At 69.3% G+C, this 46,888-nt stretch carries 39 protein-coding genes, 1 tRNA gene and 1 other RNA gene (1 of these 41 cut by a window edge); 17 read left to right on the top strand and 24 right to left on the bottom strand.

Going from position 1 to position 46,888, the window contains the following annotated elements:
- Positions 1-609, top strand: a 609-nt coding sequence (locus tag VIP82_RS18235; RefSeq protein WP_331911207.1) for a thiaminase II/PqqC family protein, incomplete at its 5' end; no start/stop codon positions are given.
- Between the two features lie 103 nt (positions 610-712).
- On the opposite strand, the gene VIP82_RS18230 is transcribed toward VIP82_RS18235, so the two are convergent.
- From VIP82_RS18230 to pta, 4 genes are all read right to left on the bottom strand, one after another.
- Positions 713-3,238: a glycoside hydrolase family 65 protein gene (locus tag VIP82_RS18230; RefSeq protein WP_331911205.1), complete on the bottom strand. Its 2,526-nt coding sequence runs from the start codon at positions 3,236-3,238 to the stop codon at positions 713-715.
- The gene (locus VIP82_RS18225) at positions 3,235-3,966 is read right to left on the bottom strand and encodes an HAD family hydrolase (protein WP_331911203.1); all 732 of its coding nucleotides are present in this window, start codon (positions 3,964-3,966) and stop codon (positions 3,235-3,237) included. Before VIP82_RS18225 ends, VIP82_RS18230 begins: the two co-directional genes overlap by 4 nt.
- 98 nt (positions 3,967-4,064) lie before the next feature.
- Complete coding sequence (locus VIP82_RS18220) at positions 4,065-5,336, bottom strand: acetate/propionate family kinase (protein ID WP_331911201.1); 1,272 nt, start codon at positions 5,334-5,336, stop codon at positions 4,065-4,067.
- Positions 5,337-5,341: 5 nt separating this feature from the next.
- Positions 5,342-7,486 (bottom strand): phosphate acetyltransferase, encoded by a 2,145-nt coding sequence (gene pta, locus VIP82_RS18215; protein WP_331911199.1) that lies wholly within the window; start codon positions 7,484-7,486, stop codon positions 5,342-5,344.
- A gap of 107 nt (positions 7,487-7,593) precedes the next feature.
- Between pta and VIP82_RS18210 the strand changes: the two genes are divergently transcribed.
- Positions 7,594-8,265, top strand: a complete 672-nt coding sequence (locus VIP82_RS18210; RefSeq protein ID WP_331911197.1) for an NUDIX domain-containing protein — start codon at positions 7,594-7,596, stop codon at positions 8,263-8,265.
- A gap of 38 nt (positions 8,266-8,303) precedes the next feature.
- Here the strand turns inward: VIP82_RS18210 and ffs are convergent.
- The 3 genes from ffs to VIP82_RS18195 all read right to left on the bottom strand — a co-directional run bounded on the left by ffs (position 8,304) and on the right by VIP82_RS18195 (position 10,622).
- An RNA gene (gene ffs, locus VIP82_RS18205) (signal recognition particle sRNA small type) lies at positions 8,304-8,400 on the bottom strand.
- A 31-nt stretch (positions 8,401-8,431) separates the two neighbouring features.
- A complete protein-coding gene (locus VIP82_RS18200) occupies positions 8,432-9,130 on the bottom strand; it encodes an IclR family transcriptional regulator (RefSeq protein ID WP_331911195.1) in 699 nt (232 codons plus the stop codon).
- The gene (locus VIP82_RS18195) at positions 9,123-10,622 is read right to left on the bottom strand and encodes an APC family permease (RefSeq protein ID WP_331911193.1); all 1,500 of its coding nucleotides are present in this window, start codon (positions 10,620-10,622) and stop codon (positions 9,123-9,125) included. Before VIP82_RS18195 ends, VIP82_RS18200 begins: the two co-directional genes overlap by 8 nt.
- Before the next feature lie 210 nt (positions 10,623-10,832).
- Between VIP82_RS18195 and VIP82_RS18190 the strand changes: the two genes are divergently transcribed.
- The 11 genes from VIP82_RS18190 (at position 10,833) to VIP82_RS18140 (ending at position 24,235) form a co-directional block, all read left to right on the top strand.
- A complete protein-coding gene (locus VIP82_RS18190; protein ID WP_331911191.1) occupies positions 10,833-12,308 on the top strand; it encodes an APC family permease in 1,476 nt (491 codons plus the stop codon).
- Between the two features lie 43 nt (positions 12,309-12,351).
- Positions 12,352-14,454, top strand: a complete 2,103-nt coding sequence (locus VIP82_RS18185; RefSeq protein WP_331911189.1) for a primary-amine oxidase — start codon at positions 12,352-12,354, stop codon at positions 14,452-14,454.
- A gap of 3 nt (positions 14,455-14,457) precedes the next feature.
- Positions 14,458-14,985 carry a hypothetical protein gene (locus VIP82_RS18180; RefSeq protein ID WP_331911187.1) on the top strand — a complete coding sequence of 176 codons (528 nt, stop codon included), beginning with the start codon at positions 14,458-14,460 and terminating at the stop codon, positions 14,983-14,985.
- 138 nt (positions 14,986-15,123) lie between these two features.
- Positions 15,124-16,146 (top strand): AAA family ATPase, encoded by a 1,023-nt coding sequence (locus tag VIP82_RS18175; protein ID WP_331911185.1) that lies wholly within the window; start codon positions 15,124-15,126, stop codon positions 16,144-16,146.
- Positions 16,147-16,153: 7 nt separating this feature from the next.
- Positions 16,154-17,413, top strand: coding sequence for a DUF58 domain-containing protein (locus VIP82_RS18170; protein WP_331911183.1), 1,260 nt, complete (start codon positions 16,154-16,156; stop codon positions 17,411-17,413).
- Positions 17,400-19,679, top strand: a complete 2,280-nt coding sequence (locus tag VIP82_RS18165) for a transglutaminase TgpA family protein (protein ID WP_331911181.1) — start codon at positions 17,400-17,402, stop codon at positions 19,677-19,679. The genes VIP82_RS18170 and VIP82_RS18165 overlap by 14 nt, the downstream gene beginning before the upstream one ends.
- Before the next feature lie 41 nt (positions 19,680-19,720).
- A tRNA-Ser gene (locus VIP82_RS18160) sits at positions 19,721-19,808 on the top strand.
- A gap of 710 nt (positions 19,809-20,518) precedes the next feature.
- A complete protein-coding gene (locus VIP82_RS18155) occupies positions 20,519-21,340 on the top strand; it encodes an MIP/aquaporin family protein (RefSeq protein ID WP_331911179.1) in 822 nt (273 codons plus the stop codon).
- A 44-nt stretch (positions 21,341-21,384) separates the two neighbouring features.
- Positions 21,385-22,932 carry an alkaline phosphatase family protein gene (locus VIP82_RS18150; protein ID WP_331911177.1) on the top strand — a complete coding sequence of 516 codons (1,548 nt, stop codon included), beginning with the start codon at positions 21,385-21,387 and terminating at the stop codon, positions 22,930-22,932.
- A gap of 313 nt (positions 22,933-23,245) precedes the next feature.
- A complete protein-coding gene (locus VIP82_RS18145) occupies positions 23,246-23,425 on the top strand; it encodes an HTH domain-containing protein (RefSeq protein WP_331911175.1) in 180 nt (59 codons plus the stop codon).
- A gap of 99 nt (positions 23,426-23,524) precedes the next feature.
- Positions 23,525-24,235, top strand: a complete 711-nt coding sequence (locus VIP82_RS18140; RefSeq protein WP_331911173.1) for a lysophospholipid acyltransferase family protein — start codon at positions 23,525-23,527, stop codon at positions 24,233-24,235.
- Positions 24,236-24,399: 164 nt separating this feature from the next.
- Here the strand turns inward: VIP82_RS18140 and VIP82_RS18135 are convergent, their stop codons facing one another.
- A complete protein-coding gene (locus VIP82_RS18135; protein WP_331911171.1) occupies positions 24,400-25,257 on the bottom strand; it encodes a hypothetical protein in 858 nt (285 codons plus the stop codon).
- Between the two features lie 392 nt (positions 25,258-25,649).
- Positions 25,650-26,000, bottom strand: a complete 351-nt coding sequence (locus tag VIP82_RS18130) for a cupin domain-containing protein (protein ID WP_331911170.1) — start codon at positions 25,998-26,000, stop codon at positions 25,650-25,652.
- A gap of 205 nt (positions 26,001-26,205) precedes the next feature.
- Between VIP82_RS18130 and VIP82_RS18125 the strand changes: the two genes are divergently transcribed.
- Positions 26,206-26,730: a GNAT family N-acetyltransferase gene (locus VIP82_RS18125; protein WP_331911169.1), complete on the top strand. Its 525-nt coding sequence runs from the start codon at positions 26,206-26,208 to the stop codon at positions 26,728-26,730.
- Positions 26,731-26,939: 209 nt separating this feature from the next.
- Positions 26,940-27,284 carry a hypothetical protein gene (locus tag VIP82_RS18120; RefSeq protein ID WP_331911168.1) on the top strand — a complete coding sequence of 115 codons (345 nt, stop codon included), beginning with the start codon at positions 26,940-26,942 and terminating at the stop codon, positions 27,282-27,284.
- Between the two features lie 97 nt (positions 27,285-27,381).
- Here VIP82_RS18120 and VIP82_RS18115 read toward each other — a convergent pair whose 3' ends face one another.
- The 11 genes from VIP82_RS18115 to VIP82_RS18065 form a co-directional block, all read right to left on the bottom strand.
- The gene (locus VIP82_RS18115; RefSeq protein ID WP_331911166.1) at positions 27,382-29,748 is read right to left on the bottom strand and encodes a sulfatase-like hydrolase/transferase; all 2,367 of its coding nucleotides are present in this window, start codon (positions 29,746-29,748) and stop codon (positions 27,382-27,384) included.
- 265 nt (positions 29,749-30,013) lie between these two features.
- The gene (locus VIP82_RS18110) at positions 30,014-31,369 is read right to left on the bottom strand and encodes a chloride channel protein (RefSeq protein WP_331911164.1); all 1,356 of its coding nucleotides are present in this window, start codon (positions 31,367-31,369) and stop codon (positions 30,014-30,016) included.
- A 632-nt stretch (positions 31,370-32,001) separates the two neighbouring features.
- Positions 32,002-32,172: a hypothetical protein gene (locus VIP82_RS18105; RefSeq protein WP_301112894.1), complete on the bottom strand. Its 171-nt coding sequence runs from the start codon at positions 32,170-32,172 to the stop codon at positions 32,002-32,004.
- 66 nt (positions 32,173-32,238) lie between these two features.
- Positions 32,239-33,696, bottom strand: a complete 1,458-nt coding sequence (locus tag VIP82_RS18100; RefSeq protein WP_331911162.1) for a glycoside hydrolase family 130 protein — start codon at positions 33,694-33,696, stop codon at positions 32,239-32,241.
- Positions 33,693-34,739, bottom strand: coding sequence for a glycosyltransferase (locus VIP82_RS18095; protein ID WP_331911160.1), 1,047 nt, complete (start codon positions 34,737-34,739; stop codon positions 33,693-33,695). Before VIP82_RS18095 ends, VIP82_RS18100 begins: the two co-directional genes overlap by 4 nt.
- The gene (locus tag VIP82_RS18090; protein WP_331911158.1) at positions 34,736-35,869 is read right to left on the bottom strand and encodes a glycosyltransferase; all 1,134 of its coding nucleotides are present in this window, start codon (positions 35,867-35,869) and stop codon (positions 34,736-34,738) included. The genes VIP82_RS18095 and VIP82_RS18090 overlap by 4 nt, the downstream gene beginning before the upstream one ends.
- A gap of 153 nt (positions 35,870-36,022) precedes the next feature.
- Positions 36,023-37,051, bottom strand: coding sequence for a glycosyltransferase family 4 protein (locus VIP82_RS18085; protein WP_331911156.1), 1,029 nt, complete (start codon positions 37,049-37,051; stop codon positions 36,023-36,025).
- A gap of 172 nt (positions 37,052-37,223) precedes the next feature.
- The gene (locus VIP82_RS18080) at positions 37,224-37,670 is read right to left on the bottom strand and encodes an arsenate reductase ArsC (protein ID WP_331911154.1); all 447 of its coding nucleotides are present in this window, start codon (positions 37,668-37,670) and stop codon (positions 37,224-37,226) included.
- A 14-nt stretch (positions 37,671-37,684) separates the two neighbouring features.
- The gene (locus VIP82_RS18075) at positions 37,685-38,584 is read right to left on the bottom strand and encodes a metalloregulator ArsR/SmtB family transcription factor (RefSeq protein WP_331911152.1); all 900 of its coding nucleotides are present in this window, start codon (positions 38,582-38,584) and stop codon (positions 37,685-37,687) included.
- Positions 38,585-38,624: 40 nt separating this feature from the next.
- Positions 38,625-39,137: a GNAT family N-acetyltransferase gene (locus VIP82_RS18070; RefSeq protein ID WP_331911150.1), complete on the bottom strand. Its 513-nt coding sequence runs from the start codon at positions 39,135-39,137 to the stop codon at positions 38,625-38,627.
- A complete protein-coding gene (locus VIP82_RS18065) occupies positions 39,137-40,450 on the bottom strand; it encodes an FAD-dependent oxidoreductase (RefSeq protein ID WP_331911148.1) in 1,314 nt (437 codons plus the stop codon). Before VIP82_RS18065 ends, VIP82_RS18070 begins: the two co-directional genes overlap by 1 nt.
- Positions 40,451-40,536: 86 nt before the next feature.
- On the opposite strand from VIP82_RS18065, the gene VIP82_RS18060 reads away from it, so the two are divergent.
- Together VIP82_RS18060 and VIP82_RS18055 are read left to right on the top strand one after the other, a co-directional pair.
- Entirely contained in the window at positions 40,537-40,887 is a 351-nt protein-coding gene (locus VIP82_RS18060; protein ID WP_331911146.1) for a metalloregulator ArsR/SmtB family transcription factor, read from the top strand.
- Positions 40,884-41,570: an aquaporin gene (locus VIP82_RS18055; protein WP_331911144.1), complete on the top strand. Its 687-nt coding sequence runs from the start codon at positions 40,884-40,886 to the stop codon at positions 41,568-41,570. Before VIP82_RS18060 ends, VIP82_RS18055 begins: the two co-directional genes overlap by 4 nt.
- A gap of 49 nt (positions 41,571-41,619) precedes the next feature.
- Here VIP82_RS18055 and VIP82_RS18050 read toward each other — a convergent pair whose 3' ends face one another.
- The 4 genes in view from VIP82_RS18050 to VIP82_RS18035 are tightly spaced (at most 29 nt apart) and all read right to left on the bottom strand, a layout consistent with a single transcriptional unit that may run on beyond the window.
- The gene (locus VIP82_RS18050) at positions 41,620-43,206 is read right to left on the bottom strand and encodes a glycoside hydrolase family 43 protein (protein ID WP_331911142.1); all 1,587 of its coding nucleotides are present in this window, start codon (positions 43,204-43,206) and stop codon (positions 41,620-41,622) included.
- A gap of 29 nt (positions 43,207-43,235) precedes the next feature.
- Positions 43,236-44,204, bottom strand: a complete 969-nt coding sequence (locus VIP82_RS18045; protein ID WP_331911140.1) for a hydroxyacid dehydrogenase — start codon at positions 44,202-44,204, stop codon at positions 43,236-43,238.
- Positions 44,201-45,100 carry a family 43 glycosylhydrolase gene (locus VIP82_RS18040; protein WP_331911138.1) on the bottom strand — a complete coding sequence of 300 codons (900 nt, stop codon included), beginning with the start codon at positions 45,098-45,100 and terminating at the stop codon, positions 44,201-44,203. Before VIP82_RS18040 ends, VIP82_RS18045 begins: the two co-directional genes overlap by 4 nt.
- On the bottom strand, positions 45,093-46,888 hold the 3' portion of the coding sequence (locus VIP82_RS18035) for an alpha-galactosidase (protein WP_331911136.1). It continues 334 nt past the right edge of the window; only the last 1,796 of its 2,130 coding nucleotides appear in the window; its start codon lies beyond the right edge, outside the window — the gene reads right to left on this strand; its stop codon occupies positions 45,093-45,095. Before VIP82_RS18035 ends, VIP82_RS18040 begins: the two co-directional genes overlap by 8 nt.

The raw sequence follows: 46,888 nt of genomic DNA, 5'->3' as shown, positions 1-46,888 counted from the left end.
GCGTCGTGGGCGGCGCAGGCGTGGGAGGCCGCCGCCGCCGTGCGCGCGGACGTCGACGCCCTCGACTTCGTCCGATGGCTGGCAGACGGCAGCCTGCCGCGCGACACGTTCCTGCGCTACCTCGCCCAGGACGCGCTCTACCTCGGCGAGTACTCCCGCGTGCTGGCGAAGGCGAGCGCGCTCGCGCCGAGCTCCGAGGAGCAGGCGTTCTGGGCGCGCGCGGCCGAGTCCTCGATCGTCGAGGAGCGACGGCTGCACGAGTCGCATCTCGGGACGCGGTCCGAGGCGCCCGCACCGCAGACGCTGGCCTACACGAACCACCTGCACGCCTCGGCGCGGTCCTACGGGGAGCTCGTCGCGGCTCTGCTGCCGTGCTTCTGGCTGTACACCGACCTCGGCGTCCGTCTGGCGGCCTGCCGCCATGAGGGGCACCCGTACGACGACTGGCTCGCGATGTACGGCGACCCCGGCTTCACAGCCGCGACCGCGCGCGCGGCCGAGATCGCCGACGCCGCGGCGCGAGAGGCGGGACCGCACGAGCGGGCGCGCATGAGCGCGGCGTTCGCCCGCTCGATGGAGCACGAACGGGAGTTCTTCGCCCGCGCGTGAGTCATCGGCCGCGCAGCCGGACCAGAGCAGGGGTCCGGCGGAGACAGGACGAATCGGCTCGGATCGTCCTGTTCTCGCCGGATCCCCTGTTCTCGCGAGACGGTTAGGCGTCCGCCCCGTGCTCGACGTCCGCCGCGCCCACGATGATCGGGATCGTCGAGGTGACGGTGGGCACCGACGCGGACAGCAGTGAGCCGTCCTCGCGGCGGGCGTCGCCGAGCTCGCGCAGCGACGGGCGTCCGGCGATGACGGGGCCCTGCCCGTCGAGCCGTGCCACCACCTCTTCGCCCGGGCCGACGACGTAGCCGACGCCCCGCACGCTGAAGCCGACGGGGTCGCCCTCCGTGGCGCGGACGCGCAGCTCGTCGCGGGTGACGGTGACGACCAGGCGCGTGCCGTGCCAGTGCAGCACGAACTCGAGCGAGGGCCATGCCGCGGGCAGGCGCGGGTCGAACGACAGCTCGCCGAAGTGGTCGCGCATGCCGCCGAAGCCCGAGACGAGCGCCGTCCACACACCGCCGGCCGACGCGACGTGCACGCCGTCGGCGGCGTTGTGATGCAGGTCGCCGAGGTCGACGAAGATCGACTCGCGGAAGTACTCGAGCGCCAGGTCCTGGTAGCCGACCTCCGCCGCGAGGATCGCCTGCACGACCGCCGACAGCGTCGAATCGCCCGTCGTCAGCGGGTCGTAGTACTCGAAGTCCGCGAGCTTGTCCTCGTCCGAGAAGTGGTTGCCCTGCAGGAACAGCGCCAGCACCACGTCGGCCTGCTTGAGCACCTGGTAGCGGTAGATCACCAGCGGGTGGAAGTGCAGCAGCAGGGGGCGCTTGTCGGGCGGCGTGTTCTCGAGGTCCCAGATCTCGCGCTCGAGGAACACGTGATCCTGCGGGTGGATGCCGAGGCTCGGGCTGAACGGGATGTGCATGGCCTCCGCAGCCCGCTCCCAGGCCTCGGGCTCGCCGGGCTCCAGGGCGAGGCGGTCGACCATCTGCCGGTAGACCTCGCCGTCGGCCTCGGCCATCTCGCGCACCGTGCGCGCGGCGAAGCGGAGGTTGAACCGCGCCATGACGTTCGTGAACAGGTTGTCGTTGACGACGGTGGTGTACTCGTCGGGCCCGGTGACGCCGTGGATGTGGAACGTGTCGCCTTCGCCGTCGATCATGCCGTCGCTCGACCGCCAGAAGCCGAGCGTCGCCCAGAGTCGGGCGGTCTCGACCGCGATGTCGACGCCCTCGCGGAAGAGGAACTCGTCGTCACCGGTGGCACGGACGTACTTCGCGAGGGCGAAGCTCACGTCGGCGTTGATGTGGTACTGCGCGGTACCGGCCGCATAGTAGGCGGACGCCTCCTCGCCGTTGATGGTGCGCCAGGGGAAGAGCGCGCCGGCCTCGTTCAGCTGGAACGCGCGCCGGCGCGCGGCGGGCAGCATGAGGTAGCGCATGCGCAGTGCGTTGCGGGCCCACAGCGGCGTCGTGTACGCGAGGAACGGGAGCACGTAGATCTCGGTGTCCCAGAAGTAGTGCCCCGAGTAGCCCGAGCCCGTCATGCCCTTCGCGGGCACGCCGAGTCCGTCTGCGCGTGCGGTGGCCTGCGCGAGCTGGAACAGGCACCATCGCGTGGCCTGCTGCAGGTCGGCGTGTCCGGCGATCCGTACGTCCGAGCGCTCCCAGAAGGCGTCGAGCCACGACCTCTGCCGCGTGCGGATGGCATCGACGCCCTCGCTCAGCGCTCGGTCGAGCGTGCGCCGGCAGCGGTCCACCAGTTCGCGCGCAGGCACGCCGCGCGAGGTGTGGTAACTGACGAGCTTCGTGATGCGGATCGGCACGCCGGCCTTCGCCTGCACACGGAAGACGTTCTTCGCGATGTCGGGCTCGATGAGCGTGCGCGACGTGTACTCGTTCTCGGTGTCCACGAGGTGGTCGGCGACGACGGCGATGGTCATCCCGGAGTCGGTGACGCGGTACGACAGCGCCGAGCGCAGCTTGTCCTGCCAGTACTCCTGCGGCTGCAGCACGCGCTCGTGCAGCTTCTCGGTCTTGCGCGGGTCGAAGCCGGGCTTGCGCGATGCGGTGGGGGTGCCGCCGTAGACGTCCTCGCCGTCCTGCCGGTTGATGATCTGGCTGGCGATGGTGACGGGCGCGTCGGCGTTCATCACGGTGACGTCGATCGTCATCAGCGCGAGGTGCTTCTCCTCGAAGGACACCAGTCGCTCCATGCCGATCACGACGTCTTTGCCGGACGGCGTGGTCCACCGCACCTGGCGGCGCAGGACGCCGTCCTGCATGTCGAGCACGCGCTCGTACTCGCGGACGTCGGCGACGTCGAGCGACAGCGGCTCGTCGTCCACGTACACGCGCATGACCTTCGCGTCCGGGGCATTGATGATCGCCTGCCCGACCTCCGCGAAGCCGTACGCCTGCTCGGCGTGGCGGATCGGGAACGTCTCGTGGAACCCGTTGATGAACGTGCCGTCCTCGTGCGCGAACCGCCCTTCGGAGTGGTTTCCGCGCAGGCCGAGATAGCCGTTGCCCACGGCGAACAGGGTCTCGGTGACACCGGCGTCGTCGAGGTCGAACGACGACTCGATCAGCCGCCATTCGTCGACGGGGAAGCGATCGCGGTCGATCATCGTACGAATTCCTCCAGGTCCTTAACCACGATGTGGGCGCCGGCGTCGATGAGATCCTGCACCCCGACACCGCGATCCACGCCCACGACGAGTCCGAAGCCGCCGGCCGCCGCCGAGCGCACCCCGCTGATGGCGTCCTCGACCGCGGCGCTGCGGGCGGGCTCGACATCCAGCATCCGTGCCGCCTCGACGAACACGTCCGGTGCGGGCTTCGAGGCGAGGTGGTCGCGTTCGGCGATGACGCCGTCCATCACGACGGTGAAGCGATCACGGATGCCGGCTGCCGCCAGCACTTCCTCTGCGTTCTTGGAGCTCGACACCACCGCGACGCGGGAGCCGGCAGCCGCCAGCTGGTCGAGCAGGCGCAGCGATCCCGGGTAGGGCGCGATGCCCTCCGCCCGCAGAACCCGCTCGAAGACGGCGTTCTTGCGGTTGCCGATGCCGCACACCGTGTCGGCGGTCGGCGGGTCGGACGGATCGCCCCACGGCACCTCGACGTCGCGCGAGCGCAGCAGGCTGGCCACGCCGTCGTAGCGCTTCTTGCCGTCGAGGTGGTCGAAGTAGTCGCGCTCGGTGTAGGGCGGCGTGATGTCCCACGCGGCGAAGAGCTCCTCGAACATGGTCTGCCATGCGTGCATGTGCACTTCGGCCGTGGGCGTCAGGACGCCGTCCAGATCGAACAGCACGGCGTCGAAGGCGGTCAGATCGGGCAGGGCGTCGTAGGCCACAGAACCTCCGGGAGCGGGTGCGGATATGTGCTCGGCACTCCGTCGCGCCGTTCAGCAAGCGTAATGCGGTCGGGCGCCCACTCGACACCCCGAGGCGGTTACGGACGGGCGACGCTCAGCGTCTGGCGGGCGATCTCGAGCTCCTCGTCGGTCGGGACGACGAGGACGGTCACGGCTGACGCGTCCGTGGAGATGACACGGATGCCGCGCTCGGCGCTCTCGTTGCGCTCGTGGTCGATCTCGACGCCCGCGAATCCCAGGGTCTCGAGCGCCCCCGCGCGTACGCCGGGGGCGTTCTCGCCGACGCCGGCCGTGAACGAGATGACGTCGGCCCCGCCCAGCTGTGCCATGTAGGCGCCGGCGTATGCCCGCAGCCGGTGGACGTAGACCTCGAAGGCGAGGATCGCCCGCGGCTCGCCCCGCTGGATCGCCGCGCGGATGTCTCGCAGGTCGTTGGATCCCGCGAGGCCGAGCAGCCCGCTGCGCTTGTTGAGGAGATCGTCGAGGTCGTCGACCGACATGCCGGCGCGCCGTTCGAGCTGGAAGAGCACCGCCGGGTCGATGTCGCCCGACCGCGTGCCCATGACGAGTCCCTCGAGCGGAGTGAAGCCCATGGACGTGTCGATGGAACGGCCGCCGTCGATCGCGGTGACCGATGCGCCGTTGCCCAGGTGGAAGACGATCTGCTTCAGCTCTCCGAGCGGCCGTCCGAGGAAGGCTGCGGCCGCCTCGCTGACGAACTTGTGCGACGTGCCGTGGAACCCGTACCGGCGGATGCGGTGGGATGCCGCGACCTCCGTGTCGATCGCGTACGTGTAGGCCGCCGGCGACAGCGTCTGGTGGAAGGCCGTGTCGAAGACGGCGACGTGCGGCACATCGGGGAACGCCGTGCGGGCAGCGACGATCCCGGCGAGGTTCGCGGGATTGTGCAGCGGCGCGAGCACCGAGAGCTCGTCGATGTTGATCTCGACGAGCGGGGTGATGAGCGTGGGCTCGAAGAACCGCGCGCCGCCGTGGACGACCCGGTGACCCACCGCGACCGGCGGCGTCTCGGCGAGCGACGGACCGTGCGACGCGAACGCGTCGAGCATCACCGCGAAGCCGGCGGTGTGGTCGGGGATCGGAAGCTCCCGCGTGCGCGTCGCGTCGAGGAAGGTGGGCGTGCCGACCACGTCTCCGTTCGCGCCAGCGCCTCCCCCGGTCGCTGAGCCGGTCGAAGCGGGCGTGGCGTACACGGTGTGACGGGCGACGCCGATCGGCTCGCCGATGCGCTCGACGAGACCGGAGGCGAGCGTGCGCTCGGTGTCCATGTCGAGTAGCTGGTACTTGAACGACGAGGAGCCGCTGTTGATGACGAGCACCGGGGTCATGCGGCTCACTCCCCCTGTGCCTGGATCGCGGTGATCGCGATGGTGTTGATGATGTCGTCCACCAGCGCGCCGCGCGACAGGTCGTTGATGGGCTTGTTGAGGCCCTGCAGCACCGGGCCGATCGCGACGGCGCCCGCCGAGCGCTGCACCGCCTTGTACGTGTTGTTGCCGGTGTTCAGGTCGGGGAAGACGAATACCGTGGCGCGGCCGGCGACCTCCGAGCCCGGCATCTTCGCCGCCGCCACGGCCGCGTCGGCCGCCGCGTCGTACTGGATCGGACCCTCGACGAGCAGCTCGGGCGCCCGCGAGCGCACGAGGGCGGTCGCGTCCCTGACCTTCTCGACCTCGGCGCCCGAGCCCGACTCGCCCGTCGAGTACGACAGCATCGCCACGCGGGGATCGATGCCGAACTGCGAGGCCGTGGCAGCGGACGAGATCGCGATGTCGGCGAGCTGCTCGCTGGTGGGGTCGGGGATGACGGCGCAGTCGCCGTAGACGAGCACGCGGTCGGCGAGTGCCATGAGGAACACGCTGGAGACGACCGAGACGCCGGGCCGGGTCTTGATGATCTCGAACGCCGGGCGGATCGTGTGCGCCGTCGTGTGAGCGGCGCCCGAGACCATGCCGTCGGCGAGGCCCAGGTGCACCATCATCGTGCCGAAGTACGACACGTCGGTCACGGTGTCGGCCGCCTGCGCGAGGGTGACGCCCTTGTGCGCGCGCAGTCGGGCATACTCCTCCGCGAACTTGTGCACGTGCACCGCGTCGAGCGGCGACAGCACCTCGGCGCCCTGGATGTCGATCCCGAGCTCGATCGCCCGCGCCCGCACCTCGAACGGCTCGCCGAGGATCACGAGATCGGCGATGCCGCGCTTGAGCACCGTCGCCGCCGCACGCAGGACGCGGTCGTCGTCGCCCTCGGGGAGCACGATGCGCTTGCGCTCCGCGCGGGCCCGCTCGATCAGCTGGAACTCGAACATCAGCGGCGTCACGACCGTCGCGCGAGCCAGGCCGAAGGAGACGAGCAGCTCGTCGGTGTCGACGCTCTGCTCGAACAGGGCGAGGGCGGTGTCGTAGCGGCGCTGCGAGTCGGCGGCCAGGCGGCCGCGGGTGCCCATGATGCGCACCGCCGTCTCGTACGTGCCGAGCTCGGTGGTGACGATGGGGACACGGGAGTTCAGGCCGTCGATCAGCCGGGTCACCGGCTCGGGCAGCTCGAACCCGCCGTTCAGCACGATGCCCGAGATCGACGGGAAGGTGCCCGAGGCGTTCGCCAGCAGCGTCGCCAGCAGCACCTCGGAGCGGTCGGCGGGGATGATGACGACGGCGCCCTCGAGAAGGCGGGGCAGCACGTTCACCATCGACATGCCCGCGACGACGACACCCAGCGCTTCACGGGTGAGCAGGTCGGGGTCGCCGGCGAGCAGCTCGCCGTCGACCGAGCGCATGATGCCGCGGATCGACGGCGCCACGAGATGGCGATCCTCGGGGATCGCCCAGACCGGCACGGGCGACGCCGGAACGGTCGTCTCGCCGCGGTGGGCGTCGATCGAGCGGCGGATCGCCGCGATCGTCTCGTCGGCGCTGTCCGCCTCGGCGCGGTTGGCGACGACGGCGAACAGCTTCGCGCGGCCGTGCCGCAGCTCGGCGAGCGCGAGATCGGCGATCTGCCCCATCTCGGCGGGCGTACGCGGAAGGGATGACCCGAGATGCTCGGGCTGCGTCTGGTTCTGCGCCGAGCGGCCGCCGAGCACGAGCAGGACGGGCGCGCCCAGGTTCGCCGCGATGCGGGCGTTGTAGGCGAGCTCGGCCGGGCTGCCGACGTCGGTGTAGTCGCTGCCGACGATGACCACCGCCTCGCACTGGGCCTCGACGGCCTTGTAGCGCTCCACGATCGTCGCGAGTGCGGCATCCGGATCCTGCCGCACGTCGTCGTACGTGACACCGATGCAGTCGTCGTAGGGCAGGTCGACGCCGTCGTGGTCGAGCAGCATCTCGAGCACGTAGTCGCGCTCGACTGTCGATCGCGCGATCGCCCGGAACACGCCCACACGCGCGGTCGCGTGGCTCAGCGCATCGAGCACGCCGAGCGCGACCGTCGACTTCCCCGAGTGGCCTTCGGCCGACGTGATGTAGATGCTCTGCGCCACGACCCCAGCCTATGGGCGGGCGGGACGCTCCGTCTCGGCCTCGCTCCCGCGAGCGCCGGACCGGGCACCTTCGGATCGCGCCGGGAGCGCCCGGTTACGCTCGATGCATGGAAGCTCCCCGACCCGGAATCGACGTTCCCGACCACCGCGGCCGCACGGGACTCGATCGGATCGGACGCGATCTGCAGCGCAATCCGGACGTCCGGGTGATGGATGTCGAGGTACTGGCCTCCGCCTGGCACGTGCTGCGACGCACGACGCTCGAGTACCGCGATCCGTCGGGCCGCTGGGAGACCCAGCAGCGCGAGACCTACGATCGCGGCAACGGGGCGACGGTGCTGCTCTACGATCCGGATCGGCGCACGGTGCTGCTCACGCGGCAGTTCCGCTACCCCGTCTACGTCAACGACCACCCCGACGGCATGCTCATCGAGACGGCGGCGGGACTGCTCGACGACGACGACCCGGCGACGGCGATCCGCCGGGAGGCAGCGGAGGAGACGGGCGTCGAGGTGGGCGAGCTCGAGCACGTCTGGGACGTGTACATGAGCCCCGGCTCGGTCACCGAGCGACTCCACTTCTTCGCCGCCCGCTACGACGGCTCGACACGCACCGGCGATCGGGGCGGTCTCCAGGAGGAGGGCGAGCACATCGAGCTGCTCGAGATCGGCATCCTGGATGCGCTGGCGATGGTGCGCGACGGGCGGATCCAGGACGCGAAGACCATCATGCTGCTGCAGTGGGCGGCGCTCGACGGCCCCTTCGCCGCCGGTCACTGACCGCATCCGGACGCTGAGCTGAGCGAAGCACCCGGGAAGATTAAGACTCTCCGCGAACCCGGCAGAGCCTGGTTACCCTTGCTACGTTTCCGTCCTGGGGGAGTTGGCCTGGATGCCGCCTCGCGGAGAGCTTCTGACAGTCTAGCCGGTCTGCGCGGGGGTGACGTCACACCACCAGGGGACCGAGGCGGGCGGCAGCCGGCTGCAGCACCGCCAGCACCGCCGCGGGCTCGTCGACCCGATGGCGTGGCCCGGAGAACCCGACCGCTCCCGCGAAGCGCCCGGTGCCGTCGAGGATCGGCACCGCGACACAGCCGTATGCCGGGGCGAGCTCACCCCGCTGGCGAGTGGCGCCCAGCTCGTCGAAGTCCCGGCGCGACGCGGCCTCGGCGGTGCCCTGCTCGATCGTGAGCAGCCGACCGATCGCGAATCGCTCGGGCTCGCGGGCGAGACGGACCTCGTCCGACAGCGGGAAGTCGGGATCCGCGTCGACCACCGAGATGCGACCGTCGACGAAGAAGACGATGTGCACGCCGGCGCGCAGCGCCGAGCGCGCCTCGGCGAGCACTCCCCTCGCCGCCGACGTCAGGCGCGCCGGCGGCGCCGCCACGGCGGCGAGCTGCACGACCTTGGCGCCCAGCGCGAATCCCGCGAGGTCGGGCGTGCGCACGAGGTACTCGTCCTGCACGAGCAGGTTCAGCAGGCGGTAGGCCGTGGCCCGGGGCAGTCCCAGCTCGAGCGAGATCTCGCGTGCGGTCGCACCGGCGCCCAGGTGCGCCACCGCCTCGAGCACCGTGAGCGCGCTGTGCACCGCCTTCGGCTGACGCGCCGTCAGGGTCGGGCCCGGCGACACCCTCTCAGGCACCGCCCCTCCGCTCCCGCCGGGCGATGCCGCCCAGCACCTCCGAGGCGACGGGCTCGTCGTACGACCCGACGCGCGCGAGCGACGGTGTGCCGCGGCGCAGCCGGACGAGCACCGCGATCGCGGCCAACGCGCCGACCGCCAGCACCACCCAGACCGCGACGCTGCCGCCGGCGGCGTCGACCACGAAGAACGTGACCAGCGCACCGGTGAGCACGACCGCCGACACCGTCGCGGTGATCGCCGATCCGACCGTGAGCTCTCCGATGCGCCGCAGGAAGACGGGTGCGGCGATGCACACCAGGATGTAGGCGACGATGTACCCCGCGCCGCCGACGGCGATGGTCGCGTGCATCGCGCCGCGCACGTCGACGCCCGACAGCAGGAGCAGGAACGGCACGCCGGCGATGAGGGGGAAGGCCAGCGCCACCGCACCGATGGGCGTGCCGAATCGCGGATGCGCACGACCCGCCGGTGACGGCAGCACGCGGTCGCGCCCCATGGTGAACAGCACGCGCGTGAGGGCGGTGGTGGACCCGATGGCACACGCGATGAACGAGGCCGCGATGCCGATATCGGCCACGACGCCCCAGCCGCCCAGGCCGTAGGCCGACGCGAGCTCATTGATCGGCGAGGCGCTGGCGGCGAGCGAGGCACCCATCGCATCGAAACCGGCGACCTGGGCGACCGCCGCCAGGACATACAGACCGCCGGACAGCAGCACCGTCCACACGATCGCCCTCGGCACGTTCCGCAGCGGGGCGCGGGCCTCGACGCCGAGCGTCGACGCGCTCTCGAAGCCGACGAAGGCGGTGAGCGCGATGACCGAGCCCGCGGCGAGCGCGGCGGGGTCGATCCTGGCGAGTCCGAGCACGCGACCGGGGTCGATCGGACCGATGCGGATGAGCAGCACGACGAGGAGCACGGCGATGACGGCCACCGAGAGCACCTCGACCACGAGGGCGATGCGCGAGGACAGTCGGATGCCGCGCACGAGCACGACGGCGACCAAGGCCGCCTCGGCGGCCAGCACGGCGGCCAGCGTCCCCGGGCCTCCGACCGCGGGCCACGCCGATTCCAGGAGGAACGTGACGTAATACGCGCCGCCGAGGAGAGCGAACATGGCGATCGCACCGTAGCCGACCAGGATCGCCGCGCCGGAGGCGAGCCCGGCACCCGGGCCGAGGCCGCGGGCGGTGTAGGTGTACGTCGACCCGGCAGCGGCCAGCCGCCGCGCGAACTGCGAGATCGTGCGCGCCACGAGGAGGCTGAGGACGCCGGCGAGCACGATCGACAGCACGGTGGCCGAGGGCGAGATGCCGGCGACGAGCAGCACGACGGTGGTCGCCGCGGCAGCCGGGGCGACGGCGGCCACCGACTGGGCGAGGACGTCGAAGAAGCCGACGCTGCGGCGATCCAGCCCCTCCAGCGGTGAACGCGCACCGAAGTCGTGGACGGGATCGGGTCGCGCGATCGCGCGCTCGAGTGCGGTCATGTCGCCTCCGGTGGTGCCCGTGAGACGTTACGCGGGCGCGGTTGCCGGGCCGCTACCCGCGTGTTTCGCCCGTGTGTCACCCGAATGAGACGCCCGCCCCGGCCGATCTCACTCGGTGTGCACGAGGTTTCACCGGCGCGCGACGGCGCCGCAACGCGATCCCGCGAGGCTCAGGGCATCCCGTTCCCGCGTTCGCCCGGAGGTTCTGCCATGACCCAGCTCGAATCGAAGGGAGTCGAGGCGTCCGCGAAGCGGACGCTGACCGGCTCGCTCGGAGTCACCGCCATCGTCTTCATGGTGGTGGCCGCCGCATCCCCGCTCACCGTGATCGGCGGCGCCGCGCCGCTCGGCATGCTCCTCGGCAACGGGATCGGCTTCCCCGCGCTCTACGCCATCAGCGCCGTCATCCTGCTGCTGTTCTCCGTGGGTCTCGCCGCGATGACCCGCCACGTGCCGAAGCCGGGCGCCTTCTTCACGTACGTCGGCTACGGTCTCGGTCGCTCGACCGGACTCGCGAGCGCGTGGATCGCGATGCTGACGTACACCACCATCCAGGTGTCGGTGTACGGGTACATCGGCTACATCCTGTCGGTGACCGTCGAGTCGATCGGCGGCCCCGCCCTGCCCTGGTGGCTGATGTCGCTCGCGACGATCGCTGTCGTCGGCGTGCTGGGCTACCGCCATATCGACCTGTCGAGCAAGGTGCTCGGCGTGCTCCTCGTCGCCGAGGTGGGGATCGTGCTGGCGATGGTCGTCGTCGTCGTCGCCAGCGGCGGCGCCGAGGGCCTGAGCGCCGCGCCGTTCGAGCCCGCGAACATCGCGAGCGGCTCCCCCGGCGTGGGGCTGATGTTCGCGATCGCCGCGTTCATCGGCTTCGAGGCGACCGCGATCTTCCGCGACGAGGCGAAGGACCCGAACCGGACGATCCCTCGCGCCACGTACGCCGCCGTGATCGGCATCGGAGTCTTCTACACGCTGGCCGCATGGGGGCTCGTGATGGCGTGGGGACCGAGCAACGTCCTCGATGCCATCGCGGAGGATCCGGGCACGTTCATCATCACGACGATGGCCCGCTACCTCGGCTCGTTCGGCGAGATCGCCGTCAACATCCTGCTGATCACCGCGATGTTCGCCTGCGTCCTCTCGTTCCACAACGTGGTCACGCGCTATCAGCACTCCATGGCGAACGCCGGTGTCCTCCCCGACAAGATGGGCGCGGTGCACGCCAAGCACCTCTCGCCGCATGTGTCGTCGCTCGTGCAGACGGCCACGGCGGTCGTGCTGATCGCGGTCTTCGCGGTACTCGGCCTCGACCCCGTGCTGCAGGTCTTCACCTGGTTCGCCGGCGTCGCGACCCTCGCCATCGCGATCCTCATGGCGCTCACGTCGGTCGCGGTGATCGTCTACTTCGTCAGGACGAAGAAGGACCGGCGCGTGTGGAACACCGTGATCGCCCCCGCCCTCGGATTCGTGGGGCTCATGCTCTCGGCAGCCCTCATCGTCGCCTACTTCCCGATCATGGTCGGCGACGTCGATGCCGACGGCAACCCGGTGTTCGCCGCCGTCAGCTGGTTCCTCCTCGGACTCGTGGTGGTCTTCCCCGTCATCGGGTACGTCCAGGCCGCTTGGATCAAGAACCGCCGCCCTGCCGCCTACGCGAAGCTCACCGACTCGATCGCCGGCTGACGCGCCGCGCGCCGACATCCATCCCCCGCACCGAAGGAGAACCATGACCATCACCGACATCGCCACCGCTTCGGGCTTCACCGCGCCGCCCGCACCGCAGCATCCGCTCGCGTCGCTGACGCCCGCCGAGATCGAAGCCGTCCGCGCGATCGTGCTCGCACTCGACACGACGACGGAGGCGACGCGATTCGCCTACGTCGGTCTCGAAGAGGCGCCGAAGCCGGAGATCCTGGCGTGGGAGGCCGGCACCGGCGCGCTGCCCGAACGGCGGGCACGCGTCCAGCTGCTCGACATGAGGTCCGCACGATCGCTCGACCTGGTCGTCTCGCTGGCCGACGGCGAGGTCGTCTCGACCGTCGAACTCGATGGGACCGCGGGCCAGCTCCCGATCCTCGACGCCGAGTTCGAAGAGGTCGGCGTCATCGCGAACGAGAACGCGGAGTGGGTGGCTGCTCTCGCCGCCCGCGGGCTGACTCCGGACGACGTCGTGCTCGTGCCGCTGTCGGCAGGCAGCTACGGCTACGAGGACGAGGCCGGGCGCCGCATCCTCCGCACGTTCGCGTTCCAGCAGTTCCACGCCGCCGATCACCCCTGGGCGCACCCGGTCGACGGACTCACCGCCTACATCGACGTCGCCGCCCGCTCGGTCATCAAAGTCGTCGACAACCCGGGGTACGACATCCCGCAGACGAGCGGCAACTACGACGATCCCGCCCTGCAGGGTCCGCCCCTCGAGGGCCTCAAGCCCATCGTGATCACGCAGCCCGAAGGATCGAGCCTGAACGTCGACGGCGAGCACGTCACCTGGGGCGAGTGGGACCTGCGGATCGGCTTCGACACGCGCGAGGGCCTGATCCTGCGACAGCTCTCGTTCGCCGGACGCCCGGTGATGTACCGGGGGTCGATCAGCGAGATGGTGGTGCCCTACGCCGACCCACAGCCGAACCGGTTCTGGCAGAACTACTTCGACACCGGCGAATACCTCTTCGGCCGGTACACCAACGAGCTCGAGCTGGGCTGCGACTGCGTGGGCGACATCACGTACGTCGACGCGATCCTCGCCGATGAGCTCGGGATGCCGCGCACCGTGCGCAACGGCGTGTGCATGCACGAGGAGGACTTCGGCTCGCTCTGGAAGCACACCGACCTCTTCACCGGCGCCTCGGAGGTGCGGCGGTCGCGGCGGCTGGTGATCTCGTTCTTCACCACCGTCGGCAACTACGACTACGGGTTCTTCTGGTACCTCTACCTCGACGGCACCATCGAGTGCGAGGCGAAGCTCACCGGCATCCTGTTCACGTCCGCCTACCCCGGCGCGAACGAGGACGGATCCCCCTACCCGTTCGCCTCGGAGGTCGCCCCGGGTCTCGGCGCCCCGTACCACCAGCACCTGTTCTCGGCGCGGCTCGACATGACCGTCGACGGCATCGCCAACGTCGTGAACGAGATCGACGCCGTTCGCGTGCCGATCTCGGCCGCCAACCCCGCCGGCAATGCGTTCACCAAGAGCGTCGTGCCGATCGCCTCAGAGAAGGACTCCGGCCGCCTCGCCGACGGCGCCCGAAACCGCGTCTGGCAGATCGCCTCCACCGAGAAGACGACGTCGATGGGCCAGCCGACCTCGTACGTGCTCTTCCCCACCGAGACGCCGGTGCTCCTCGCCGACGACGCGTCGTCGATCGCCTCGCGCGCCGCGTTCGCGACGAAGAACCTGTTCGTGACGAAGTACGATCCCGCCGAGCGCTACGCGGCCGGCGACTTCGTCAACCAGCACCCGGGCGGAGGCGGCCTGCCGGCCTTCATCGCGGGCGACGAGCCCCTTATCGGCGAGGACGTCGTGCTCTGGCACACGTTCGGACTCACCCACTTCCCCCGTAACGAGGACTGGCCGGTCATGCCCATGGACTACGCCAAGTTCACGCTGAAGCCGTACAACTTCTTCGAGCGCAACCCGACGCTGCACGTCCCGGCGCCGGAGTCGGCGCACTGCGCAGCGGGCACGGGTCACGTCCACGCAGCGATGGGCGGCTACGGGCCCACGCCCGGCGCCCACGCGCATGACACCGGTGACCATGGGCACGGCGAGCACGGGCACGCGCACGGCGAGCACGGGCACGCGCACGACGAGCACCACCACCACGGCTGATCCGTGGCGGAACTGCTCCACGCCTGGGCCATCGCCCCGGCCGCGATCGGCGCCTGCTGTCTGGCAGCCGACCGCGGTCGGGCGCGGTGGCCCGACGCCGCGGCATCCGTCCTCATGCTGGTCGCGATGCTCGACGCCGCCCTCACCCGCCTCGTCGCCCCCGTCTACTGGGCGGCACTCCTCATCGCTTCCGCGATGGCACTCGCTGCCTGGCAGGGTCCCCGCGGCCGGCGGGCCTCCGCAGCGCAGCCCCGGCCCGGCACCGGCATGGCGGTGCACACCGGCCTCGGGTTGATCGCGATGGCCGCTCTGCAGCTCGGCATGGGGCACGACCCGCTCGCCGCCGCAAGCGCAGCGGCGCACGGGCACGGAGGCGGGGGCGCGGTGCTCATGACGCTCCTGCTCGGCGGCGCGCTCGCGTACGCCGCATTCTCGGTGCTCCTCCTGGTGCGGGCCCACCGCCCTCTCGACCGGGCACAGCTCGCCTGCATGGGTGTCTCGGTGCTGCTGATGGCGGCAGCGTCGCTCTAGGCCCCCGACGGCGGGCGACGGCATCCAGCGTTCTCCCAGTGCCGCACCGCGCACGCCGTGGTTAGGATCGAGCCGTGGGCGAAGACGCCCGCACCACCCGCCGGACCCGCCCGCTGGAAGGCGGAACAGGAGGCCTCGATGGTCGATACCGCGACGGATGCCCGGACGGGACCAGACGCCCCGGCTGGCGCGCTCACGGCGGACGGATTCGCCCGCATCACCGACGACATCCTCGATGCGGTCGGCACCGTCATCGACGGCAAGCCCGACGCGGTGCGCAGCTCGCTGGTGTGCCTGCTCGCGGAGGGGCACCTCCTCATCGAGGACGTACCCGGTGTCGGCAAGACCATGCTGGCGCGGGCGCTGGCGACGTCGGTCGACGCAACGGTCCGCCGCATCCAGTTCACGCCCGACCTGCTGCCGGGCGACGTGACGGGCGTGAGCGTCTTCAACCCGGTCGAGCGCGAGTTCGAGTTCAAGCCCGGCGCCATCTTCGCGAACATCGTCATCGCCGACGAGATCAACCGTTCGTCCCCCAAGACCCAGTCAGCGCTCCTCGAGGCCATGGAGGAGCGCCAGGTGACCGTCGACGGCCGCACGCACTACGTGCCCGAGCCGTTCCTGGTGGTCGCGACGCAGAACCCGCTCGAGATGGAGGGGACGTACGCCCTCCCCGAGGCTCAGCGGGACCGCTTCATGATGCGCATCTCGATGGGCTATCCGGATGCGCGCTCCGAGGCCCTGATGCTCCGCCAGCGCGACACCGCGAACCCCCTCGACCAGCTGGCGCCGGTGGTGTCGGCCGACGAGGTGTCGGGACTCGTGGCGTGGGCCCGGGCGGTGCACGTGGCTCCCGCGATCGAGGACTACGCGGTCGCCCTCGCGCAGGCCACCCGCAACCACAGCGACCTGCGGCTGGGCGCGAGCCCCCGCGCGACACTGCAGCTGGTGCGCGCGGCCAAGGTGTGGGCGGCTCTCGACGGGCGCGCGTTCGTCATCCCCGACGACATCACCGCTCTTCTGGCGGCCGTGTTCGCGCACCGCCTGATCCCGACGCGCGCCGCGGGCGGCGCTCGGGGAACCAGCGCCGCCGACGCGATCGCGACCATCCTGGAGCGCATCGCGGCGAACGTGCGGGTGCCGATCGCCTCCCGTCAGTGAGCAGACGATGAGAAGCGTGTGGCCGCTGACCGTCCGGGGAACCGGAGCGGTGGTCCTCGCGATCGCATGCTTCATCGTCGCCAACGAGGCCGGACTCGTCGAGCTGATCTACTTCGGCATCCTGCTGCTGGCCGTCGTCGCGACGAGCGTCGCATCGCTGTACGTGGGGCGTCGCACCGACGCGGTCACCCGATCGCTCGTGCCCGACGTCGCCTCCGTCGGCCGCGACGCGCGGGTGTCGGTGCGGGTCGAGGTGCGCACGGCGCTGCCGACGGCGCCGGGCACCTGGCGCGACACCCTGCCGAAGGGGCTCCGCGGAAAGGCGGAGGGCGCCTTCCCGGCGCTCGGCTCGGGATTGCGCGGTGGTGAGCGCGGCGGCGTCCGCAGCATCGACCTCGTGTACACCCTCACCGGTGCGCGGAGAGGCGTCCATTCGATCGGCCCGCTCACGGTGCGGTCGTCCGATCCCTTCGGACTCGCCCGGCGCACCGTCGTCTTCAACCAGCGGACACCCGTCACCGTCGCACCGGCGGTCGTCGATCTGCCGCCGCTCATCGACTACGCCGGGGCCACCGGAGGGATGCTGCACACCACGACGGATCAGCTGGGCCAGGGCGCCGACAACCTGGTCGCCCGCCCGTATGCGTCAGGCGACTCGATGCGCCGCATCCACTGGCGCGCGACCGCGCATCGCGACGAGCTGATGGTGCGCCAGGAGGAGCAGGAGTCCACTCCCGAGGCCGCGGTCGTCCTCGACCGTGCGGCGCTGCGCTGGTCGCCCGACGCGCTGCGCGCGCCCGGCGCCGATCCGGGCTTCGAAGCCGGCGTGTCGGCGTGCGTGTCGGCGGTCGCCCGGCTGGTGCACGACGGGTATGCCGTCGAGGTCCTCGATTCCGAGGGCACCGTGCTCGTCGACCGCATCGACGGCGGCGACATGACCGACGTCGACGCGATGCTGGTCCAGTTCGCGACCGTCACGGCTCGCCGCGACGACGCGCTCCCCCGGCTGTCCCGGCTGTTCGCCGGGCTGTCGACCGGACCCATCGTGGTCATCGTCGGCCGGCTCGACCCCGCCGACGCGGTGGCGCTGGGGCCTGTCGCCCACCACAGCACGCTGCCCGTCCTGCTCACCGCGGGACCCGTCGGCGACGCGCTCGACATCGCCGCCGACCACGGCTGGCATGTCGCCTCCATCGGCCCAGACCGCGACCTCGGCATCGCGTGGGGCAATGCGATCGGCCGCGGGGTGCATCATGTCTACGGCTGAGGCCGTCCGGTCCGCTCGCGGACGCGGCGGCGAACGACTGCTCACGATCTCGATCCTCGCGGCGCTCCTGGCGGCGCTGCTGCCGGTGGTGAGGGTGATCGATCCGGGATGGTGGCTGATCGGCGCGCTGCTGCTGGCGGCGATGATCCTTGCGGCCGGCTACACCGCACGCCGCTACCGCCTCCCCGCGGTCGCGGTCACACTCATCGAGGCGGCCGTCTGGGCCGTGTTCATGACACTGGTCTTCCTGCGCGACACCGCGCTGCTCTGGGTGATCCCGACGCTCGACACGATCCGCGCCGTGCCGCTGCTGGTCGAGTCCGCGATGGAGCAGATCACGGTCGGCGCGGCCCCGCTCGAGCCCACGGCGTCACTGGCATTCATCGTGGTCGGGGCGATGGGACTCCTCACGATCGTCGTCGACCACGTCGTCGTGACGGCACGGATGCCGCTCCTCGCCTCGGTGGGGATCGTCGCCGTGTCGCTCATCCCCGCGATCGCCGCGCCGAGCGACGTCGACGTGATCGGCTTCGTGTTCCTCGCGATCACGATCCTCTTCCTCATCCGGTCCGAGACGCGCTCGCGCGAGAAGCCGCTGGAGCGCGAGGCGGAGCGCACCGCGGGCGTCCCCGCCACGGCGCTCGGCATCGGCGCGATCGCGATCGTCGTGGCCGTGGTCGCCACCCCGGTGCTGCCGCAGCCCGGCGCGCGTGCGGGAACCGGCCTCGGCCCCGGACCGGGGATCGATGCCACGCTGCAGCTGGGCGACGACCTGCGCCGCCCGCAGGACGCCGAGGTGCTGCGCCTGCGGACCAATGCGCCGTCGGTGCCGTACCTGCGCGCGACGACACTGTCCCGCTTCGAGGGCGGGGTGTGGTCGCCGGATCGCGCGCAGACCATCTCGCTCGACGCGGACCGCGCCTTCGGAGCGGTCGACGCCGAAGACGACGTCCGGGTGACGGACTACTCGGCGAAGGTCGACATCATCAACCTCGACTCGCCGTGGGCGCCGGTGCCCTACCCGGCCGTCGACATCGACGGCCTCAGCGCCGGCTTGTGGGGCGCCGTCCCCTACAACCACACGGTCGCCTCCACGAACAGCTCGACGCAGGGACAGTCCTACGAGGTGGCGTACGCGCCCGCGCGCCCGTCGCTCGAGCAGGTTCGGGCCGCCGCCGCCGTGGGCGCGCAGGTGCGCGATGAGACCACGGAGCTGCCCACCGACATCCCTCCGGTGATCGGCGAGCTCGCCCTGCAGATGACCGCGGAGGCCAGCACGGACTACGACCGGCTGACGGCGCTGCAGCGCTGGTTCCGCGGCGGTGATTTCAAGTACTCTCTGGATGCTCCCGTCGAGGAGGGCTTCGACGGCAGCGGCGCCGAAGCCGTGGCGCGGTTCCTCGAGGTGCGCGAGGGCTACTGCGTCCACTTCGCATCGGCGTTCGCCCTCATGGCCCGGACGCTGCACATGCCGTCGCGCATCGTGGTCGGCTATCTGCCGGGCACGCCGACGACGCAGAGCATCGACGGCCAGCCGGTCTTCTCGGTGTACAGCTCACAGCTGCACGCCTGGCCGGAGGTGTACTTCGAGGGGATCGGCTGGATCCCGTTCGAGCCGACGTCGGGTCTCGGCGTGCCGACGACGTTCTCGTCCGAGGCAACGCTCCCCGGCCAGCCCACCGACCCGGATGCCGTCACCCCGCAGTCCAGCGCGACGCCGACCGCGCCGGGCGACCAGGCTCAGATCGACCTCGAGGAGCAGCGCGAGAACGCGGCGGGCGGCGCATCGCAGAACGGCCTTGACCCGCTGCCCATCCTGGGCGTGGTGGCGGCGGTGATCGTGCTCCTCTCCCTCCCCTTCCTCATCCGCGAACTGCGTCGTCGCCAGCAGGACGCCGCCGCACGGGGCGGTGACGCCGCCGCTGCCTGGCAGTCCGTGCAGGAGGCGGCGATCGACGTCGGCATCCCGGTCCCCGCCAGCGAGACCCCTCGCGCGTTCGCACGCCGGCTGGTCGAGCAGCACGGCGCACCGGCATCCGAGATGAACACGGTCGTCCTCGCCATCGAGCGCGCCAGCTACTCGCGCGCCGGCGCCCGTTCCCAGTGGATGGGGGATGCCGCCGCCGACGCCGCAGGTTCCGTGAGGGTCGCGCTGCTGGCGTCGGTGCCGCCGTCGCGACGGATCCTGGCGCTCCTCGCGCCGCGATCGCTCATCATCCGCCCGGGCAGCGTCTATGCGGGCAGCGCTCCGGTTCGGGCACGGTAGCCGCGCAGGGTAGGATGGTCGACGGCCCTCCGGGGCCTCCTGGAGGATTCGCCTAGTGGCCTATGGCGCACGCTTGGAAAGCGTGTTGGGTGCAAGCCCTCGGGGGTTCGAATCCCCCATCCTCCGCCAATGCGATCCCAGTGTCTCCAAGGGATCGCGACTCGTCCGAAACCTCGTGGCACAGTTTGTGGCACAGTTATCGTTCACTTTCCGCCTTCACGAGGCCCGTCCCAGGGCTCGCGTGGGACTGCGCTATCGACGGGCACAGCGTGTCGTCGACGGAACCTGTGCCGTCTGCGACCACCGCCCGCGGAGCGAGGTTGCATGACCACCGTTGCGCAAGCGTCCCTCGCGGGGCGACGCGAGAGCGCAACGGCGCCGATCACAAGCCAGAATTCTCTGGTCTCGTCGACCGGGACAAGCTCGGCGCGGTAGCGGACATCAGTGTCCGATCGTCCGACAGTGCTCTTGACGCCCTTCCGGGCCAGCCAATATCTTCAGACATCTGCTCAGCTGAGCCGACTGGGCGTCCTCGTCGCAGTTCCTTCACACGCAGAGGGGCGAAGTCCATGGGCTCGCTGATCGCGGGAACAACAACTATGGCCGGACGCACGCGTCCGCCAGCCGGACATCTGCGGACGCGATGCCGGGCGCGTTGTGAGCGATGGATCGTACGCTTCGACCGCGAATCAGGAGGCGTCCTCCCCTCCGGCCCAGAGACTGGTCTCGTCGCGACACCCCCGCATCCGACACCATCACGCAGGTCGTGACCGTGGCGTCTCGGCGGCTCACCACACCCGCCATCCTCGATCGCATGATCTGAACCGAAGGAGCTCGCCATGTCACAGGATTCGCAGGCAGCAACCCGGGGCCGTTTCGAGCGGTGGTTCGAAATCGAGGTCGTTCAACCGATGAACGACTTCCAGGACCGCAAGCAGGAATGGCGTCGCCTCGTCTCGGAGTTCGTCGGGACGTTCTTCCTCGTGCTGGTCGCCGCAGGGGCCGGCATGATGGGACAGGCGTTCCCCGACACAATCAACCGAGGTGCGGCTGTTGTCGCGCCCGGGCTGATGGTGCTGGCGATCATCCTCTTCATGGGCAAGGTCTCCGGCGCGCATCTGAATCCGGCCGTCACGCTGGCGTTCTCGTTGCGCGGGGACTTCCCGTGGAGCCGGGTGCCCGGCTACATCCTGGTGCAGCTGGCGGGCGCGGCCGTCGCGTCGTGGTTCCTCTCGGCCGTCATCGGAGTGTCGTCGTCGTACGGCTCCAACTACCCCGCCGACAGCTACTCGGACTGGTCCGCCCTCACGATGGAGGCGGTCCTGACGTTCGGACTCGTCAGCGTCATCCTCGGCACCGCGTCGGGCGCACAGAACATCGGCATTATCGGGGCCGTGGGAGTCGGCGCATACATCGCCCTCGCGGGCCTGTGGGGCAGCCCGATCTCGGGCGCGTCGATGAACCCCGCCCGCACGTTCGGGCCCGACCTCGCGTCTTTGGATTTCACCGGCTACTGGATCTACGTCGCCGGTCCCATCATCGGCGCCGTCATCGCAGTCGGTATGGCGTTCGTGCTGCGGGGCTACGGCGGTGGACGTGCCGGCTCGGGAGCCGCGCAGGGCGCCCTCCGCACCCGAATCGCCAACCCGGACAAGGCTTGACCTCGACATCCGATTTCCACCGTCATCCATTTGAAAGGTTTGGCATGGCCACTCCCGACCGCAGCAAGGCTCTCGATCACGTCGTGGTGGTGATGTTCGAGAACCGATCGTTCGACCATCTGCTCGGCCGGCTCTATGAGCCGGGTGAGGTCCCCTCGTTTGAGGGGGTTATCGGTAAGAAGCTGAGCAACCCGATCCCTGACTGGGCGGAGCACGGCGCCGAGCACGGCGCCGTCGAGTACGGCATCGCCGAAAACATGGATACGCCCGCGCCGGATCCGGGTGAGGAGTACCAGCATGTCAACACGCAACTGTTCAACACGATTGATCCGCCGAGCAACCGGGGCGTGCTCGCCGAGAAGATGATGGCGCCGTACAACCTGCCCGCCGATCACAGCACACCGACGATGGGCGGGTTCGTCACCGACTACATCAGCGCCTTCTGGGCCGAGAAGGGCGTGCAGCCGACCTACGAGCAGTACTCGCAGATCATGCGCGGCTACACGCCCGAGCAGTTGCCCGTGCTCTCCACCCTCGCGAAGGGCTTCGGCGTCTTCGATCACTGGTTCGCCGAGGTGCCGTCGCAGACCTTCACGAACCGCTCGTTTTTCAACGCCGCGACCGCTTCCGGTCTCGTCGTCAACAGCCCGTACAAGAACTTCCCCACGATCAACACCGGGGAGACGATCTTCGAGCGGCTCGAAGCGCACGGCCACACCTGGAAGGTGTACGTCGATCCGCCGGCCATTGCGCCGTTCACCGGACTCATTCACGGGGCACGTTTGCAACGTCACTTCGCCACCCACTTCGTCACCACGGATCAGTTCTACGAGGATGTCGCGAACGGCGAACTGCCCACCTACTCGTTCATCGAGCCCAACCTGGTGCACGGCCACAACGACATGCATCCGCCGATCGAGGCGCTCATGCCCGGACTTGCCCTGGACACTCCGTCGGCGCTGCTCGGAGGCGAAGCGTTCCTCGCGAAGCTCTACGATGCGATCCGCAGCGCCGATTCTGAAAAGGGCTCCAACTGGTGGAACACGCTCTTCATGGTGCTGTTCGACGAGCACGGCGGAACCTACGATCACGTCGTACCGCCGAAAGCGAGTCCGCCCGATCCGAACGCCGGTCCCGGCCAGTACGGGTTCACGTTCGATCGACTCGGTATCCGCCTGCCCGCGATCGTGATCTCGCCGTGGATCGACGAGAACACGGTGATCAACGACATCTATCACCACACCTCGGTGATCCGCACGCTCCGCGAGCGGTGGGACCTCGGCGACCCGCTCACGCAACGCGATGCCGATGCCCCCGACATCGCACCCCTGCTCAGCCGTGAGACCCCGCGCCTGCCGTCGGAGTGGCCTGATGTCACTGCCCAGCCGGTGCCCGAGTTCGACGAATCCCTGGTTCCGCTCGATAAGCCGCTGTCACCGCTCGCCAAGGCGATCGTCGGCGGCGGTGCTCACCTCGCCCAGCTGATCGATCCGTCGGCGCCGGTCGACGCGAACATCGATCAGCTCGACGGTGCAGAGGCTCTGGCCTCGCTCCGCAAGACGGTCGCCCACCTGTTCCCGAAGTTGCAGTAGCGGCAGAGACACCCACGCGGCGTCCCGGAAGGGGCGCCGCGTGCTGCGTCAGAGGCGAACAGCAGGATGCCGTACGCCGAAGAGCATCAGGTGGACCGCGCCACGGACGGCAATGGCCAGTCGTGACCGCCGTGCACGTAGCGCCGGGTGGCACCAACGTCAGCGATCCACCCACTGAGCGGACGGCACGCTCACTGGCTGGCTGGCTGGTCGATGTCGAAGATCGCTGATTCTGCGCGTGCAGGTGCACGCTCAGCGATCGGTCGCGAACGTGGAAACACTGTCGCAGCCGGCCCGTACCGACCATGTCGTCATGAATGAGATCAAGGTTGGCTGCGCCAGGGTGTCCACGCTTGAGCAGGATCTCTCTGCTCATATCTACGAGTTGCTCGACGGCCGCGAGTACTCGCAGACGGAGATCGCCGAACTGTTCGGCGTCTCACGCGCAACGATCTACCGAGAGATCCAGCGACGAGTCGCCGCCGCACACTGATGCCCCTTTCTTGTCCGGGCTCCCGCGTCCGGCACGGGAACTCCCTCGCACCCCGCCCGCATGCGGATCGACCCCGACGATGACGGTTAGGGTGGCGAGGTGATCCCGCCTGTTCCGCCGAGCCCCGCCCCTGCACCGCGGCCGGGCGCCATCTACTTCCTGGGACGGGTGCTCCTGCGGCCGTTGTTCTGGCTGATGTACCGCCCGCGCGTCGTCGGTCGAGGGAACGTGCCTGAGCGCGGGCCGGTGCTGCTGGCGAGCAACCACCTTGCGTCGCTCGACACGGTCATCATCCCGACGTCCGCGGCCCGCCCTGTGCAGTTCCTCATCAAGTCGTCGTACTTCACGGGCTCCGGGATGCTCGGCCGCCTCAAGCGCTGGTTCTTCAGCTCGATCGGCGGCGTCCCGGTGTACCGTGCGACCGGTCGCGGTGCACGCGCCTCGCTCGACGCGGGCAGCAGCATTCTGCGGGCCGGGAGCGTGTTCGCGGTGTTCCCAGAGGGAACTCGCTCACGCGACGGGAAGCTGCACGAGGGTCATGGTGGCGCGGCGTGGATGGCGCGCGATACGGGCGCCGCGGTCGTGCCCGTCGGCCTGGTCGGGACCGGCACTGCCAAGCCGCTGAGCCATCTGCTGCGGGGGAGGCCGCGCCTCGAGGTGCATTTCGGTGAGCCGCTCGGCCTCGCCGACCTTGAGGGCGTGCCGGACGGCAAGGCTCGTCGCGAGATCACCGAGCGCATGATGGCCGCCATCGCACGCCTGAGCGGACAGGAACGCTCCGGGAGCGTGAACGCGACTTCTCGCGACTGAGCCGCCCCGGTAAAAGCGCCCCGGACGCACCAATCCAAGCCGCACACACCCCGAAGCACGGGTGCCGCCCCTGTTGCGACCACTGCACGGATGGTGATCCTGGCTGAGCATGTGTGTGCGTACCGACGGTCAGTACCGAGTTCTGGCGGTGTAGCGCAGCGCAACTAGGATCCGTAGAACTCGCCCTCCTCTTTCGGTCGGTATACGTCGACGACGTCATCGTGGAGCACGAATCGGACGTATGGCGTCAACTCACCGGATGGCGCGGGTGGGATCAGGTTGGGCTCGATGTTGTAATCGGCGATGGTGTCGACAGAGGGTGCCGTGCACTCGAACACGGAGATGTGATTTTCCACGACGACGGCGATGCATCGTTTGTTCTCCAGCTTCGTCGTGCTCCATATGTGCAGCGGCCCGTACGAGCCGTAGGAGACGAAGTCGGCGACCGTCAAGTCGTACCTCACAGGGACGTCATCGTCGACAGGAATGGACCCACTCCCGGGTTGGCCCTGCGAAGTGAGGTGTGCGACCGGTTCGGGCCGGTTCGATCCATCAACGACGAAGAAGACGCCGATGCCGATGGCTGCGGCCAGCACCGCCACCGCGGCGAGGGCCCAGGGCAGCAAGCGGCGGCGGCGCCACCACGGTTCCGAGCGGGCTTTGTCGATCGGTTCGGAATCGACGATCGGCACCCCGGCGGGGTCTTGCTCGGCCACCGACCCTCCGTCAGGCTCATGCTCGGCGGACGCCGTGCCGACGGGGTGCGGGACCGATGTCGACGCACGGCGCGACCCTTCGAGAGGCTCAGCGACCGGGACGCGTTCCGAGACAGGGGCTAGGAGCACTGCGGCGGCATCGACGACGGGAGCCCGCTCCCGACGTTGGGCTGCCTCCAGTTCGGAAAGTCGAGCCTGAGCCGCCGCATCCCCGCCGATGTCCGCATTCGGTCCGTACGCGCGTCGCCGAAGGCGCTGCAACTCCTCCCCTTGCTCGGAGTCGGCCGGGCCTTGCGGCGCATCCATGCCCTGATTATCCGCCCAGTCCCAACACCGGGAAAGGGAGTACCCGGGACGGAGGATCACGTTGCCGAGACCGGGTTCACTTGCCGGTCAATGGTCGGGAACTCGAGGACGACGAAGGGACCGCGTCGAGCGCTCGCACCGATCGAGCTGGGTCCGTCGCCTGACACGAGAAGGAACTGACGACGCCCAGAATGGGCGTCCGGGGCGACGAACCATTGGCTGCGCCAGCCCGATCGAACTCCGATCGTCGCCCGTTGAGGAGTCGCTTGCGTGAACCGCCGTCCCTCCCATCGGGGCGAGCGACGGTGATGTCGCGATCGGCTTCAAGCGGCGAACGACCTACATGTGCGGTGGGCGTCCCTGCTCGTGCCGGTGCACCGCGAGCGGATCCTTCAGCGCGCGATGGGATACCGGTCCCCGCGTGTATTCGGTGAACTGATCACGATAAACCGGACTGGAGATTCGCTGCGGTTCGTGAATCGATGCGACTGGCCGGGCGCGACCGTCAGACCCTCACCAGTTGCCAGGGGGATCTCTTCGGCCTCCAGGCACATCACTGCCGCGCCTTCCAGCACATAGAAGAACTGCTGAGCGACACGGTGGATGTGCCACTCCTCGCCAGCTCCAGCTGGCACTTCCTCCTCGATCACTGACAGACCCAGGTCGTCGACAAGACGCCACCCATGGCTGACCTCACCCCACAGGTAGTGAGCGGCGTTAGATCTACTGATCGGCGTCGGCATCCTGCGAGCCTAGCCACCAGCACGCGCGCACTTCTTCGCCCCTCTTGTGGGAATGCACGCTTGGCCGGTAGCCCGAACGTCCGCAGGCCCGTCGCCGAACGCACAGTCATGGCGGTGAGCACCCGCAGTGCGCGACTCGATCACCAGGCCAGCGCGGCATCGACCTGATCGCAGGGTCATCCGTAGGTCGTGGTTGACTTCCGCTGTGGGTGTAACGCTTCGGCCATTGATCGCGGCCGACGCCGGCACGCTTGCGTCGTGGGCGACCGATCCGGTGTTCTGCGCGCATGCGGGTTGGCGGCTGAGAGAGTCTCCGGTCGACGCGATCGAGTGGTGGCGAGAAGCGATCGCTCGGCCGGATCCGAAACTTCACCGGTTACTCGTGCTCAGCGAGAACGACTCGGTCGGGTACGTCGATCTCTATGGCGACGACGAGAGACGGCGTGAGCTCGGGTACCTCATTGGTCCATCGGCGCGGTGGGGTCGCGGCCTAGGTACGGCCGCTGCACTCAGCGCCCTGGAGTTCGGGTTCACTGATCTCGGACTGGACACCATCTGGGCAGAAGCCGTCGAGGCGAACGTCTCTTCGGTGAGGATCTTGCGTCGTCTCGCGATGCGCCCTGTCGGCGTTGGCGCCAGCGCGACGTTCCTCGGCGCCCCTTCCCGCTATCTGACCTTCGAGATATCAGCACACGAGTGGCTCAGCCGGCAAGCTGCGTACGCCCGATAGTCGATCGGTTGGCGTGCGAAGCCGGCTAAAGCGCTGGGTTCTGGCCCTTCGACGCAGTGCCGCGACCAGCGGCGTGAGCGACAGGATGTGCTGTGCAGCCGCAATTGTCGTCGATCCGGTCGCTGGCATGCGAGGCGTCATTATGGCTCCCTAAGCCCATCTGAGCAAGGATGTTCGTCGGCGCGGATGCCTCGCTCTAGAAAGGACGCATGCAGGTGATCATGTACGCGGGTGGCGAGTTCCTGACAGGCGACGAGATCGCTGACGCGCTGCTTGAGTACAGCCGCGCCCTCGGCGAGGAGGACGGGGCGCAGCTCGTGCAGATCCCTGTCCGCGAGCCTGACGGCTCGCGGACGTCAGCGAGGTTCCTGATCGGACCGGCGAGCCAGATTGTGGCGAAGATGGTTTCCGACGGAGGCGAGGAGCTGGTCGACGAGGAGGTCGTTGCACGGCTGCGCAGGCTGACCCGCGGACTCAATTATCCCGAGGCGTCCGCCGTCGATGAGCAAGAGCACCAATGGGAAGCTATCCGCGACCACGACGACGTGGCGTAGCGTTCGCCCGCCTCCACGCGTCGTCGCGCTTCAGAAAATGAGAGTTTCGAATTCTCGGATTCTCGGCTTGGGAGGCGGAAGGGCTGGGAGTTGCTCGCTATTGGCGGGCCATTGCGATGCGCGCTCGCTCGTCCGGGTCGATCAGGTGGTCGTGGTCGTCGCCGCCGAGGTCGATCTGCACCCAGTTGATGCGGCCGCGGAAGCGGCTGGTCTGCGGTGTGTAGTCGTCGCTCACGGGTGTGCCCGACTCGTAGCCGATGTCGGTCGTCTCGTCGGCTGAGAACACCATGGGCTGGGTCACGTCGACGCGGCCGGCGCCGACCGGGGTGCCGTCGTAGTAGAGGGTGACGTCACCGCCTTTCGCGAGACCGCCGCCGTCGTATGCGAACTCCGCCCGCACCTGGTGGGTGCCAGGTGTGACGGCGCTGCCGGCCGAGATCGTGAAGCGGCGGATGCCGAGCGCGTTGTAGACGAACCGGGCTGCGCCGTCGAGAAGGTAGAGGCTCCAACCACCGAACCGGCCGCCCTGCGCGATGATCACACCCCGTCCGCCGTCTTCGGGGACGTCGACTTCGGCGGTGACTGAGAAGGATCGATTCTTGATGCTCACGACGCTGTTCTCCGAGAGCCGGCCCATGCCGGGGAAGAACAGCTGCGAGTCGCCGCGTATGAGCGTCGGTCGCCCCGCCATGCCGGGGTCGAGGCGCTCGGCGGTGCGGTCGTCGAGAGGCAGCACGTTGTACTTCACGGCCTCGATCAGCCAGAGTCGCTGCAGTTGATGCAGCTTCTCGGGATGTTCCTGCGCCAAGTCGCGTGCCTGGCTGTAGTCCGTCGCTCCGTCGTAGAGCTCCCAGACGTCGTCGTCGAAGGCCGGCAGTGCGCCGCCCACCATGACCCAGGGCGTCCGGTGCTTGGTGACGGCGCTCCATCCCTGGTGGTAGATGCCGCGGTTGCCGAACATCTCGAAGTACTGCAAGTCGTGCGCCTCGGGGGCGTCGGCGTCCTCGAACGCGTACAGCATGCTGCGGCCCTCCATGGGCGACTGCTGTACGCCGTTGACCTGTGTCGGCTCGGGTAGCCCGGCCGCCTCGAGGATCGTCGGGGCGATATCGATCACATGGGTGAACTGGGACCGGAGGCCCCCTCTGTCGTGGATTGCCCGCGGCCAGTGCACGATCGTGCCGTTGCGGGTGCCTCCCCAGTGCGAGGCGACCTGCTTGGTCCACTGGAACGGGGTGTCCATCGCCCACGCCCACCCGACGGCGTAGTGGTTGTAGGAGGTCGGCGAGCCGAACTCCGCCATCTTGGATCGCATGAACTCGGGCGTCTCGAGCGCGGCCATGCCGTTGAAATTCGCCATCTCATTGAAGGCGCCGTTGACCGTGCCCTCCGCGGAGGCGCCGTTGTCGCCGATGATGTAGTAGATGAGTGTGTCGTCGAGGATCCCGAGATCCTCGATCGCGTCGAGGACTCTGCCGACGTGGTGGTCGGTGTGCTCGAGGAATCCCGCGTACACCTCCATCTCCCTCTCGAGCACGGCCTTCAGATCGGCGGGCATGTCGTCCCACGCCGGGATCTCGTCGTGCCGCGGGGTCAGTTCGGCGTCGGTCGGTATGACGCCGAGTTCCTTCTGGCGTGCGAACGTCTTCTCGCGCTGAGCGTCCCATCCGTCGGCGAACTCACCCTTGTACCTGTCTGCCCATTCGGCTGGCACGTGGTGCGGTGCATGGGTGGCTCCCGGCGCGAAATAGACGAAGAAGGGCTTGTCGGGGGCGAGGGCCTTCTGGGTGCGGACCCAGCCGATCGCCCGGTCGGCGAGATCCTCGGTGAGGTGGTAGCCCTCCTCCGGTGTCGCGGGCGGTTCCACGGCCGTCGTGCCCTCGTACAGTGCGGGTTCCCACTGGTTGTTCTCGCCGCCGATGAAGCCGTAGAACGTCTCGAACCCGCCACCCCCCGACGGCCACGCGTCGAACGGGCCTATCGGCGAGGACTGCCAAACAGGCACCTCATGGCATTTCCCGAATTGGGCGGTCGAGTAGCCGTTGAGCTTCAACGTCATCGCGAGCGGCGCCTTCGTATTGGGCCGCAGCGAACTGTTCCCCGGGGCCGAGGTCGCGGTCTCGGTGATGCTGCCCATACCCACTGAGTGATGGTTGCGGCCGGTGAGCAGCGCCTGCCGCGTGGGAGCGCACAGTGCCGTGGTGTGGAAGCGGTTGAACTTGAGGCCGCCGGCTGCGAGTCGTTCCGCGACCGGCGTGCGGCACGGCCCACCGAATACGCTCGAGGCGCCGAATCCCACATCGTCCAGAAGGATGACCAGCACATTCGGCGCGCCCTCGGGTGGGAGAAGCGGCTCGATCGGCGGATACGAGGTGGCGGGATCCTTCGCATCGTAGGTGGTCAAGCCGGGGCGCGGCCGGTCGGGAATCGGGAGCATCGTGCGGGCATGGCGATCGACAGGCATTGTCTTCCTCCTCAGGTCCCCAAGGCGCACGCTATCGCACCCCTGCGCGCGCACATCACCCCATCTGCGTGAACTGATGCTGGCGTACGCTCGCCCGCCGGCGGAGCCGTCCCACCGATGCCGAACGACTACCCCGAGCAGGCGTCACCAGCGCTGCTCTGGCCAACGAGCAGTCCCGAACACGCGAGTGGCGCCGCTGTCGTTCGTCACCCGATGGCCGATCCACAAGCGTCAGCCAGCGGCCCTCCGCCGCAGGTGACCGATCTCAGTCTTCTTCGACTTCGTCATGGGCCGTGGCGTCGGCCCTCGGTCGACTGCGCCTGGCGAGCAGGAACTTGACGGCCTCGACGGTGACGAACGACGTGATCACCGCGATCAGGACCGGAGTCGTGTTCAGCGCCCCGATCTGCGTCGTGAAGGCCGCGAAGAGCACCATTGCGAACGGCGCTGAAACGAACCCGCCGACGACCGCTGCCAGCATGCAGGTGAAGGTGAGGCCGAGCGGCAGGCTCGGCACCGCGAGGTGCAGCGCGACGCCGGCAGTGCCGCCGATGAAGAGGGCGGGGAAGATCGGGCCGCCGATGAAGCCGCTGCCGAGGCTGACTCCCATCGTGATCATCTTCGCGATCACCAGGACGGCGACGAGACCGAGGCCGAGCGTCGATCCCTCCTTCAGGACGACGCCGAGCTGATCGGTGCCGGTCATCATCGTGAGGGGCAGGATCACGCCGATGACGCCGAAGAGCACGCCGCCGATGATCGACTTGACCATGTCGGGAAGCGGCAGTTTGTCGAACAGCTTGCCCGAGGCGGTGACGGTCACGCCGAGCAGAGTGCTCACGACCGCCGCGAGAAGTCCGATCCCCACGCCTGCCAGGAGGTACCAGTTCTCGTAGGAGAACGACGGAACCGCGTAGAGGTCGAGGAAGACCGTTCCCGCGACGGCGAAGTAGATGCCGAAGCTGATGCTCGCCGACAGGATCGAGGTGACGAGCACCCGCGTGAGCCTCGCCCCGCCAGGACGGGCGACCTCGACGATCATCATCACCACGATGATCGGGCTCGAGAAGAGCCCCCCGTAGGCTCCCGCCATTCCGCTCAGCGTCGTGGCGCCGCGCCCTTCGTCATCGAGCCGACGTCTGGCTGCCATCCACTGGCCGAGGCCACCGCCCACCGACCCCAACGCCTTCTCGGGACCGAGACTCGCCCCGCCGATGAGCGAGGCTGTCGATACGAGCAGGATGCCGGGCACCAGTCGCGGGTTGACGTACTGGTCCTGCAGGTCGGCGATCAGTCCCGGCGTCTTGAACGGAAGACGGGTGGCCCAGCGCAGGAGGCCGATGATGAGACCTGCGGCGGCCGTCAGCGCGATCCACCACCAGTGGCCTCCCATCCAGCCCGGGGTCGAGTAGGCGTACCAGCCCTGCCCGACGCGGAGCAGCCACATGAAGAACAGGCCGAACAGCCCGCCGAAGATGCCCAGAAGCGCAGCTGCGCCGAGCAGAAGCCAGAAGTCTCCGGTCTCGGCGACGGGGACATCGCCGGCGGCCGACGGCGCCGCCTGCCCGGCAGGCGTTTGCGCCGCGGGCTTGCCCGCCGCCGGCTGATGCTCGTTCACCATGCGCAAACCTCCTGCATGCCGGGCGTCGCGTCCCTCTGGCGGCGCTTCGGTCATGGGGCGGCATCCGCCCGCTCTGGCGACCGGTGCGAGGAAGCAGGTCGCGTCAGCACCAGGATGCCAGTACGCGTTCACCCGTGTCCACGACGCGACGACGCCATCCTGAACGCCAAGGCAACGATGCGGGAGGGCGGGACCCGAGGCGTATACCTCGCGCGATGCTCGTAACAAGGTCATTACTTCCGGGGAATAGACCGAGACGGCGTCGATGTGGAAGGGTGATATCAGCCTTCTGCCGACACTGCCCGGTCTCCCCAGGGCCACATGGGCCGTGCGTTTCGTTCCCAAGCGGGCGCACACCGTCGCGGTTGGTCCGGTCCCCCTCGGGCTTCGGAGCTGGCCAGCACGGGCTCGAGGGGGGCCGCCTCTGAAGCGCCCGTGCGATGCCGGCCGTTCTCCCCAGTCCCCAGTGGCTCTGACTCGAGCGGACCCCAAGTCCCATTGCTCGCGTCGTCGCCGGTCTCACCCTACCTTGTCCCCCATTTGGGGGACAAGGGCGTGCTTTCCACGCCCTCGGTGTCGATGCGCGCCCGATGCCTCAGAACCCCGGATCCCTTGAGATCCCTGACGGTCGGTCAGGGGCGGCTGTTCCGCCGACCCGCAGCGCGCCGCACGAAACCGAAGATCAGAGTGCCGACGAAGAGGATGACACCGATGATGCCCAACCAGAGCAGTCCCTCGAGAGCGAATCCCACGACCGCGAGGATCGCCCAGACCACGAGGAGGATCACGATCACCGTCAACATAACCTCACGCTACTCCCGGCTCGCGTGCGTTCATAGGTGAGCGGTCAACCCGCCCCGTCGAAGCGCTCACGGACGGAGGGCGGCGATCACTTCATCGATCTCGATCGAGAAGACGCGGATGCGGTCATCCCCGACGCCCACGGGAATCCACAGGATTCCGCGGTGAGCGATAGCGCCGCAGGAGTACACGACCCGCGGCACATATCCGTCCCGCAGCATGCTCGCCGGCTGCAGGAGTGGCTCGCGCAACCGTCCCACCACGCGAGACGGGTCATCGAGATCGAGCAGGATCGCACCGAGCGAGTAGGTGCGCAACGGCCCTACGCCGTGCGTGAGCACCAGCCATCCGCTCTCGGTCTCGATGGGCGCGCCGCAGTTTCCGAGCTGAACGAGCTCCCACAGCTCGGTAGGGCGATGGACGATGCCCACATCGTCCCAGATGACGCCGTCGACGGACTTCGCGAGCGATATATTCTCGCCGTCGGTGCGACTGAGGGCGAGGTGAAGACCCCCGACGAGCCGCGGAAAGAGCGCCATCCCCTTGTTGTGGGCGCCGCTGCCGGTCAGGCGGTGGATGGTGAACTCGCGGAGATCCGGCGATGTGATCAGGCGCGGCGCGATGTCGCGCCCGTCGTACGCAGTGTAGGTCGCGCGATAGCCGGTGACCGCGTCGGCACCGGTGAAGCGCACGAAGCGCGCATCTTCCATGCCGCGGTTCTCCTCGGCATCGACGGGCAGAAGCATCCGTCCACTGAGGGGTGTGGTGGGCAGGAACTCGGCCCGGTATGCGGACGCCGCCATATCGCGCATCGCCTGCGTCGGCCAGCGACTGTCGGGACGGGTCGAGAGCTGGTCCGGAAGCTCGAGGAGGGCGTACTCCAGCTCGGCCACGCTGAACCTGTCGGGGAGATTGCTGAGCACCGCGCTGGCCAGATCGGTGAGGTGGCCTTGATGCTCGAGCGCGCGGCCGAAGTGCTGTCGCGACCACTCGGCGCCCCGCACGATGGGAAGTGTCAGGGGCGTCGCGCGTTCCTCGAACGTCCAGCCATCATCGGCGTCGATCACGGCTTCGGCGAATCCGATGGATGAGACGTGCCCTTCTCCGATGCAGCGCAAGGCGATGGCCACTCGCAGTTCGTTCGGACCGAGTCCGTCCTGCGAGGGATGCTCGACGGCGCTGGGGTTGCAGAGAGCCGCCCCCTCGACGGCGTACTCCGCCGTGAAGGCAGCCCCCAGCACCGCTCCTTGAGCATCCGTGAGAGCCGCGGGGCCCACGATGCGGCTGGCGACAGCTCGAGCATTCGCAGCCAGCAGGTCTGCGACACCCGCGTGCCTGACGGAGAGCTCCCTGACGACGTCGGCGGCCATCCGCTCGGTCAGGGCGACCGGCCCCGCAATCACTCGGGCGATGATCTGTGCAACGCGCGAGTGCGGCGAGCGCAGTCCCTCGCCGGGGAGGAAGAACCGGGCGACGACACGGGTCCGATCGTTATCGAGGCCCGCAGGATGCTCGCGGATCGTCACGGCGACACGCGTTCCAGCACCCCGAGGCGGGCCGCCTGCTGGTACGTGCCGAGGGCTGCGAGTGTGGATTCCGCCCCTCGGTTCTCGTTGCGCCCGCCTGCTTCCAATCCGTCGAAACCCGCTCCCGACTCCAGATCGATCATGGGCATGACGGCGTCGTTGTCGCCCGCGAACCACGCCCACGCCGCCGCGACGCCGTCGCGCCACAGGGGGTCCGCGGTGAGGTCGAAAGCACGAGCGCACGCGTCCGCGATGGCCGCCACCTCGATGGGCTGCTGATCGAATTGAACCGACCTCTGCGCGGAGCCGCGGCCTCCGACGCCCGTCACGGACAGGTGCCCGTCACGTGTCTCGACATCCAGCAGGAACCGCAGCATCCCGAGTCCGCGAGCCACGACGCGAGGGTCGTCCATGGCGGCGCCCCCGGCGAGGAGGGCTTCGGGGAGCGCCGCGTTGGCGTAGCGCAGACGCGGCTCCGGCCAGGGCCAGCGGGGGTCGGACGGGACCGCGATGGAAGCGACCCCGTCCAGCAGCAAGGCGCGAGCGGAGAGATCGTCAGGGCAAGCGCTGAGCACGTCTACCGCCCCCAGCGTCGCGAACGCCATCGCCCTTCCGTGCGGTGATCGCGCCGACGCGGCGCGATGGAACGCGACCCGCGCGCGCGAGCGATCCGATGCGGTCGGGAGGTCGACGGATGCCGCGCCGAGGGCGCGCAGTGCGCGACCCCACCAATCGCCGAGCCCGGCATCGTCTGTCCACTCGCCTCCGGCATCCATGCGGTTGTGCACCCGCCCGTCGACATCGACAGCGGCCTCAATGAATCGGAGACATGTGCCCACCAGCCGATCGAGCGCCGGAGTGCGCTCGGACTCACGCAGCAGAACGACGAGAGCGCGAGCGACATCGTCGACGCAGTAGCCGTGGTCGCGGCGGGGCACATCAAGGAGCGCGTGCTCGAAGAGTCCGAGCCCGTCTGACATGGCCAGGAGGTGGGCGAAGTTCGGTGAGCCGGACGCGTCCCGGTCGCTGTCGTGACCGGTCATGCCGCGATCGCCACCATACGGTCGGCCAGCACGCGATACTGCTCCGCGACCGCGGGCCACGAAGCATCCTGCGTGTCGCGCAGCGCAGCGTCGTGCATCTGCTGGGCCGTCGCTTCCGCCCCGAGGATGGTGCGGATCGCCTCCGACATCGACTGCGGGTCCTGGTGCCGAGCGATCATTCCTGCTCCCCTGCTCAGCAGTTCGACGGCGTGCGGGAAGCCTGTCGCCACGACGGGGATCCCCGCGGCGACCGCCTCGATCAGCACCCCGGACGTCGCCTGGTCCCGAGAGTCGTAAGGCAGCAGGACGACGTCGGCGAGGGCGACCTCGTCGGCGAGCTGCGAGTCGTCGAGGTAACGGTCGTCGAGTGTGACGACGTCGGCCAGGTCGAGGTCGTCGATCAGCCGCTGCAGCGTTTCGCGGTAGCGCTCGCCCTCATGGGCGAGCACCTTGGGATGGGTCTGGCCGGCGATGACGTATTCCACGGGGGCACCGGCCTCCTGCAACTCGGCCAAGGCGCGGATGCCCCACTCGATCCCCTTGCCGGGCGAGAGGAGTCCCCACGTCAGGACCCGCTTCGACCCGCCGTCCTTCGTCGCGCGCACCGCACGTGACACCGGCACGCCGTGAGGGATGACTCGGACCTTCGACCGCTTGACGCTGTAGGTGCGCATCAGGATCTCGCTGGCGTTGTCGGTCATCACGACGACGTTCGCGGCCAGCTTGCACACCGTGTCGAGGACGACCCGCTGGTGAGCGGTCGGCGCGGAGAGCACCGTGTGCAGTACGACGATCGCCGGCGTCTTCAGTGATCGGAGCAACGGGATGATCTCGTCGCCGTCGAGGCCTCCATAGATCCCGTACTCGTGCTGAACGATCGCGACATCGCATTCGTCGAGCGCACGCACGGCGGCCCGCATGGTCACCCGGTTGCGCGCAACCAGCTCCACGGTGCTCGGGATCCGATTGAGGTCTTCGGCACCGTGACGGCTGTCCATCACGTCGAGCACGCGAACGACCGTGGGCATGTATGGCTCGCCCGCGGCCAGCGCACCGGCCAGCGCCTCCGTGAACGTGGCGAGACCGCAGCGGGTGGGCGGATACGTGGAGAGGAAACCGAAGCGGGTCATGACGACCATCTCTGTCGGCCCGGGATCGATCGACCCCGAGGACTCGAGACGTCTGCCGACGGCATCCCTCGTGGAACTACGCCAGCGTCGCCGCGGTCCGGTTTACGCGACCGGTGAACATGGCCGCGCTTTGGTTCGCACCCTACACCACCCTCATGTGCGACCTCGGGGCGAGGCGAGCACCAGGTCGTACACCTCGAGGTAGCCGTCCACCATGCGCTCGACGTCGAACCGCGCCCGAGCCCTGGCGCGGACGGCGCCCCGATCGAGTGCCGCCGCAGCGGCAACGCGCTCGACCGCCGCGGCGACATCGTCGACGACGAAGCCGGTGACGCCTTCGTCGACGATCTCGGGCATCGATCCGCGCCGGTAGGCCACGACGGGGGTGCCGCACGCCATGGCCTCCACGACCGACAGACCGAAGGGCTCGTCGAAGTGGATGGGATGCAGCAGCACCGCAGCCGATGTCAGCACGTCGGCCCGCTCGGCCGGGCCCACCGATCCGCGGTACACGACTCTGTCGCCGTCGATGTGGGGTTCGATGCGCTCCGCGAAGTACGCGGCGTCCTGCACGATCCCGCAGATCACGAGCCGACGTCCCGCGCGTGCAGCGATCTCGATCGCGTCGGCGATCCCCTTGTCGGGGTGGATGCGCCCGAAGACGACGAGGTCGTCGCCGGTCGACGCCGAGCTGTCGAGTTCGACCATGTCGATGCCGTGGTGGACCGTCGCCACGTAGTCGAGGGCCGGCGAGCGGTCGGCATCCGAGATCGAGACGAAGGCGGATACCGACCGCTCGTAGGCCGGCAGGATCGCCTCTCCTGAGAAACCGTGGATCGTCGTCACCATCGGCGCCGCCCACTGGGCGCCGAACACGAGCGGCAGCCAATCGAGCTGGTTGTGCACGATGTCGAATCCGGCGGACCGGTCCATCGCATGCGCAACGTGCAGCGCCTCCCACACTCGCCCATCCATCTGTGGATCCTCGGCGTAGCCGTGCGGTGCCACGAACTCGAGCGCTGCGGACGTCTCGGAGTCGGCGGTCGCGAACAGCGTGACGTCGACGCCCCTGCGCACCAGTCCCTCGGTCAAGAGGCTGGTGACGCGCTCCCACGGCCCGTAGTGGCGCGGCGGCGTGCGCCACGCGATCGGTCCGAGCATCGCGACCTTCACGGTCGCCACTCGGTGGCGCGTGCAGAATCCATGCCACCTTCCGCCTCGATCATGAGGCGAGGCTACGCCCGTGCTGACGGGTGAGGCGACGCACGGGCCGTCGATCCCCCGCGTGAGGATCAGTGTGGGCGCGATCCTCGAGCAGCATCCCGACCCCGCCGAGGTGACGTTGTCGGGCCGGTCACGCGGCACCGCGCGCGGGCAGGATCTCGGCGAGCAGCGCCTCCACTCGACCACGGATCTCGTCGCGGATCGGACGCACGGCCTCGATCCCCTGGCCGGCCGGGTCGTCTAGTTCCCAATCCTCGTAGCGCTTGCCGGGGAAGATCGGGCAGGCGTCGCCGCAGCCCATCGTGATCACGACATCGGACTCCCTGACCGCGTCGACCGTGAGCACCCGGGGCGTGTTGCCGGCGATGTCGATGCCCTCCTCAGCCATCGCCTCGACGGCGACCGGGTTGATGGCGTCCTTGGGCGCGGATCCTGCGGACAGCACCTCGACGTCGTCGCGGCCGAGGGCGCGGAGGTAGCCCGCGGCCATCTGGGAACGACCGGCGTTGTGCACGCAGACGAACAGGACGGTGGGCTTCTCGGTCACGGTGATCCCGCTTTCTCTCAGAAGAAGCATAGACCGATATCTATCTATCCGATGAGCTCTGGAGAGGAACTCTCGGTGACGAGTTCGGCGAGAAGCGCGCGTACGCGGCGGTCGATATCGTCTCTGATCACGCGGATCTGATCGGGCGACTTGCCGACGGGATCCTCCAGCTGCCAGTCGATGTAGCGTCGGCCCGGGTAGATCGGGCAGGCGTCGCCGCATCCCATCGTGACGACGACATCGGCGCCGCGCACCGCTTCGTCGGTGAGCGGCTTGGGGAACTCGTCTCCGAGCGGGACGCCGATCTCATCGAGGGTGCCGACAATGGCGGTGCGCACGTCCCCTGCCGGCTCGGATCCCGCAGTCCTGACCAGCACCCGATCACCGGCGAGCTGACGAAGGATGCCGGCCGCGATCTGCGATCTGCCCGCGTTCTGCACGCAGACGAACAGGACGGAGGGACTGACACCGGGCGTCCCCTGAGACCGCTTCAGAGCATCGAGTCGCGCGGCGGCGAACGCGGCCGTCCGACTCGCCAGCATCGGCGACTGCGACCGGCTGGCGAGCAGCTCGTAGCTCTCCACCACCTTGGCGCGAACGGTCTCGGGGCCGAAGACGCCGCGATACCTGAGGGTGAGATCGGTGGCGATGCGCTCCAGGTCGGGGTCCGGCGCCGGTCGCGCCCCCTCGCCGAGGAGGGCGTCGACACGGCCGGCGAAATCCGGCGCGATCGAGTACCAGACGCGACGCCCATCGGGCTCACGCACGACGATGCCTTCGTCGTGCAGCGACTTCATGTGGTGGCTGATGGTCGGCTGCCGCAGCTCCAGCGCCTCCGCGAGACGACTCACCAGGGCTCTCCCGTCCGCGGAATCGCGGATCAGCCGGAGGATGCGGGCGCGCGTCGGATCGCCCAGCGACGTGAGGCTGCCCGACCGATCCATAGACAGCAGTCTATCCAGCGGCGCGGGCGGAGAGGTCGCGTCAGTCGCTCTCCACCACCGCGCTCCGACGCTCGATCAGCAGCGTGTCGCGCCATGTACCGGCGTGCGGGCCGGCCCCGGAACGCGCGATGCGCTCGCGTCGGCCGACGACCCGGAAACCGGTGACCTCGTGAAGCCGCAGGCTGGCGCCGTTCTCGGGGAAGATGCTCGACTGGATCGTCCACACCCCCGACGCCTCGGCGGCCGAGATGAACGCTTCCAGCAGGATGCGGCCGACGCCCCGGCCGCGCGCGCCGCGATCGATGTAGACCGAGTGCTCCACCACACCGCGGTACGCCGGACGCGACGACACCGCCGAACCCGCGATCCAACCGAGGACGACGCCGTCCGCATCCACGGCCACGAACCGCAATCCGGGAAGCTTGCCCGCATCGAACGCCTCCCACGCCGGAGTGGCCGTCTCGAACGTCGCCTCGCCGTCGTCGATCCCCTGTGCGTAGATCCTCTCGACCGCCGGCCAATCCGACGGCACCATCTCGCGCACACCGAGCATCAACAGCATCCACCGCCGTTGCCGGCGTCGGTCGAGCAGACGCCCGTCGCCGGAAGGACCAGCTCGACGTTCGAGGCGGATGCCGTGTCGCCGGCGAGCCACGCGGTCACCGAGCGCACCTGCTCGTAGCCCGTCGCCAGCAGGAAGGTCGGCGCACGGCCGTAGGACTTCATACCGACGACGAAGAATCCCTGCTCGGGGTGCGTCAGCTCGCGGAAGCCGTGCGGCTCGACGGTGCCGCACGAGTGGACGTTCGGATCGATCAGCGGCGCCAGGCGTCGCGGCGCCTCGACGATCTCGTCGAGGTCGAGGCGGATCTCGCGCAGGATGTCGAGGTTCGGGCGGAATCCCGTGGCGCTGACCACCACCTCGGTGGCGTGGGCGACGACCTCGCCATGACGGTGACCCACCAGCTCGACGCCGGCCGCGGCGCGGCGGCCCCGGATGATCTCGAAGCGGTCGAGCACCGTGATCCGACCGTCGGCGACAGCCTGGTCGACTCTGCTGCCCAGTCGGGCGCGGTCGGCGAGCTCGTCATCGGCGGAAGAGGACACGCGGACTGCTTGGGCGTTGCGGATCAGCCACGTGATGGTCGTGCCCGGTTCCTGTCGGGCGAGTTCGGCGAGCGCGAGAAGGGTGTTCGCGGCGGAGTGGCCTGCCCCGACGACCGTCGTGTGGCGGCCGGCGAAGGTTGCGCGGTCGCGACCGAGGACGTCGGGCAGCGCCGGCGTCACCGCATCCGCGATCTCGGCCATGCCGAGCAGCTCCAGCCCACTCGACGACAGCGGGTTGGGCGAGAGATAGGTGCCGGAAGCGTCGATGACGGCGCGGGCCGGAACGTCTTCGACCTGGCCGTCGGCGGTGCGGATGCGCACGGCGAACGGAGTGGCGGCACGCGATCGGGTGCGCGTGCGATCCATGCCTTCACGCGTGACGCCGATCACTTCGACGCCGAGGCGCACGCGCGAGGCGATCTCATCGACCTCCGCCAGGGGCGCCACGTACCTCTCCACCAGCTCCGCGCCGCTCGGGGCGCGCTCGGGATCGGGGAGTTCCCATCCGCGCTCCTCCAGCAGGCGGCGGGATGCCGGGTCGACGAGGTGCTTCCACGGCGAGAACAGGCGCGTATGGCCCCACGAACGCACACTGGCCGCGACCTCCGCTCCCGCGTCGAAGACGATGAAGTCGATGCCGCGTTCGACGAGGTGCGCGGCGGCAGCCAGCCCGATCGGGCCGGCCCCGATGATGGCGACAGGGAGCGTCGCAAGCCGATCGGCTTCGGCCGCGCGAGGCGTCAGATCAAGCAGAGTCACAGCATCCTCCAACGGATATCGATGAACGTCGATACTGATTGTGGGCCCATCTATCGACGTCTGTCAATATCGACTACTCTCGATATATGACCACGATGCTCGAGGTGACCGACGTCACCGCCGCAGCCTGCTGCACGCCTCTGGTGCGCGAACCACTGACCGCTGCGGAAGCCGAGCAACTGGCTACGACGATGAAAGCACTCGCCGACCCCGCACGGCTGCGCCTACTGTCGATCGTGGCCGCCGCCGAAGACTCGGAGGCCTGCGTCTGCGACCTGATCGAGCCGGTCGGCCTCAGCCAGCCGACGGTCTCGCACCACCTCAAGATCCTCACCACCGCAGGCTTCCTGACACGCAGCAAGCGCGGCACCTGGGCCTACTTCAAGCTCGTGCCCGGCGCCCTCGACCGTATCTCGCAGCTCCTCGTCGCGTCGTGAGCCGCATCGCGCGCGCGAGTGCCAGTGAGTTCCTCGGCAGCGCGGGGCTCGCCGCCGTCGTCGTCGGGTCGGGCATCGCCGCACAGCGGCTGTCGCCCGGCGACGTCGGGCTGCAGCTCTTCGAGAACGCCTTCGCCACCGCCCTCGGCCTCGCGGTGCTGATCCTGGTGTTCGCCTCCGTCTCGGGCGCCCATTTCAACCCCGTCGTGACGGTCGTCGACATCCTCCTCCATCGCCGCAGCTGGTCGACGGCGGCGATCTATCTGCCCAGTCAGGTACTCGGATGCATCGCCGGAGCCGTTCTCGCGAACCTGATGTTCGCGGAGCCCGCCATCCGCTGGAGCACCACGGACCGCTCCGGATGGCACCTCCTCCTCGCCGAAGCGGTCGCGACGGCGGGACTGATCCTGGTGATCTTCGCGCTCGTCCGCACCGACCGCAGCCGGCTGGCGGCACCGGCTGTCGGCGCCTACATCGGTGCGGCCTACTTCTTCACGTCATCGACGAGCTTCGCGAACCCCGCCATCACCATCGGTCGCATGTTCACCGACACGTTCGCAGGCATCGCACCGACGTCAGCCCTGCCCTTCATCGCCGCACAGCTCGTCGGCGCGGCCGTGGGATGGGGCTTCATCCGTGCGCTCTTCCCGGTGGCGGTTCCCGAGCCGGTCGTGGCTGCCTGATCGCGTGAGCTGACCGGGTGCGCTCGCGATCCGCCGGTAACGCCTCAGATCAGCGGTGAGCCGCCTCGACGAAACGCACACGGGCGCGGCCGATATCGGCCCGCCACCCACGGCCATCGAGGTCATCGGCGCGCACGCCCAGGAAGAGCCCCGTGAAGCGCAGCCGCGGGCCGTGATCGTCCGACAGCGTCCAGGCCGGGAAGATCCCCGGCACCTCATGCCACTCTCCTGTCTGCTCGGCCCAGGCGAAGGTGAGTCTCGGGCCGGCGAGCGCGACGCGCAGACGGAGCGGCCCGCCGGGGACGACGGTCGGAGCCGAACGAATGCTCACGCCGTCCCGCTGCACCACGCGGAGGTGGCGTCCGTTCTCGGGGTCGTGCGTGATCTGCAGCCAGATCCATCCGGCGCGGTCGTACCAGGCGATGACCCCCGCCGCCTCGCGTGGGCTGCGCGGGTCGGCGTCGATCAGGACCTCCATCTCGGCCTCGTGCTCCTCCACGCGTGTGAGGATCATCGATTGGTCGAAGACGGACGCCGGCGAATGACCGCCGCGCAATGCCAGCCATCCGGGCCGCCTCGAGAGATCGGCGACCGCCGGCGGCAGGGGTGCGCGCAGCGTCGACCAGCGGACGGAGTCGAGCACGGGTCCGTCGAAGTCGTCCACCCACTCCCGGCGGGCGGGGGCAGAGCCGTTCCCGGCCTCGGCGCCCTCCCCCCCGACCGCCACCTGGGCGCGATGCCCGCCGCCGACCAGTCGGAGCCAGCCCGCGTCGTCGAACTCGACGCGCTGCAGGCACGTCTCCCGGCCCAGCGTGCTGTACCGCTCGCCGAGATGGAGGGTGGGCCGGCTGGCGAGATGCACGAGGACCCAGTCCCCCGCCGGGGTCTGGACGAGCTCGCCGTGCCCGGCCTTCTGCAGCGGATGCCCTGGGGCGTCACGGGTGGTGAGCACCGCCTCGCGCGGGTCACGTTCATAGGGACCGCGCAAGGCGCGCGACCGGGCGAGCGTGATGCCGTGGTTCCAGCCGGTGCCCCCGGCCGCGATCAGGAGGTAGTACCAGTCGCCGATGCGGTACAGGTTCGGCCCTTCGACCAGCCCCTCCTCGCGGTAGAGCACGGTCGTCTCGCCCGCCGTCCGCTCCTCGTCGGGCAGGTACTGCTCGAGCACGAGACCAGAGAACGACGGATGCTCGGGCCTGTGGTCCCACTGCACTCCGACGATCCAGTGCGTTCCATCGGGGTCGTGGAAGAACGAGAAATCGAAGCCACGGGAGCCGAGGTGCACCGGCTCGCTCCATGGCCCCATCACCGAGCTCGCCGTGACGAGGTAGTTGTCGATGTCCTTGTCGTCGCCGTCCATCGTGCGCACGACGGAGTACGCCAGCCAGAACAGGCCGTCCGCATATGACAGGCTGGGCGCCCACACGCCTCCCGAGTCCGGGATGCCGCGCAGGTCGAATCCGTCCTCGAGCGCGTGGCCGATGGTCGACCAGTGCGCGAGGTCGGTCGAGTGATGCAGGCGAACGGCCGGGTGGTACTCGAACGTGCTCGTGGCGATGTAGTAGTCCGATCCGACTCGCAGGATCGACGGATCCGGGTTGAAGCCGCGGAGGATGGGATTTCGGAGATCGGGCACAGATGCTGTCTCCGGCAGGCTGGCCGCGCTCACGGCTGCATGGGGTGGTCGAAGGGCCGGCCGGCCGCGAACCGCTCGACCTCGGACAGAGCCGCCTCGCCCAGCCGGCGCAGCTCGCTCCCCATCGACCCGGCGAGGTGAGGTGTGAGGAAGACGTTGGGCAGGGTGTACAGCGGATGCCCCGGCTCGAGGACGTCGGGATCGGTGACGTCGAGGATCGCGCGCAGCCGACCGCGCTGCAGCTGCCCGACGAGTGCCACCTGATCGATGAGAGCGCCGCGCGCGGTGTTGATCACCGTCGCCCCGTCCGGAAGCGCCGCGAGCACGTCGGCCGAGATCATCCCGATCGTCGCCGGCGTCTCGGGAGCATGGATCGACAGGATGTCGCTCCGCGCGGCCAGCTCACGCAGATCGGTGACGAGCTCGGCGCCGATACGGTCGGCGGTCTCGACGCTCGCGTAGGGATCGAAGAGCAGAACGTCGACATCCGCCTCGGCGAGCCTGTCGATGACCAGCGAGCCGATCGTGGAGGCGCCGATGATGCCGATGGTCGATCGGTAGAGCCCGGTGCGGGGAAACTCGGCCTCCCGATCGATGAACCGCTGCTCGGCGCAGTACCTGCGCGACGCCCAGAAGGCGTCCTTCGCGGCGAGCGTGATCATCGCGACGCTGAACTCGGCGACCGGGATCGCGTTGGCGGCTCGCGCCGACGACACCAGGATGCCGCGTGCGGTCGCCTCCGCATCGAGGAAGCCGACGCCGCCGCCCCAGTGCACGATCGCGCGCAGCGACGGGAATCCGTCGAGGCCTTCGGGGCCGATCGAGGTCACACCCCAGCCCGTGATGAGCAGTTCGACCTCCGATCGCGCCGGGACATCGGCGATCGAGGTCACCGCCTGCGTCGTGTCGATCTCGAGGATCTCCTCGAGCCGTGACCTCTCGGCGTCCCCGAATACGAAGGGGACGAGCGCGGGACTCATCAGCAGTGCGGCTCTCATGCGTTCAGCTCCTCGATGCTCCAGGCCTCGCGCCACTGCAGGCGCGGATGCCCGTCGTCGAACCGCAACGGCAGCCAGACCGCCGGCGATTCGGCCAGGTTGTCGGGTGTCCAGCGGTCTCCTATGTAGACGAAGCCGTCGCCGACGGGCGCGACGACGCTCACCTGCGATTCGAACGTGTGCGCGCCGAGCGGAGCGATCGGCTGCCAATCCGCCCAGGGGCCCGCGAGCGAGTCGGCGCTGGTGCACATGTTGTCGTTCATGCTCCATCCGGTGAGATCCGAACCGAAGAGGTGGTACCGCCCCCGATAGCGGACGACCGTGGGCGACTCGTAGCCGATCTCGGGCTTCGCCTGCTGCCGAACGGTCGTCACGATCGAGTCGACGCCGAGGTGGTCGTCACGCAGGCGATAGATGTGGAGCCCGTTCTCGCGGTCCTCTGACAGCAGGTATCCGACGCCGTCCTGCTGGAACACGCCGATGTCGCGACTGAGGTTGCCGAGCGGGCGCTCACTGCGCACGTACGTATATGGCCCTTCGGGTCGATCCGACACCGCGTAGCCGACGCGCGCGAAGGAGTAGTCGCCGCTGTCGACGTGCAGGAACATGACCCACCTGCCGTCGGGTCTCTGCAGCACCTTCGGGCGCTCGACGATCCGGTCCGGCGCGATGTCACCCTCGGCCGCGGTCAGAGCGTCACCTTCGAACCGCCAGCGGGCGAGGTCGATCGACGAGTAGCAGGCGACCGCGGTGAACCGGTCGCCCGCCGTCTTGTCCTCGCCCCACGCGTACCAGCGGTCGCCGATGCGCTGAAGCCCGATGCCGTGCAGCTGCGCCGTCCTGCCGCGGTCGTCGATGAAGACCCGGCCGGGCACGATGGAGCCGCGCTCAGCCACGACGTACCTTGAGCACGCGGGCTCCCAGGCCTGCCGGTGTGGCCACGGACAATCCCGCCGGCGTGGTCGCGAGGCGCCACGCGGAGCCCTCGGCCGGCGCAGCGGGGAACACCACGTCGACCTCGCCCGCGACATCGGGCAGTGTGAACGCCGCCGGCGCGGCATCCCGATCCCAGACGAACAGCAAATCGTCCGAGCCGGTGTGCAGCCCGAGACACACGGTCGGCGCGTCCCAGGCGGGAAGCCCCAGCGGCCAGAACGGCGTCGCGCCAGTGAGCTCGTCACGAAGCGTCTTGTGCAGCGCCACGGCCTCGGCGACCCGCTCGCGCTGGGCGGGACGCAGTTCTTCGAGGAACCCCGACAGATAGAGCCGACCGCTCAGGCCTGTCACGAGCGTGAACGCCGTCTCGTCGTCGTTCATCTCGGACGATGGGTACGCCCAGTTGCCGCACTGCTCGGGAAGGATGGATGCCGGCGCCGCCGCCGCGATCGGCGGGTACAGGCGGAAGTCCTGCTGATCGCTCGTGGACTGCAGGTGCGTGACCGCGAGCAGTGCGTAGTCGGCGCGCATGGCGCCCGAGCTGCAGTTCTCGATCCGCAGCGACGGATGCCGCTGCTGCACGCGCACGAGCCAGTCCTGGAAGGCCCGGGTGTGAGCGAGCATCCCATCGCCTGCCGCGGTCGCGTTGCGCTCGGTGCCGGCGCCCGGGTTGATGTTGTAGTCGAGTTTCAGATAGCGGATGCCGTATTCCTCGACCAGGTGATCCACGGTCGCGTCGACGTGGCCGCGGGCGGCAGGATGCCGGAAGTCGAGGTGGTAGCGGCGATCCTCCTGCACCCGCCGGCCGAACCGCTGGAAGAAGGCCTCGTCGGGAAGCCGGGCGGCTGCCGGGCTGTCGACGCCGACGACCTCGGGCTCGAGCCAGAGTCCGGACGACATCCCCTGTCGGTGGATCTCGTCGATGACACGGCGCAGGCCTCCCTCGCCGAAGCGGGTGGTCGCTTCACGCCACTCCCCGACGGTGGACCACCAGTCGCCGATCGCGGGATCGGCGAACCATCCCGCGTCGATGCAGAACACCTCGGCGCCTGCCGCGGCGGCGCCACGGATCAGCGGCCGCAACTTCTCGGTCGTCGGCTGGCCCATGAGCGTGTTCATGAAGTCGTTGTAGACGACCGGAAGCGCCTCGCCTGCGGCATCACGGCGAAGCCAGCGGCGGTAGCGCGTCAGTTCGGCGATCACGCCGTCGCGGGCGTCGGCTGAGGCGGCGATGGCGACGGGCACGGCGGTGAAGCTCTCCCCGGGAAGCAGTTCGTGGGCGAACTGGTGCTCCAGGTCGGTCGGACCCAGGAGCGACAGCACGCCGCCGTTGCGGGTCTGCGACAGATCGGCGTGCCAGCCTGCGCTGGTCTCGATCTGCCAGGCCAGCGCCTCGCCGTCGCCGCGCACGAGATACCCGCACGGCAGGTGCTCGCCGCTCGACCATGCCCCGTGGCTCGTGACGCCGGCGTGACCGCGCCCGTCCTGGCGATGGAACGGCAGCGAGATGTCGGGAAGCAGCTCCCGCACGGGGGTCTCGCGCCATCGGTCTTCGGCGAGCCATTCGCTCGCCGCGCTCCCCCAGATGACCCGGTCGAGGTCGGAGCGGGATCGGCCGATGCCGATCGTGGCCGAGGAGACCGCCGTCAGCACGACCGGTTCGCGTCCCGCGTTGCGCACCACGCTCTCGATCCGCAGTGCCGTCGTCCCTCGCGGAGCAGTGACGGTCGAGCGCACTTCGAGCCCGC

Origin of the sequence: Microbacterium sp. (assembly GCF_036566905.1) — a bacterium.
Lineage (GTDB): Bacteria > Actinomycetota > Actinomycetes > Actinomycetales > Microbacteriaceae > Microbacterium.
Note: the sequence above shows the minus strand (reverse complement) of the source record. Positions and strands in the feature narration are given on the sequence as shown.

Bases quoted from the DNA above. Each gene is read 5' to 3' on its own strand.
- VIP82_RS18045 (WP_331911140.1), bottom strand. From the start codon at position 44,204: ATGAGAGCCGCACTGCTGATGAGTCCCGCGCTCGTCCCCTTCGTATTC.
- VIP82_RS18220 (WP_331911201.1), bottom strand. From the start codon at position 5,336: ATGACCCCGGTGCTCGTCATCAACAGCGGCTCCTCGTCGTTCAAGTAC.
- VIP82_RS18185 (WP_331911189.1), top strand. From the start codon at position 12,352: ATGACCATCACCGACATCGCCACCGCTTCGGGCTTCACCGCGCCGCCC.
- VIP82_RS18175 (WP_331911185.1), top strand. From the start codon at position 15,124: ATGGTCGATACCGCGACGGATGCCCGGACGGGACCAGACGCCCCGGCT.
- VIP82_RS18080 (WP_331911154.1), bottom strand. From the start codon at position 37,670: ATGCTTCTTCTGAGAGAAAGCGGGATCACCGTGACCGAGAAGCCCACC.
- VIP82_RS18150 (WP_331911177.1), top strand. From the start codon at position 21,385: ATGGCCACTCCCGACCGCAGCAAGGCTCTCGATCACGTCGTGGTGGTG.
- VIP82_RS18110 (WP_331911164.1), bottom strand. From the start codon at position 31,369: ATGGTGAACGAGCATCAGCCGGCGGCGGGCAAGCCCGCGGCGCAAACG.
- VIP82_RS18095 (WP_331911160.1), bottom strand. From the start codon at position 34,739: ATGACCGGTCACGACAGCGACCGGGACGCGTCCGGCTCACCGAACTTC.
- VIP82_RS18090 (WP_331911158.1), bottom strand. From the start codon at position 35,869: ATGACCCGCTTCGGTTTCCTCTCCACGTATCCGCCCACCCGCTGCGGT.
- VIP82_RS18120 (WP_331911168.1), top strand. From the start codon at position 26,940: ATGCAGGTGATCATGTACGCGGGTGGCGAGTTCCTGACAGGCGACGAG.
- VIP82_RS18195 (WP_331911193.1), bottom strand. From the start codon at position 10,622: ATGACCGCACTCGAGCGCGCGATCGCGCGACCCGATCCCGTCCACGAC.
- VIP82_RS18165 (WP_331911181.1), top strand. From the start codon at position 17,400: ATGTCTACGGCTGAGGCCGTCCGGTCCGCTCGCGGACGCGGCGGCGAA.
- VIP82_RS18135 (WP_331911171.1), bottom strand. From the start codon at position 25,257: ATGGATGCGCCGCAAGGCCCGGCCGACTCCGAGCAAGGGGAGGAGTTG.
- VIP82_RS18230 (WP_331911205.1), bottom strand. From the start codon at position 3,238: ATGATCGACCGCGATCGCTTCCCCGTCGACGAATGGCGGCTGATCGAG.
- VIP82_RS18145 (WP_331911175.1), top strand. From the start codon at position 23,246: ATGAATGAGATCAAGGTTGGCTGCGCCAGGGTGTCCACGCTTGAGCAG.
- VIP82_RS18060 (WP_331911146.1), top strand. From the start codon at position 40,537: ATGACCACGATGCTCGAGGTGACCGACGTCACCGCCGCAGCCTGCTGC.
- VIP82_RS18130 (WP_331911170.1), bottom strand. From the start codon at position 26,000: ATGCCGACGCCGATCAGTAGATCTAACGCCGCTCACTACCTGTGGGGT.
- VIP82_RS18210 (WP_331911197.1), top strand. From the start codon at position 7,594: ATGGAAGCTCCCCGACCCGGAATCGACGTTCCCGACCACCGCGGCCGC.
- VIP82_RS18115 (WP_331911166.1), bottom strand. From the start codon at position 29,748: ATGCCTGTCGATCGCCATGCCCGCACGATGCTCCCGATTCCCGACCGG.
- VIP82_RS18105 (WP_301112894.1), bottom strand. From the start codon at position 32,172: ATGTTGACGGTGATCGTGATCCTCCTCGTGGTCTGGGCGATCCTCGCG.
- VIP82_RS18070 (WP_331911150.1), bottom strand. From the start codon at position 39,137: ATGCTCGGTGTGCGCGAGATGGTGCCGTCGGATTGGCCGGCGGTCGAG.
- VIP82_RS18170 (WP_331911183.1), top strand. From the start codon at position 16,154: ATGAGAAGCGTGTGGCCGCTGACCGTCCGGGGAACCGGAGCGGTGGTC.
- VIP82_RS18075 (WP_331911152.1), bottom strand. From the start codon at position 38,584: ATGGATCGGTCGGGCAGCCTCACGTCGCTGGGCGATCCGACGCGCGCC.
- VIP82_RS18155 (WP_331911179.1), top strand. From the start codon at position 20,519: ATGTCACAGGATTCGCAGGCAGCAACCCGGGGCCGTTTCGAGCGGTGG.
- VIP82_RS18190 (WP_331911191.1), top strand. From the start codon at position 10,833: ATGACCCAGCTCGAATCGAAGGGAGTCGAGGCGTCCGCGAAGCGGACG.